This window comes from Minwuia sp., from assembly GCF_048263705.1.
Taxonomy (GTDB): Bacteria; Pseudomonadota; Alphaproteobacteria; order Minwuiales; family Minwuiaceae; genus Minwuia.
The window spans coordinates 1-56,733 of the sequence record NZ_JBLXDV010000013.1 but is presented as its reverse complement, the minus strand read 5'-3'; the positions used below and the strand labels follow the sequence as shown (position 1 = coordinate 56,733).

At 63.7% G+C, this 56,733-nt stretch carries 54 protein-coding genes and 1 other RNA gene (1 of these 55 only partly in view); 30 read left to right on the top strand and 25 right to left on the bottom strand.

All coding sequences use genetic code 11. The annotated features are described in order from the left end of the window. From ACN0X7_RS16705 to ACN0X7_RS16690, 4 genes are all read right to left on the bottom strand, one after another. Positions 1-259, bottom strand: partial view of a methylenetetrahydrofolate reductase gene (locus ACN0X7_RS16705; RefSeq protein WP_417519339.1) — the 5' end (the start) only. It extends 647 nt beyond the left edge of the window; only the first 259 of its 906 coding nucleotides appear in the window; the start codon lies at positions 257-259; its stop codon lies off the left edge, out of view. Beyond that, on the bottom strand, positions 252-554 hold the full coding sequence (locus ACN0X7_RS16700) for a virulence factor (protein ID WP_417519337.1): 303 nt from the start codon (positions 552-554) through the stop codon (positions 252-254). Before ACN0X7_RS16700 ends, ACN0X7_RS16705 begins: the two co-directional genes overlap by 8 nt. Positions 555-722: 168 nt before the next feature. Next, positions 723-1,379 carry a DUF1638 domain-containing protein gene (locus ACN0X7_RS16695; RefSeq protein WP_417519335.1) on the bottom strand — a complete coding sequence of 219 codons (657 nt, stop codon included), beginning with the start codon at positions 1,377-1,379 and terminating at the stop codon, positions 723-725. A 98-nt stretch (positions 1,380-1,477) separates the two neighbouring features. Continuing rightward, positions 1,478-2,179, bottom strand: coding sequence for a corrinoid protein (locus tag ACN0X7_RS16690; protein WP_417519333.1), 702 nt, complete (start codon positions 2,177-2,179; stop codon positions 1,478-1,480). 262 nt (positions 2,180-2,441) lie between these two features. On the opposite strand from ACN0X7_RS16690, the gene ACN0X7_RS16685 reads away from it, so the two are divergent. Further along, positions 2,442-4,004, top strand: coding sequence for a trimethylamine methyltransferase family protein (locus tag ACN0X7_RS16685; protein ID WP_417519331.1), 1,563 nt, complete (start codon positions 2,442-2,444; stop codon positions 4,002-4,004). 102 nt (positions 4,005-4,106) lie between these two features. On the opposite strand, the gene ACN0X7_RS16680 is transcribed toward ACN0X7_RS16685, so the two are convergent. From ACN0X7_RS16680 to ssrA, 8 genes are all read right to left on the bottom strand, one after another. Then, the gene (locus ACN0X7_RS16680; protein ID WP_417519329.1) at positions 4,107-4,583 is read right to left on the bottom strand and encodes a TspO/MBR family protein; all 477 of its coding nucleotides are present in this window, start codon (positions 4,581-4,583) and stop codon (positions 4,107-4,109) included. 218 nt (positions 4,584-4,801) lie between these two features. Then, complete coding sequence (locus tag ACN0X7_RS16675) at positions 4,802-5,719, bottom strand: TauD/TfdA dioxygenase family protein (protein WP_417519327.1); 918 nt, start codon at positions 5,717-5,719, stop codon at positions 4,802-4,804. 57 nt (positions 5,720-5,776) lie between these two features. Then, entirely contained in the window at positions 5,777-6,067 is a 291-nt protein-coding gene (locus ACN0X7_RS16670) for a cupin domain-containing protein (RefSeq protein ID WP_417519325.1), read from the bottom strand. Positions 6,068-6,070: 3 nt separating this feature from the next. Next, positions 6,071-7,573 (bottom strand): class I adenylate-forming enzyme family protein, encoded by a 1,503-nt coding sequence (locus ACN0X7_RS16665; protein WP_417519323.1) that lies wholly within the window; start codon positions 7,571-7,573, stop codon positions 6,071-6,073. Next, entirely contained in the window at positions 7,573-8,799 is a 1,227-nt protein-coding gene (locus tag ACN0X7_RS16660; RefSeq protein WP_417519321.1) for a response regulator, read from the bottom strand. Before ACN0X7_RS16660 ends, ACN0X7_RS16665 begins: the two co-directional genes overlap by 1 nt. Before the next feature lie 94 nt (positions 8,800-8,893). After that, positions 8,894-9,649, bottom strand: a complete 756-nt coding sequence (locus ACN0X7_RS16655; RefSeq protein ID WP_417519319.1) for a DUF4197 domain-containing protein — start codon at positions 9,647-9,649, stop codon at positions 8,894-8,896. Positions 9,650-10,102: 453 nt separating this feature from the next. Then, complete coding sequence (locus tag ACN0X7_RS16650; protein ID WP_417519317.1) at positions 10,103-10,594, bottom strand: SspB family protein; 492 nt, start codon at positions 10,592-10,594, stop codon at positions 10,103-10,105. Between the two features lie 58 nt (positions 10,595-10,652). Continuing rightward, positions 10,653-10,970, bottom strand: a transfer-messenger RNA (tmRNA) gene (ssrA, locus tag ACN0X7_RS16645). Between the two features lie 75 nt (positions 10,971-11,045). On the opposite strand from ssrA, the gene thyX reads away from it, so the two are divergent. From thyX to ACN0X7_RS16630, 3 genes are all read left to right on the top strand, one after another. Beyond that, positions 11,046-11,978: an FAD-dependent thymidylate synthase gene (gene thyX, locus ACN0X7_RS16640; protein ID WP_417519315.1), complete on the top strand. Its 933-nt coding sequence runs from the start codon at positions 11,046-11,048 to the stop codon at positions 11,976-11,978. 184 nt (positions 11,979-12,162) lie between these two features. Further along, positions 12,163-12,552, top strand: coding sequence for a YybH family protein (locus ACN0X7_RS16635; RefSeq protein WP_417519313.1), 390 nt, complete (start codon positions 12,163-12,165; stop codon positions 12,550-12,552). A 63-nt stretch (positions 12,553-12,615) separates the two neighbouring features. Continuing rightward, entirely contained in the window at positions 12,616-14,157 is a 1,542-nt protein-coding gene (locus tag ACN0X7_RS16630) for an acyl-CoA synthetase (protein ID WP_417519311.1), read from the top strand. A gap of 3 nt (positions 14,158-14,160) precedes the next feature. Here ACN0X7_RS16630 and ACN0X7_RS16625 read toward each other — a convergent pair whose 3' ends face one another. After that, complete coding sequence (locus ACN0X7_RS16625) at positions 14,161-14,427, bottom strand: BolA family protein (protein WP_417519309.1); 267 nt, start codon at positions 14,425-14,427, stop codon at positions 14,161-14,163. A gap of 103 nt (positions 14,428-14,530) precedes the next feature. Between ACN0X7_RS16625 and ACN0X7_RS16620 the strand changes: the two genes are divergently transcribed. The 3 genes from ACN0X7_RS16620 to cobT are packed head-to-tail and all read left to right on the top strand — an operon-like array spanning position 14,531 to position 18,033. Then, positions 14,531-15,100: a J domain-containing protein gene (locus ACN0X7_RS16620; RefSeq protein ID WP_417519307.1), complete on the top strand. Its 570-nt coding sequence runs from the start codon at positions 14,531-14,533 to the stop codon at positions 15,098-15,100. Positions 15,101-15,146: 46 nt separating this feature from the next. Further along, positions 15,147-16,151: a cobaltochelatase subunit CobS gene (gene cobS, locus ACN0X7_RS16615; RefSeq protein WP_417519304.1), complete on the top strand. Its 1,005-nt coding sequence runs from the start codon at positions 15,147-15,149 to the stop codon at positions 16,149-16,151. Between the two features lie 7 nt (positions 16,152-16,158). After that, positions 16,159-18,033 (top strand): cobaltochelatase subunit CobT, encoded by a 1,875-nt coding sequence (cobT, locus tag ACN0X7_RS16610; protein ID WP_417519302.1) that lies wholly within the window; start codon positions 16,159-16,161, stop codon positions 18,031-18,033. Between the two features lie 512 nt (positions 18,034-18,545). Here cobT and ACN0X7_RS16605 read toward each other — a convergent pair. Both ACN0X7_RS16605 and ACN0X7_RS16600 read right to left on the bottom strand, forming a co-directional pair. Continuing rightward, positions 18,546-19,466 carry an SDR family NAD(P)-dependent oxidoreductase gene (locus ACN0X7_RS16605; RefSeq protein WP_417519300.1) on the bottom strand — a complete coding sequence of 307 codons (921 nt, stop codon included), beginning with the start codon at positions 19,464-19,466 and terminating at the stop codon, positions 18,546-18,548. A 91-nt stretch (positions 19,467-19,557) separates the two neighbouring features. Beyond that, entirely contained in the window at positions 19,558-20,610 is a 1,053-nt protein-coding gene (locus ACN0X7_RS16600; protein ID WP_417519298.1) for an alcohol dehydrogenase, read from the bottom strand. A 250-nt stretch (positions 20,611-20,860) separates the two neighbouring features. Between ACN0X7_RS16600 and ACN0X7_RS16595 the strand changes: the two genes are divergently transcribed. The 7 genes from ACN0X7_RS16595 (at position 20,861) to ACN0X7_RS16565 (ending at position 27,919) form a co-directional block, all read left to right on the top strand. After that, entirely contained in the window at positions 20,861-21,631 is a 771-nt protein-coding gene (locus tag ACN0X7_RS16595) for an ABC transporter ATP-binding protein (protein WP_417519296.1), read from the top strand. Continuing rightward, positions 21,628-22,341: an ABC transporter ATP-binding protein gene (locus ACN0X7_RS16590; RefSeq protein WP_417519470.1), complete on the top strand. Its 714-nt coding sequence runs from the start codon at positions 21,628-21,630 to the stop codon at positions 22,339-22,341. The genes ACN0X7_RS16595 and ACN0X7_RS16590 overlap by 4 nt, the downstream gene beginning before the upstream one ends. A gap of 12 nt (positions 22,342-22,353) precedes the next feature. Continuing rightward, positions 22,354-23,229 carry a branched-chain amino acid ABC transporter permease gene (locus ACN0X7_RS16585; RefSeq protein ID WP_417519294.1) on the top strand — a complete coding sequence of 292 codons (876 nt, stop codon included), beginning with the start codon at positions 22,354-22,356 and terminating at the stop codon, positions 23,227-23,229. A 4-nt stretch (positions 23,230-23,233) separates the two neighbouring features. Continuing rightward, entirely contained in the window at positions 23,234-24,490 is a 1,257-nt protein-coding gene (locus tag ACN0X7_RS16580) for a branched-chain amino acid ABC transporter permease (protein ID WP_417519292.1), read from the top strand. Positions 24,491-24,569: 79 nt separating this feature from the next. Further along, positions 24,570-25,790, top strand: a complete 1,221-nt coding sequence (locus tag ACN0X7_RS16575; protein ID WP_417519290.1) for an ABC transporter substrate-binding protein — start codon at positions 24,570-24,572, stop codon at positions 25,788-25,790. Between the two features lie 237 nt (positions 25,791-26,027). Then, positions 26,028-26,453, top strand: coding sequence for a Co2+/Mg2+ efflux protein ApaG (apaG, locus tag ACN0X7_RS16570; RefSeq protein WP_417519468.1), 426 nt, complete (start codon positions 26,028-26,030; stop codon positions 26,451-26,453). Between the two features lie 14 nt (positions 26,454-26,467). After that, positions 26,468-27,919, top strand: a complete 1,452-nt coding sequence (locus ACN0X7_RS16565; RefSeq protein ID WP_417519288.1) for a TrkH family potassium uptake protein — start codon at positions 26,468-26,470, stop codon at positions 27,917-27,919. Between the two features lie 6 nt (positions 27,920-27,925). On the opposite strand, the gene ACN0X7_RS16560 is transcribed toward ACN0X7_RS16565, so the two are convergent. Next, positions 27,926-29,320, bottom strand: coding sequence for a sensor histidine kinase (locus ACN0X7_RS16560; RefSeq protein ID WP_417519286.1), 1,395 nt, complete (start codon positions 29,318-29,320; stop codon positions 27,926-27,928). A gap of 151 nt (positions 29,321-29,471) precedes the next feature. Here ACN0X7_RS16560 and ACN0X7_RS16555 point away from each other — a divergent pair, with 151 nt between their 5' ends. Beyond that, positions 29,472-31,073 (top strand): AMP-binding protein, encoded by a 1,602-nt coding sequence (locus tag ACN0X7_RS16555; RefSeq protein ID WP_417519284.1) that lies wholly within the window; start codon positions 29,472-29,474, stop codon positions 31,071-31,073. A gap of 124 nt (positions 31,074-31,197) precedes the next feature. Beyond that, entirely contained in the window at positions 31,198-32,232 is a 1,035-nt protein-coding gene (locus tag ACN0X7_RS16550; RefSeq protein WP_417519282.1) for a DMT family transporter, read from the top strand. Positions 32,233-32,290: 58 nt separating this feature from the next. Here the strand turns inward: ACN0X7_RS16550 and ACN0X7_RS16545 are convergent, their stop codons facing one another. Then, the gene (locus tag ACN0X7_RS16545) at positions 32,291-33,928 is read right to left on the bottom strand and encodes an ATP-binding protein (protein ID WP_417519280.1); all 1,638 of its coding nucleotides are present in this window, start codon (positions 33,926-33,928) and stop codon (positions 32,291-32,293) included. Between the two features lie 225 nt (positions 33,929-34,153). Between ACN0X7_RS16545 and ACN0X7_RS16540 the strand changes: the two genes are divergently transcribed. Beyond that, complete coding sequence (locus ACN0X7_RS16540) at positions 34,154-34,915, top strand: 3-hydroxyacyl-CoA dehydrogenase (protein WP_417519278.1); 762 nt, start codon at positions 34,154-34,156, stop codon at positions 34,913-34,915. A 48-nt stretch (positions 34,916-34,963) separates the two neighbouring features. On the opposite strand, the gene ACN0X7_RS16535 is transcribed toward ACN0X7_RS16540, so the two are convergent. From ACN0X7_RS16535 to ACN0X7_RS16525, 3 genes are read right to left on the bottom strand one after another with little or no spacing between them, the layout of a single operon-like run. Then, on the bottom strand, positions 34,964-35,515 hold the full coding sequence (locus ACN0X7_RS16535) for a histidine phosphatase family protein (protein WP_417519276.1): 552 nt from the start codon (positions 35,513-35,515) through the stop codon (positions 34,964-34,966). A 24-nt stretch (positions 35,516-35,539) separates the two neighbouring features. Beyond that, a complete protein-coding gene (locus tag ACN0X7_RS16530) occupies positions 35,540-38,695 on the bottom strand; it encodes an efflux RND transporter permease subunit (protein WP_417519274.1) in 3,156 nt (1,051 codons plus the stop codon). Positions 38,696-38,698: 3 nt separating this feature from the next. Further along, on the bottom strand, positions 38,699-39,799 hold the full coding sequence (locus ACN0X7_RS16525) for an efflux RND transporter periplasmic adaptor subunit (protein ID WP_417519272.1): 1,101 nt from the start codon (positions 39,797-39,799) through the stop codon (positions 38,699-38,701). A gap of 148 nt (positions 39,800-39,947) precedes the next feature. Here ACN0X7_RS16525 and ACN0X7_RS16520 point away from each other — a divergent pair, with 148 nt between their 5' ends. From ACN0X7_RS16520 to ACN0X7_RS16470, 11 genes are all read left to right on the top strand, one after another. Then, on the top strand, positions 39,948-40,886 hold the full coding sequence (locus ACN0X7_RS16520; protein ID WP_417519270.1) for a histone deacetylase family protein: 939 nt from the start codon (positions 39,948-39,950) through the stop codon (positions 40,884-40,886). Next, positions 40,883-41,140 (top strand): exodeoxyribonuclease VII small subunit, encoded by a 258-nt coding sequence (locus tag ACN0X7_RS16515; RefSeq protein WP_417519268.1) that lies wholly within the window; start codon positions 40,883-40,885, stop codon positions 41,138-41,140. Before ACN0X7_RS16520 ends, ACN0X7_RS16515 begins: the two co-directional genes overlap by 4 nt. Continuing rightward, a complete protein-coding gene (locus ACN0X7_RS16510) occupies positions 41,137-42,027 on the top strand; it encodes a polyprenyl synthetase family protein (protein ID WP_417519266.1) in 891 nt (296 codons plus the stop codon). Before ACN0X7_RS16515 ends, ACN0X7_RS16510 begins: the two co-directional genes overlap by 4 nt. 45 nt (positions 42,028-42,072) lie before the next feature. Next, positions 42,073-43,998 (top strand): 1-deoxy-D-xylulose-5-phosphate synthase, encoded by a 1,926-nt coding sequence (gene dxs, locus ACN0X7_RS16505; RefSeq protein ID WP_417519264.1) that lies wholly within the window; start codon positions 42,073-42,075, stop codon positions 43,996-43,998. 79 nt (positions 43,999-44,077) lie between these two features. Beyond that, positions 44,078-44,884 carry a UDP-2,3-diacylglucosamine diphosphatase gene (locus ACN0X7_RS16500; RefSeq protein ID WP_417519262.1) on the top strand — a complete coding sequence of 269 codons (807 nt, stop codon included), beginning with the start codon at positions 44,078-44,080 and terminating at the stop codon, positions 44,882-44,884. Between the two features lie 178 nt (positions 44,885-45,062). Then, positions 45,063-46,070, top strand: a complete 1,008-nt coding sequence (locus ACN0X7_RS16495) for a glycosyltransferase family 4 protein (protein WP_417519260.1) — start codon at positions 45,063-45,065, stop codon at positions 46,068-46,070. Beyond that, positions 46,070-46,816 carry an aldolase gene (locus ACN0X7_RS16490; RefSeq protein WP_417519258.1) on the top strand — a complete coding sequence of 249 codons (747 nt, stop codon included), beginning with the start codon at positions 46,070-46,072 and terminating at the stop codon, positions 46,814-46,816. The genes ACN0X7_RS16495 and ACN0X7_RS16490 overlap by 1 nt, the downstream gene beginning before the upstream one ends. Positions 46,817-46,971: 155 nt before the next feature. Then, positions 46,972-47,244 (top strand): hypothetical protein, encoded by a 273-nt coding sequence (locus ACN0X7_RS16485; protein WP_417519256.1) that lies wholly within the window; start codon positions 46,972-46,974, stop codon positions 47,242-47,244. A gap of 33 nt (positions 47,245-47,277) precedes the next feature. Beyond that, complete coding sequence (locus ACN0X7_RS16480; RefSeq protein WP_417519254.1) at positions 47,278-48,477, top strand: acyl-CoA dehydrogenase family protein; 1,200 nt, start codon at positions 47,278-47,280, stop codon at positions 48,475-48,477. 35 nt (positions 48,478-48,512) lie between these two features. Next, the gene (locus ACN0X7_RS16475; protein ID WP_417519252.1) at positions 48,513-49,232 is read left to right on the top strand and encodes a tetratricopeptide repeat protein; all 720 of its coding nucleotides are present in this window, start codon (positions 48,513-48,515) and stop codon (positions 49,230-49,232) included. A gap of 71 nt (positions 49,233-49,303) precedes the next feature. After that, entirely contained in the window at positions 49,304-50,065 is a 762-nt protein-coding gene (locus tag ACN0X7_RS16470; RefSeq protein ID WP_417519250.1) for a tetratricopeptide repeat protein, read from the top strand. Positions 50,066-50,137: 72 nt separating this feature from the next. On the opposite strand, the gene ACN0X7_RS16465 is transcribed toward ACN0X7_RS16470, so the two are convergent. Further along, positions 50,138-51,838 (bottom strand): acyl-CoA dehydrogenase family protein, encoded by a 1,701-nt coding sequence (locus tag ACN0X7_RS16465; protein ID WP_417519248.1) that lies wholly within the window; start codon positions 51,836-51,838, stop codon positions 50,138-50,140. A gap of 169 nt (positions 51,839-52,007) precedes the next feature. Between ACN0X7_RS16465 and ACN0X7_RS16460 the strand changes: the two genes are divergently transcribed. Further along, the gene (locus ACN0X7_RS16460) at positions 52,008-53,096 is read left to right on the top strand and encodes a pesticin C-terminus-like muramidase (RefSeq protein ID WP_417519246.1); all 1,089 of its coding nucleotides are present in this window, start codon (positions 52,008-52,010) and stop codon (positions 53,094-53,096) included. Here the strand turns inward: ACN0X7_RS16460 and ACN0X7_RS16455 are convergent. Continuing rightward, the gene (locus ACN0X7_RS16455) at positions 53,078-53,731 is read right to left on the bottom strand and encodes a hypothetical protein (RefSeq protein ID WP_417519244.1); all 654 of its coding nucleotides are present in this window, start codon (positions 53,729-53,731) and stop codon (positions 53,078-53,080) included. The genes ACN0X7_RS16460 and ACN0X7_RS16455 overlap by 19 nt on opposite strands. Positions 53,732-54,095: 364 nt before the next feature. On the opposite strand from ACN0X7_RS16455, the gene ACN0X7_RS16450 reads away from it, so the two are divergent. After that, complete coding sequence (locus ACN0X7_RS16450; RefSeq protein WP_417519242.1) at positions 54,096-54,434, top strand: hypothetical protein; 339 nt, start codon at positions 54,096-54,098, stop codon at positions 54,432-54,434. 300 nt (positions 54,435-54,734) lie between these two features. Here the strand turns inward: ACN0X7_RS16450 and ACN0X7_RS16445 are convergent, their stop codons facing one another. The 3 genes from ACN0X7_RS16445 to ACN0X7_RS16435 form a co-directional block, all read right to left on the bottom strand. After that, positions 54,735-55,655 carry a dihydrodipicolinate synthase family protein gene (locus tag ACN0X7_RS16445; RefSeq protein ID WP_417519240.1) on the bottom strand — a complete coding sequence of 307 codons (921 nt, stop codon included), beginning with the start codon at positions 55,653-55,655 and terminating at the stop codon, positions 54,735-54,737. Further along, entirely contained in the window at positions 55,652-56,125 is a 474-nt protein-coding gene (locus tag ACN0X7_RS16440) for a YcgN family cysteine cluster protein (protein ID WP_417519238.1), read from the bottom strand. Before ACN0X7_RS16440 ends, ACN0X7_RS16445 begins: the two co-directional genes overlap by 4 nt. Then, the coding region (locus ACN0X7_RS16435; RefSeq protein ID WP_417519236.1) for a LytTR family DNA-binding domain-containing protein at positions 56,113-56,733 on the bottom strand (621 nt) is incomplete at its 5' end. The genes ACN0X7_RS16435 and ACN0X7_RS16440, both read right to left, overlap by 13 nt.

Below are 56,733 nucleotides of genomic sequence, written 5' to 3'. Positions count from 1 at the left end.
TCAGGCGGCTTTCGAACGCGCTCCAGCTCTCGAAGCGGCGTGCCGCCAGATGCGGGACGGCGACATAGCCGCAGTCCTGCAGCTTGCGCGCGGCCCTGACCAGCCGGTCATTGTCGTCGGAACCCAGGTCGGTGATGTAGACACGTGTGTTCACCGGAAACAGACCGGCCAGGTCGACCTTGTCCAGGATCTGGGCCGGTGTGGCTTCTATGGATGCGCCAATGCGCGGGGTGCCGCCCATCCGGATCACGTTATCCATCGGCCCTGCCTCCATTCGTTACCATTGCGTTGATGCGTTCCTGCGGGAATTCGGTTTCCAGTTGCGCCGCGAACTGGCCGGCCAGCGCCTCAAGATCGCCGTCGACGGTCTCCGGTTCGCCGCGCCGCCATTCCGCCAGATAGGCGTCGGAATCCTTCGCCCCCAGCTTCATCGCCGTACGATCGATGGCCTGGATGAAACGTTCGGGCAGTTCGACCGTCGCGCGCTTCCTGCCCGCTTTCACGATCACCTGCGCCGGGATATCCCGCCAGTAAACGACAATCTTCTGAGCCATCATCACCTCGTTGCCTGTCACCAATATGGGCATGGCCCCGCGACGCGGATGGCTTGGGCGCGACCAGGCGGAGTCGCTTCCGCGACAAAAACGACGTCGCGGAATCCGTTGGTTTCCAAGGGGTTTGGGGTTCTGTTTCAGGTGCGACGGTCAGATGTCGCACCTGTGTTATGACGACAGGGGGAGGGGCTCGCTCGCCTTCTCGACGAAGGCGGTCAGGTCGCCGAACCCGACGCGGCGGCGCTCGAACGCCAGCCCCAGTCGTTCGGCTGCGGCCTCGGCCCTGGCCGTCAGCACGTCATCGTCCGTCTGCGCCAGATAGACCAGCTTCTCGTAATGGCCGAAATAGGCGTCGCGCAGTTCCGGGTGGCGATCCAGGCCCAGGGACCTGATCACCATGCTGTCGAACTGACGGGCCAGAAAGTCGGTCAGGTAGAAGCTGGTGAACTCCTCGTCGGCCCTGGCCAGAAAGGCGTCGTTGCCGCTGAAGAAGGAATAGCAGTGCGGCCCCTCGATCCGTTCGACGCCCAGTTCCTGGCAGACGCGATCCAGTCGGCCACCGGTGCCGCAGTCGGCATATCCGACCAGAACGCGGGCATAGGTTTCGCGCGCGGCCAGCACCGCCTCGCGCACGGCATCAGGAATCCGGTCCGGCGTGTTGTGCAACTGCGCGGGCAGGCACTTCAGGGCGACGCTGCCCATGGCGGTCTGGCCCATCAGGGTGCCGATCTCGCGGGCCAGCGCGCCGCAGGCGATGATCAGGGTGCGTTCGCCGGCGGCATCGGTCAGATCCGGCCTCCGGCTGTATGTCGATGTATCAGGCATGGTCGTCTCCGGGACACTACTGTGGTCAGACGCGGCGTCATGTCGGGACACCGCTCACCGTCCCCCAAATCGTGTTTGTTCTCTGCCGGAACCCTGTTTCAGCTCGCTGCTCGTTGATTGTGGCGGCGTAGCATGTAGTCCTTGGCGGTCTCGACGGCCACCGCCGCATCGCGGCAGTAGGCATCGGCACCGATGGCGTCGGCGAACTCCTCGTTCAGGGGTGCGCCGCCGACCAGCACGACGTAGTCGTCGCGGATGTTCTTTTCCTTCATGGTGTCGATCACGACCTTCATGTACGGCATGGTCGTGGTCAGCAGCGCGGACATGCCCAGGATGTCGGGCTGGTGCTCTTCCATGGCTTCCAGATAGTTCTCGACCGGGTTGTTGATGCCCAGATCGAAGACCTCGAAGCCCGCTCCTTCCAGCATCATGCCGACCAGATTCTTGCCGATGTCGTGGATGTCGCCCTTGACGGTGCCGATGACGACGCGGCCCATCTTCGGCGCGCCGGTCTCGATCAGCAGCGGCCGCAGGATGGCCATGCCCGCCTTCATCGCGTTGGCCGACAGCAGGACCTCGGGCACGAACAGGATGCCGTCGCGAAAGTCGATCCCGACGATGCGCATTCCCTCGACCAGGGCCTTGGTCAGGATGTCATAGGGTTCCCAGCCGCGCTCCAGCAGGATGTTGACGGCTTCCTCGATCTCTTCCTTCAGGCCGTCGTAAAGGTCGTCCATCATCTGCTGGACAAGCTCGGCATCGTCCAGTTCGGACAGAACGATATCTTCTTCATCGGCCATGGAATGATCCTTCCCATGAGGACGCGTGCGAAACGCACGATCGGCGGTCGATCCACCTTCCTTCAGCTTATGACAGAGTTTGCAGCACGCTGGATTGACCGAAAGCGACCAGCGCGCGACGCAAATGCGACGCATGCGGGCTCGCCGCCGGTATGTACGCCTGTTCCGGGCGCGTCCTGCCGATGACGCACCCGGACAAGCGGGGCCGGGCGGCGTGGCCTTATCTGGTGGGCAAGATGGGTCGCTTCGGGAGAACAGGAACATGGGCGACGAGACAGAGCAGGGTTCGGGACGCCGGCGCGGACGCCGGGCGGGTGGCGGTGCCGAAGCACGCCGGGATGCGCGGCGCGGCGGCGGTATGGAAAGCTATGGCTTCATCCAGCGCAGCATGAAGCCCTTCGAGGTGCTGACGGACGAGGGCGCGGAACTGATCGAGACCAACGCCGATCTGGTGCTGGAAGAGATCGGGATCGAGTTCCGGGAGGATGAAGAGGCGCTGCAGATGTGGCGCGATGCCGGGGCGGACGTTCAGGGCGAGCGTGTGCGGTTCCCGAAGGGCCTCTGCCGCGACCTGATCAGGACCGCTCCGTCGCAGTTCACCCAGCACGCCCGCAATCCGGCCCGGTCCGTCGAGATCGGCGGCAACAACACGGTCTTTGCACCCGTCTATGGCCCGCCATTCGTGCGGGACCTGGATGGCGAGCGCCGCTATGCCACGATCGAGGATTTCCGGAACTTCGTGAAGCTGGCCTACATGGCCCCCGCCATGCACCATTCCGGCGGCACGGTCTGCGAACCTGTCGATGTGCCGGTGAACAAGCGTCACCTGGACATGGTCTACAGCCACATCAAATATTCCGACAAGCCGTTCATGGGGTCGGTCACGCATCCGGAACGCGCGGCAGATTCCGTCGCCATGGCGAAGATCGTCTTCGGTGACGATTTTGTCGACAACAACTGCGTGCTGATCAACCTGATCAATGCCAACTCGCCGATGGTCTTCGACGAGACCATGCTGGGTGCGCTGAAGGTCTACGCCCGTGCCGGGCAGGCCACCGTGATCAGCCCGTTCATCCTGTCGGGCGCGATGGCCCCGGTGACGCCCGCAGGCGTGCTGACCCAGACGCTGGCCGAGGCGATGGCCGGCATGGCCTTCGCGCAGCTCTGCAGGCCCGGCGCGCCGGTGGTCTTCGGCAGCTTTGCCAGCTCAATCTCCATGCAGTCGGGTGCGCCCACCTTCGGCACGCCGGAACCCGCGCTGGTGCTCTATGGCGCGGCGCATCTGGCGCGCCGGCTGGGCGTGCCGTTCCGTTCCGGCGGCGGCCTGTGCGGGTCGAAGACGCCGGACGCGCAGGCGGCCTACGAGACGATGGCGACGCTGAACCCGACCCTGATGGCGGGCGTCAACTTCGTGCTGCATGCCGCCGGCTGGCTGGAAGGCGGGCTGGTGTCGTCCTATGAGAAGTTCGTGATGGACTGCGACCAGCTCGCGATGCTGCAGCGCTTCAGCCAGGGCTATGACCTGAGCGAGAACGGCCAGGCCCTCAGCGCCATGCGCGAAGTCGGACCCGGCAGCCACTATCTCGGCTGCCAGCACACGCAGGACAATTTCCAGACGGCCTTCTACCGGTCGCCGCTGACGGATAACAATTCGTACGAACAGTGGCTGGCCGAAGGCGAGAAGCGGATCGAGGATCGCGCCAACGAGATGGTGCGCAAGTGGCTGTCCGACTATCAGGCCCCGCCGCTGGATGAAGCCATCGACGCACAGCTTCAGGACTTCATCCGCCAGAAGAAGGAATCCATGCCGGACGCCTTCACCTGAAAGGGTAACGCCCGGCCCTCACCGGCAGAGGCGGTCGACCGCATCTACAATCGTGAAATGCGCAAGGCTTTCAACTTCAAGGGGCCGGACGGCACCTGACCGTCAGTTCAGCGCGACGATGCTGGCGTTCAGATAGGTCGCGAAACTGACCCACGCGAGGTAGGGAAACAGCAGGACCGCCGCCAGTTTCCGGCGCGGCCAGATGATCGCGATCAGTGCCGCAATGGTGAGCCACAGCAGGCCGATGTCGACCAGTGCCAGGGCCGGCTGTTGCAGCGCGAAGAACAGGGGCGTCCAGGCGGCGTTCAGGATGCCGTTCGCAATGAACAGCAACAGCAGGTTCCGCCGCGCCGCCCCGGCTTCGGTCGCCACCCACGCCAGCGTCGCCGAAATGGCGGTCAGGATATAGATCGTGGTCCAGGCCGGGCCGAAGACCCAGCCCGGCGGTTGCAGCTCGGGTTTGGTCAGGGCGTCATACCAGGGGCCCATGGTCGTCGCCGCGCCGCCTGCCAGTGCGACCGCCAGCGTGGCGAGCCCTGCGATGATGGCCGGTTTCAGCCAGTGCTGTCGTTTTTCCATGGCGTGCATATGGGAAGGCCGTCATCCGACACGAACGCGCCGGTTTGTCGCTGTCGCAGCTGGCGCGCGTAAACCGGAACGGAACGTGTTCGGCGTCCCGCTATGCCGCAGCAAAAGAGAACAGACTTGACTCTGTTTTGCGGAACAGACCGGAACCTTGGCCGAACAGGCGGGCAGATCGCGCGAATCGATTCGGTTCCGATTCGCGTGACAGATTCTCAGCCCGCCGCCGCTTCCGCCGGGCTGCGCGCCATACCGCCATTGCCGCCGCGTTCGGCCAGATAGGGCCGTTCGCCCGCAACCGTCGTGCGGTGGAGCTGGCGCCGGAAGCCGTCGTAATCGTTCATCGCATTGTGCTGGACGCAGCGGTTGTCCCACATGACCAGCGTGTTCACCTGCCAGCGCACCCGGCAGGTGAGTTCGATGCGGGTAGCATGGGTATTCAGGAAATCGAGCAGCGGCCGGCTCTCCCGCTCGGTCATGTTCTCGAACCGGATGGCGTAGACCGGGTTGATGAACAGCGCCTTCCGGCCCGTCTCCGGCACCGTGCGGACGGCCGGGTGCACCTGCTCGGCGTGGGCTTCCTCGGAGTTGATGATGGTCATGGCCCGCTTCTCCCGGCCGAACAGCTTGGCCTCGGTGCCGTAGGGACGGCGCGCCGAATGAACCACGTTCAGCCCGTCCAGCATGTCGCGCATGCCCTGCGACAGGGTTTCGTAGGCCGCGTACATGTTGGCGAACGCCGTATCGCCGCCATAGGGCGGGATGTCCTTGGCGTGCAGGATGGTGGCGCGGGGCGGGGCCTCCTGAAAGCTCCAGTCCGAATGCCAGTTGCCGCCGAAGTTCAGCATGCCGGACTCGCTGGCTTCCTTTATCACCTCGATGATCTCGGGGTGGTCGGGCATGGTCTTCACATAGGGTTCGAAGCCGAATTCCCCGAACATGCGTGTGAACCGCTTCTGATCCTCGAAGCCCATGGCCTGATCGCGAAAGACGATGACAGCATGATCGCCGAACGCCTGTTCGATCTCCATCAGTGCTGCGTCGGAGACGGTCTGCGTCAGATCCACGCCCGCGATCTCGGCACCCAGAATGCCGGTGATCGGTGTGACTTCGATATGCTTGTAGTCCCGCATGATGGTTCCTCCCAGAACATCAGATATTCCGGGCGGTATCCTGATCTCCTGCGGCGGCTATGTCAACTCCACCTCGACGAAGACGAACTCGAAATCATTGTCATTGATGACGTCGTGCTCGACGCCTTCGCCGCGGTTGTAGGAAACACCGGCGGTCAGCGGCGCCTTCGACAGGCCCTCGGAGGTTTCGATGGTCAGTTCGCCGGTCGTGCCGGGAACCACGACATAGTCCATCTCATGGCGGTGCCAGCCGGTATGCGCGCCGGGGGCGAAGCGCCACTCGGTCACCACCACGCGGTCGGTCTCCAGTTGCTTGGTCGGCACGGCCATCGGGCGGTCAGCGCACATGGGTCAGCTTCCTTTCAGCATCTCTCTCAGTTCGAACTTCAGCACCTTGCCCAGCGCATTGCGCGGCAGGGCGTCCATGACGACGACCCCCTTCGGATGCTTGAAGCGGGCCAGGCGGTCATGGAACAGGCCCAGCAGGGCGGCCTCGTCGACCGTCTCGCCCGCGCGCGGCACGGCGACGATCACCGGCACCTCGTCCCAGCGCGGATCGGGCCGGCCGACGACGGCAACTTCGGCCAGGTCCGCATGGGCGATCAGGATCTGCTCAAGCTCGGCGGGATAGATGTTCTCGCCGCCGGAGATGATGACATCCTTCGCGCGGTCCTCGATGAAGGTGAAACCGTCCGCATCGACGCGCGCGATATCCCCGGTGCGAAACCAGTCGCCGTCGAAGGCGGCTTCGGTTGCGGCCTCGTTCTGCCAGTATCCGGCGAAGACATTGGGTCCGCGCACCAGCAGCTCGCCGGTCTCGCCGGGCGGCAGGTCGCGGCCTTCGCGATCGACGATCCGTGCCCGGACGTGGATCGCGGGCTTGCCGCAGGAGCCGACGTGATTGATGGCGTCCGGTGCGCGCAACACGACGGAGATCGGACAGGTCTCGGTCGAGCCGTAGATCTGCCCGACGGGCACCTTGCGGTCGTGAAAGCGCTGGATCAGGGCGGTCGGCACCGTGGTCGATCCGGCCATGATCAGCCGCAGCGACGAGATATCGGTGGTCGCCCAGTCGGGGTGCTCGGTCAGGGCCTGCATCATCGCCGGCACCGCAAGGCCCAATGTCGGCCGGTCGCGCTCGATGGCGGCCAGGGTCACACCCGGATCGAACCGGGGGTGCAGCAGCACGGTGGCCCCGCAATGCAGCGCCGGGGTGAGCTGATTGTTCAGGCCGCCGACATGAAACAGCGGCAGGTTGCCCAGGATCACGTCGGCGCTGGTCATGTCGTGCGCGTGGGCGCTGTTGACGGCGTTCCAGAACACGTTCGCCTGAGTCAGGACAGCCCCCTTGGGCGTGCCCGTGGTGCCGGACGTGTAGACCAGCAACACCGGCGCGTCATAACCGGGAGAGGGTGCCTCAGGCGTACCGGCACCCGGCGGGAGCGTTTCCCAGCCCACGGCCGTTCCGTCGATGCCGATGAACCGCATGCCGGGGAGCTGGTCCCGGATCTGGCCAACGTGATCGAAGAACAGCCGGTCGCAGAACAGCGCCTTCGGTGCAGCGTCCTTCAACTGGAACAGATGCTCGGGCGGGGCCAGCCGCCAGTTCAGCGTCACGAGGATCGCGCCGAGCCGCGCGCAGGCGAAGAACAGCGTCAGCTGCGCGACCGAATTCTCGCCCAGATGGGCGACGCGGTCGCCCGACCGGATGCCCAGATCCCGCTCCAGCGTTGCGGCCATCGCCTGGATGTCGCCGGCAAGCGCGGCGTAGGTCAGCGTGCCGTCCTCGTGCCGGATCGCCGCCTTGTCCGGGGTCTGGGCCGCCCAGCCGTCGATCCAGCCTGACAGGTCCATTACAGCAATACCGCGTCTGTTTCCGCGGGCGCATGGCAGACCACATCGGCCCCCTTGCGTTCGATCATCATGCGGGCGACGGCCAGCTTGGCGTCGATCGCATCGTCGTTCTGGTCCGGATCGTGGTGGAACAGGTACAGGCCCTTCACCTCGGCCTTGCAGGCCAGTTCGACGACCTGGCTGAGGCACGAATGGCCCCAGCCGACCTTCGAGCGGTACTCCTCGTCGGTGTAGGTGCTGTCGGTGACCAGCATGTCGGTGCCGCGCACGAAGTCCGCCAGATTGTCCATGTAGGTTTCGGAATGAAAGTCGGAATCGGGCAGGAACATCTCATTGTCGGTGATGTAGCAGAAGGACCGCCCGCCATAGTCGACCCGGTAGCCCAGGCAGTAGCCGGGATGGGAGAGCAGCATCGTCGTGACCTTCAGGCCCGCGACGTCATAGGTGTCCTCGCGCAGATCGCGATAGGTCACCCGCGCGCCGAACTCGCGCACCGTGATCGGGAAATAGGCCCCGCTCATCTGCTCCGAGACCAGCTTCTCGATCCCCATCGAGCCATGTGTCGGTCCGAGCACTTCATAGTCGTTGCCGGGCACGAAAAGCGGCGCGAAGAACGGCAGCGCGTTGATGTGGTCCCAGTGGGGGTGGGAGATGAAGATCTTGCCCTCGGTCCGGGCCGTGCCGCCGGCCATCAGGGCGTTGCCGACATCGCGGATGCCGCTGCCCGCATCGAAGATGAAGAACTGGCCGCGCGGGAACGACAGTGTCACGCACGATGTATTGCCGCCGTAGCGCAGGGAGTCCGGACCGGGCTTCGGCAGGGTGCCGCGGACGCCCCAGAACTTCACCTCGACCTTGTCGCCCAGAATGCGATCAACCGTCGCCAGGAAGCTGTCGGCCTTGATGGGCTTCAGGATATAGGCATCCGCGCCCAGTTCCATGGCCCGCATGCGATCGTATTCGAAGGCCTTGCCCGAGAAGACGAAGATCCGCATGTCGTCGAAGGAGGAATCCTCGCGCAGCGTCTGCGTCAGTTCCATGCCGTCCAGCTCCGGCATCATCACGTCGGTCAGCACCGCATCGGGGCGTTGTTCCCGAATGGCTTCCAGCGCTTTCGGGCTCGAATCGAAGATCTCGGCCCGGTGTCCGGCCTTTTCCAGCACGGCGCGCGCGTGGCCCGCAGTCAGCCGGTCGTCATCGACGATGATGAACCGCTTTGGCTCCAAGAAACTGTCCCCTCAAATCCCGGTTCCTGCACCGGTCGTTCCGCCCGGCCAAAAATGACGCAAAAAGCCCGTGCTGGCAATTTCGCCGCGCGCCCTATTGCGCGAACACCTTCTGCAGCAGGGCCGTGGTCCGTTCCGCCGGATTGTTGCGGATGGCGGCTTCTTCCTGCGCCAGATAATGGAAAATGCCGGCCAGTCCCAGATCCAGCACGTGGTCCGTCAGGTCGGCGCGCAGATCCGGCATCAGCGGCACCTTCGAGAACTGCCCGACGGTCTGCTCGTAGGTCTGCACGGCACCGACATCGGCGAGGCTGCTGTCGACGACGGGGCGCATTTCGGTCTTCAGTCCGGGTGTCATCTGCCGCCGGAAGTACTGTGTGGCGGCATCGTCGGGTCCGTTGAAGATCTGCATGACATCGTCGATGGTCATGGCTTTGACGGCATCGACGAACAGGGCCTTCGCCTTGACGGACGCCTGTTCGGCAGCGCGGTTGAGGCGGGTTTCAAGCTCGTCGAGCTGATTGGACATGCCGAGGCGGCCCAGCACCTGCTGCGCCTTCTTCAGGTTGTCCGGCAGGGGAATGTGGATCGCGGGGTCCGCGTTGAAGCCGCCAACGTCGCTGACCTGATCGACAACGCGGGCCGAGCCGACCCGCAGCGCCTCCTTCAGTCCGGCACCGATCTCGCCGGTGGAAAGGTTGCCCGCAGCACTGTCCGAAGACGACGCGCCGCCGGTGACGTTGCCCAGCAGGTTCTTTGCCTTGCCGAACAGGTTATCGGCCTGCGCCGGTCCGGCCAGCGACAGGGCGAGCGGCAGGGCAGTCATCAGAACGAGAAAAAATCGGCGCATCGGTGTGCTCCACGGTCAAGGGGTTCAGTCCGGATCGTCGCAGAGCATCTGCCGGGGAGGAAGCATAAAGACCGCGGCGGCCAGCATGGCCTGGATTTGGGGGGTCGGGGATCCTGTTCACCACACCGGCCGCCGGGCGTCTTTACGACTGGTCACAAGGGAGCAAGTGTCGGGCCAGACTCGGACGGCGAGCGGGTACAATGTCGGGAAAACGGTCATTGAGAACGTTAAGTCGCTGAACGCGCTTGAATTCCGGAGGTTTCTGAAAATCAGGCAAACCGATCCGTCGTCGCATCGCGATGACCGTGCGTGTCACAGAAAGACAGTATTGTGGTTAACAAAAGCCGTATCGTTCGTCCGGAGTCGCAATCTGTGAGTCCTTGCCAGGGCAAGTTGATCCCGCCTTGGGTGCATTTTGCGACGGACTTCGGCGTTCGGGTCGTGAAGAAGATCTCAGGTCTTGTTGCGAAACGCATCCAGGGACACGACCTCGCCCTGTTTTTCTTCTTCCTCGACCGGATCGGACGGTGTATCGGGCGCGGCATCGGGTGCGTTGTCGTCGGCGTTGCTCAGGACCAGATTGCCGCCTTCGGTCGCTTCCATGCCCTGCGGCTGGAACTGCAGGCCGAACTGCACGCTGGGATCGGCGAACGAGGTAATCGCATCATAGGGCACCCGGATGCGGGTCGGCAGCTTGTTGAAGCTCAACGACACCTCGAAGGCATCCTCGTTCACTTCCATGTCCCAGTACTGGTGCTGCAGCACGATGGTGATGTCGTTGGGATAGCGCTCCAGCAGGTGATCGGGCAATTCCACGCCCTCGTAGCGGGTCAGGAACGTGACATAGAAATGGTGATTGCCCTGCAGGCCGTCCGTCGAGGCTTTCTGCATCGCCGACCTGACAACGCCCTTCAGTGCGTCTTCAACCATCTGCGAATAGTCCATGCCGCCTCCCGGTGGTCAGTCTGTGTCGTGAAATCCGGTGCCGGTGGCACCGCGAAAGAGTGGGGGGCTTCTGTTGCCCGGCGCCCCCCGGACCGCGCTTACCTAGGTGTACTAAGCAGCAAGGGCCATTTCATTATCATTGGCACTTATCAAATGGCTCGTCACGGTGAGCCATTCCGGGCGAAAACCACACCTTTACCACGCGCGTCGATCCTGGTTCGCCCCCATGTCCCTGCACCTTGCGGGCGGGAAGTTGGTGGAGGCGCCGGGTACTGCCCCCGGGTCCGCTACGCTTATTCCATGAAGCGTTTATCGCCATAGTCGGGTATCCCCGACAGAACTGAATATAGGCCTTCGCGCGGGAAATGCCACACCGCTTCATCTCGACCCACATTGCTGCGCCGAATCGCCCTATCATGCCGCTCCTTGCGCACGCTCATGGAGTTCAGCGATGCCACTCACAGACGAACAGTTGCAGGAAATCGAAGCCCAGCGTGCGGTGGCGCAGCCGACACGGCGCGCGGTTTCCCCGGCCCTCGAAGAGATGCTCTACACCGCGCTGCCGGTGCTGGACCACGGCTTTGTCCGTGTCATCGACTACATGGGCGACGACGCTGCCGTCGTGCAGGCCGCCCGGGTGTCCTACGGCCGGGGCACGCGCAAGGTCAGCCAGGATGCGGGACTGATCAACTATCTGATGCGGCACCGCCACTCGACCCCGTTCGAGATGTGCGAGATCAAGTATCACATCAAGCTGCCGATCTTTGTGGCGCGTCAGTGGATCCGGCACCGCACGGCGAACGTGAACGAATATTCCGCGCGCTATTCGATCCTGGACAACGAGTTCTACATCCCGGCGCCCGAACAGTTGTCGGCGCAGTCCAGCAACAACCGTCAGGGGCGGGGCGATGTCCTGCAGGGCGAGGAAGCGGCGCGGGTGATGCAGTTGCTGCGCGAGGATTCCGAGCGCGCCTACGACCATTACGCCGAGATGCTGAACGAGGACGAAAAGGGCGAGCCGCTGGACCCCGAACGCAGCGGGCTCGCACGTGAACTGGCGCGCATGAACCTGTCGCTGAACTTCTATACCCAATGGTACTGGAAGACCGACCTGCACAATCTGATGCATTTCCTGTCGCTCAGGGCCGATCCGCACGCCCAGTACGAAATCCGCGTCTACGCCGACGAGATGATCCGAACCATGCGCGCATGGGTGCCGCTGTGCGCCGCCGCGTTCGAGGACTACCGGATGGGGGGCGTCAGCCTGTCGGCGAAAGCCGTGGCAACCGTCCGGCGGATGCTCGGCGGCGAGGCCGTCACCCAGGCCGACAGCGGCCTCACCGCACGGGAATGGCGGGAGCTGATGGCGGTGCTCGACCGGTAGTATCCGGACACCGGATATCGACATGTTTCCGGTATGTTATTTGCTCTGGCCAGCCTGTCAGAAGGATTGCCACCGCAGGAATCGCAAGTTAGGAACAGGGTCGTGCTGGCGTTCGCGATCTGCACGGCGTTGAACCATCATGAGTGAGGCAACCGGCCATGAGCCCGAAGGGCAAGAGACAGTTATGATGGAGCGTTTTGACAGCTGGTTGCAGGCCTTCGGTGCCGCCTGGCAGAACAGGGATGCGGTCGCGATGGCTGCTCTTTTCAATCAGGACGGTGCCTTCTTCGAAACGCCCTTTGGCCCGCCGCACAGGGGCCGTGACGACATTCAGCGCCACTGGCGCGATGCCTTTGCCAAACAGGCCGATGTCGTGTTCATGTACCGCGCGCTGGCCATGCAGGATGACCTGGGTGTTGCCCGCTGGGCGGCGCAGTTCACGCTGACGGAAACGGGTGTGCGGCTGGAGTTCGACGGCGTGCTGGAATGCCGCCTGGGTGCGGACGGCGAGTCGCGGCTGCTGCGCATGTGGTGGCATGACCGCAAGGCACCCAGACGCAACCCCGCCGCCTGATCCGGACGTTTACCTGCGCAGGATCGACGCTATCATCCACGAAATTTTCGGGGGAGAGAGAAGATGTCGGTGAAGGTATTTGACTGGCTGGCACACCACACGCAGTTCCAGGGCGACCGACTGGCTCTCGTCGATCTGACAAGCGGTCGTCGCTTCAGTTACGCGGCGCTTGACGAACGCGTGGGGCGGCTGGCGGCCCTGCTGCGAAACCGGTACGGCATCGCGCAAGGCGACCGCGTCGGTATCCTGGCCACCAACTCCACCGATGTCATCGAGGTCCAGTTCGCCTGCGCCAAACTCGGGGCGGTGTTCCTGCCGCTCAACTGGCGGCTGACGGTGCCTGAACTCTCGTTCATCTCCAGGGACGCCGGACCGAAGATCATGGTTCACGGGCCGGAATTCGCGGAAACAGCCGCGGCAGTCGCGCAGGAGGCCGGGTTCGAGCATCTGCTGCTGACCAACTGCGACGGCAGCGACAGCCCCTACGAGGAGGGAATCGCCGCGCAGACCGAAACGGTGCAGATGGTGGATCTCACCCACGACGATCTGTGGACGATCATGTACACCTCGGGCACGACCGGCCTGCCGAAGGGCGCGATGATCACCCACGGCATGACCTTCTGGAACACCGTCAACCTGGGCCATCCGCACCGGATCACGCCGGATGCCGTGCAACTGACGGTGCTGCCGCTTTTCCATACCGGGGGGCTGAACTGCTACACGAACCCGGTGCTGCATGCGGGCGGCACCGTGCTGGTGATGAAGGCGTTCGATCCGGCGGAAGGCCTGCGTCTGCTGGGCGACCCCGATCTGGGCATCACGCACTTCTTCGGCGTGCCCGCGAACTACCAGTTCATGGCGCAGCAACCGGAATTCGCCGACACGGATCTCAGCCGCATCGTGTCGGCGGGAGTCGGCGGCGCACCGGTCGCGGTGACCCTGCTGGAGACGTGGGGCAAGCGCGGGCTGGGGCTGGCCCAGGGCTTCGGCATGACCGAGACCAGCCCGACGGTCCTTGTGCTGGACGCGCGCGATGCCATGAAGGCCGTCGGCTCGGCGGGAAAGCCCGCGCTGCACAATCAGGTCCGGATCGTCGACGAGGACGGCAACGACGTGGCACCCGGTGAGGTGGGTGAACTGTGGTGCAAGGGGCCGAACATCACGCCCGGTTACTGGAACCGGCCCGAGGCGACGGCATCGACCATCACCGATGGCTGGCTGCATACGGGCGACGCCGCGCGCATGGACGAGAACGGCTTCTATTACATCGTGGACCGGACGAAGGACATGTACATCTCGGGCGGCGAGAACGTCTATCCCGCCGAGGTCGAGAATGTGATCTACCAGCTTGACCCCATCGTCGAGGCCGCGGTGATCGGTCTGCCCGATGACAAGTGGGGCGAGATCGGCTGCGCGGTTGTAGTGCTGAAAAAGGGTGCCGAGCTTTCCGCCGAAGACCTGATCAGCCACTGCCGGGCCAACCTGGCAACCTTCAAGACGCCGAAGCGGGTGGAATTCGTTCAGGCCCTGCCGCGCAACGCGACGGGCAAGGTGCTGAAGCGGACCTTGCGCGAAGATCTGGCCGCAGCCGATGCGGCGGTCTGATACTCAGGCTGCCGGCGTCTGCACATCCAGCGACAGCGCGTGCACCCGTTCTTCGAGTTCCGACTTCAGGACCCTGTAGATCGCGCGCTGGCGGTTGACGCGGCTCTGTCCCTCGAACGCGGCGGAGACGATCCGTACGTGAAAATGCGTTTCGCCATCCGGCCGGTGTCCGACGTGACCGCGGTGCTTGTGGGACTCATCCTGAACGTCCAGTTCGACCGGCTGGAAGGCGTCGGTCAGCTTGGTCCGAATGCGCTCGGCGTAGGTCATGCGGGCTCCATGGTGTGACGGGTGATCCAGCACGACTGGAGATACGTTTACTTCCGGCGTGTCAACCTTGTTCCTGAGTCAAAGCCGACCCATAATCCGCCCCATGCATTACGGACGCCGCAAACGTTTCGAGACCAGCGAGGAACGCAACCGCCCCATCGAGCGGTTCTGCGACCGTGCCGAGTGCACGGAAGAGGGGGCCTATCGCGCACCCAAGTCCCGCGACGGCGCGGACGGCTATCATCTGTTCTGTCTTGAGCATGTGCGCGAGTACAACAAGAGCTGGAACTATTTCGCCGGCATGTCGGACGTGGATGTGCAGGATTTCCAGCGCTCGGCCCCATGGGCGCACCGCCCGACGTGGCGCATCGGCGACAACAAGGCCAGCCGCTTCGAGGACATGCGCATGTCCGATCCCTTCGGGTTCGCCGACAGCGAGGAAGCGGTCATCGAACGCGCCCGCCGGACCGAACGGCGCTTCACCGCCGACCAGCGCCGCGCGTTTGACGTATTGCAGATCGAACCGACCGACGACTTGCGCGAGATCAAGCTTCGTTATAAGCAGCTTGCCAAACGGTTTCACCCGGATGCGAATGGCGGCGACCGCGGCTTCGAGGATCGGTTGAAACGGATCAATGAAGCCTATGGCGTGCTCAGCGCCAGTCTTAGCTGACGGAGACCTCCGCCAGCGCCTCCAGACAGACGACCAGGGATTGTTCATGACTTCGACTGACTATGCTTCCGAGCTGCCGACCTTGCCTGCCGGAAACCCCGATCTGATGCTTTCGGTGCGGGATACCTTCGGCATCGACAGTGACATGCAGGTGCCCGCCTTTTCCGAATCGACCGACCGGGTGCCGGTGGTCGATCCGGCGTACCTGTTCGATCGGGAAACCACGCTGGCGATCCTGGCGGGTTTCAAGCACAACCGGCGCGTCATGATCCAGGGATTCCACGGCACCGGCAAGTCGACCCATGTCGAACAGATCGCCGCGCGGCTGAACTGGCCCTGCGTGCGCGTCAACCTGGACAGCCATATCAGCCGTATCGATCTGGTCGGCAAGGACGCGATCATTCTGCGCGACGGCCAGCAGGTGACCGAATTCAAGGACGGTATCCTGCCCTGGGCCCTGCAGAATCCCGTTGCCATGGTATTCGACGAATATGACGCCGGCCGCCCGGATGTGATGTTCGTGATCCAGCGCGTGCTGGAACATGACGGCAAGCTGACCCTGCTGGACCAGAACCGGGTGCTGCACCCGCACAGCTGTTTCCGGCTGTTCTCCACCACCAACACCATCGGCCTGGGCGACACGACCGGGCTGTATCACGGCACGCAGCAGATCAACCAGGGCCAGATGGACCGCTGGAACATCGTCACCACGCTGAACTATCTGGAACATGACGCCGAATGCGACATCGTGCTGGCCAAGGCACCCGCCTATGACAGTGCCGACGGCAAGAAGGCGATCAGTTCGATGGTCAGCCTGGCCGATCTGACTCGGGCAGGCTTCGTGAACGGCGATATCTCGACCGTCATGTCGCCGCGTACCGTCATCACCTGGGCCGAGAACGCCGAGATCTTCGGCGATGTCGGATTTGCCTTCCGGGTGACCTTCCTGAACAAGTGCGACGAGATGGAGCGTCCGGTCGTGGCTGAATATTACCAGCGCTGCATGGGCGAGGAACTGCCGGAATCCGCCGCCATGGCAACCGTGGGCTGAGGCTGCTTTGGCGCAGGGTAACGAACCACCGACCGAACCGTTCAAACGCGCCGTCGCGGCGGCGCTGCGGGCGGTGGCGCGTGAGCCCGAGGTCGAGGTCTCCTACGGACCCGAAACCCCGGCACTGCGGGGCAAGCGTGCCCGGCTGCCGGTTCCCAGCCGCCGCATGGAAGCCGAGGAGCTGGCTCAGATCCGCGGGGCATCGGACTCGTTCGCGCTGAAGCTGCGCCATCACGATGCGGCGCTGCACCGCAAGAACATGCCGCAGGGCGGCACGGCGCGCGCGATCTACGAGAGCATGGAACAGGCGCGGGTCGAGGCCATCGGCGCGCGGCAGATGGCCGGCGTTGCCGACAACCTTCATGCGGCCCTGACCGAACGCTGCCGTGTGCGCGGCTATGGCCGTCTTCGCGATCAGTCGGAAGCGCCCCTGTCGGAAGCCGTGGGTTTCCTGATGCGTGAGGCGCTGGGCGGTCGCGAACTGCCCGACGACGCCCGGAACCTGCTGGATCTCTGGCGCGAGGATCTGGCCGAGAAGTCCGGCGGCGATGTCTCCGACCTGATGGCATGCCTGGACGATCAGGAACAGTTCGCCCGCGTCGCGCGGCAGCTGATCCGCGATCTGGGTTACATGGAGGACGATCCGACCGACGGCGAGGAGGACGATCAGGACTCCGACGAGGAGAACAGCGAACAGCAGCAGCAGTCCGAGCAGGAAGGCGAGGAAGGCAGCGAGCAGGCGTCCGAACCGCAGTCCGCCGAGCAGGGCGAGGGCGACGAGTCCGCCGATGAGCAGGGCGAGCAGGTCCAGGCCATGGGCGAGGACGACATGGAGGGCGAGGGCGACGAGGCGGGCAAGGGCAAGCGCCCCGTCTACCCGGACGATTTCGCCAACGATCCCGATCGCCGCCGCTATCAGCCCTTCACCAATGAATTCGACGAGGTCGTCGAGGCGGCGGACCTGTGCGATTCCGAGGAGTTGTCGCGCCTGCGCGCGCAGCTTGATCAGCAGCTGCACAGCCTGCAGGCCGTCGTCGCCAAGCTGGCCAACAGGCTGCAGCGCCGCCTGATGGCGAAGCAGAACCGGTCGTGGGAATTCGATCTGGAAGACGGCTATCTGGACACGGCGCGGCTGGCGCGCGTGGTCGCGAACCCCGTGCTCTCGCTTTCCTACAAGATGGAGCGGGACATGGATTTCCGCGACACGGTGGTCACCCTGCTGATCGACAATTCCGGCTCGATGCGCGGTCGTCCGATCACGGTCGCGGCCATGTGCGGCGATATTCTGGCCCGTACGCTGGAACGGTGCGCGGTGAAGGTCGAGATCCTGGGGTTCACGACACGCGCCTGGAAGGGCGGGCAGTCCCGCGAGCGCTGGCTGACGGCGGGCAAGCCGCAGAATCCGGGCCGCCTGAACGATCTGCGCCATATCGTCTACAAGCAGGCCGATGCGCCGATGCGCCGGGCGCGCAAGAATCTCGGCCTGATGCTGCGCGAAGGGCTGCTGAAGGAGAACATCGACGGCGAGGCGCTGAAATGGGCGCACGACCGTATCATCGCGCGGCCCGAACAGCGCCGCATCCTGATGGTGATTTCCGACGGTGCGCCGGTCGATGATTCCACTCTATCGGTGAACGCCGGCAACTATCTGGACCGCCACCTGCGCGAGACCATCGACTGGATCGAGAATTATTCCCCGGTCGAACTGATCGCCATCGGCATCGGCCATGACGTCACGCGCTACTACCGCCGCGCGGTGACGATCGTCGATGCGGAACAGCTCGGCGGCGTGATGATGGAAAAACTCGCCGAACTGTTCGACGAGGATCCGGGAGCGCCGGGGCAGCAGGGACAGCGTCAGGGACGCCGCGCGGGGCATTGAAGCGGTCCCGTCTCTGACTGAGTCGCCGACTCCGGACTTGTCACCCCCGGTTTATCCGGGGGCTTCCCTGAATCGCCGCGTTCGCTGAACCGTCCGTTGCTCCCGCACCGAGGCGTGGGCGACGCCCCACGTATCAGGCCGTTCCGATCAATGGCTGGAACGTTCCAAATCACGTCCGCTCCCTGACTGGATCGCGATTTCTTAGGCTTGCCCCGCAACGCCGGTCACGATCCGTGGTCAGGTGTCCGCCGACCGGCGATATGAACTCATGCGGTCATCCCCGCCTTGTGCGTGGATCCGGTTGATGAATCGAAATCAGACACCTGAGTCCGCGCCGACACGCCCGGCCGGATCCCCGCGCAGGACGGGGATGACCTCCTGCGGCCGGCATCTGCTCCCGGAACAGGAAGGGGGACCGCCCCGATGTGAACGGTCCCCCTTCCGCAGTCCTTGTTCTGACCGTCAGAGACATCGCGCCAGCCCGGTGAACCGGTCCAGGCGCGATGTTTCGGTCAGATCGGATCCCAGCTGAACACGTCGCCGGAACGCTCAAGCTCGAAGAAGCTCTTCTCCAGCGCGGGCATGCCGTGCTCGGCAATGGTTTCGGGCGTCCAGCCCTCGGCGCGGTGCGTCGAGCGGATCGGACGCGGCTGGCTGAACAGGTAGATCTCGTTCGACCGCACGCCGAAGATCTGACCGGTCACATGCTTGGACGCATCGGACGCCAGATACACGGCCAGCGGGGCCTGCTGCGCCGGGGTCATGCGCTTGATCTTCTCAAGGCGCGCCTGCTGTTCAGGCGTGTCCGAAGGGATCGTGCCGATCATGCGCGACCAGGCGAACGGCGAGATGCAGTTCGACCGCACGTTGAAGCGGCCCATGTCGAGCGCCACCGACTTCGACAGGCCGACGATGCCCAGCTTGGCTGCCGCATAGTTCGCCTGACCGAAGTTGCCGATCAGACCGGACGTCGAGGTGAAGTGGATCATCGATCCCGACTGCTGCTCTCGGAAATAGGGCGCGACCGAGCGGGCGACGTTGAACGAGCCCTTCAGGTGCACCTGCAGCACCATGTCCCAGTCGGGTTCGTTCATCTTGTGGAAGATCACGTCGCGCAGGATGCCGGCGTTGTTGACGATGCAGTCGACCTGACCGTAGGCATCGACTGCCGTCTTGATCATGTCCTCGGTGTCCTTGCGTTCGGCGACCGAGCCGAAGTGCGGCATGGCGGTGCCACCGGCATCCTCGATCGCGGCCACGACATCGCGGGCGGGCTTCTCGTCGCCGCCGTCGCCGGACACGGAACCGCCCAGGTCGTTGACAACGACCTTCGCGCCGTGCGCGGCCATCAGCTTGGAAATCTCGCCGCCGATGGCGCCGCCGCCACCGGTCACGATGCAGACCTTGCCTTCAAGCATCTTGGTATCACTCATGTTTTCTTCTCCCCTTGAAATCCAGAAAGGCGTGTCACCCCCGTGTCCGGCAGCGCCGGACCGGGGTGTGGCATCGCCGGTTCACAAGCCGTTACGGCGTCAGGACAACACGCCCGACGATCTTGCCCGCACGCAGGTCTTCCAGCGTGTCCCAGGCCGCGTCCAGCGGGCGCTCCGCAACCGGCATCGGCGGCACCTTGCCCGCCTTGACCAGTTCCATCAGTTCGCCCATCTCGGCCGGGCTGCCGACCAGCGATCCGCGCACGGTGATGTTCTTGAACGGGAACAGCGGCACCGGAATGGTCATGGCCCCGCCGAACAGGCCGATGATGACCAGAATGCCGCTGGCACCCAGCGAGGTGACGCCGAAGGTCGCCGTCTTGTCCGAACCGACGAAGTCCACCGCGCCGGGCAGGCCGCCGCCGGTCAGCTTGGCCACTTCCTTGCGGGTCGCCTTGTCGGACGGATCGAAGACATAGTCGGCCCCCGCCCTGGTCGCGGCTTCCAGCTTGGCCGGGTCGATATCGAACACGATGGTCTTGGCCTTGACCGCGGCCTTCGAGATCATCAATCCGGCCATGCCGACGCCGCCGGCACCGATGATGCCCATGAAGCCGCCGCGCTCGGCGTTCGGCTTGGCCTTCATCAGCGCGCCATAGGCGGTGATGCCCGAACATGCGTACGTCGCCGCAAGGCCCGTCGGCACGTCGCCGTAGTCGTACAGGAACTGCTCGTCGGGGCAGATGACGTGGTCGGCATAGCCGCCATCGACATGAACGCCCAGATTGCGGGGGCGGGTGCACAGCTCGGTATGCCCCTCATGGCAGATGTCGCAATCCATGCAGCCGATCCAGGGATAGACGATTCGCTTGTCGCCGACGGCGGCGGTCTTCACGTCCGGTCCGACGGCCACGACCTCGCCGACGATTTCGTGACCCAGCGTGAACGGCAGGCTGCGGCCCCGCTTGGCATCGGCCTGGTTGCCGCCGCCCATGTCGAAATAGCCCTCGTGCAGGTGAATATCGGAGTGGCAGACACCACAGGCCTCGATCCTGACGAGCACCTCCTTACCCTGCGGTTCCGGGTTCTCGTACGTGAATTCCTTCAGTGGCGCGCCGTATTCGTCAAACTGCATGCTGCGCATTTTCTGCTCCCCGTTTCAGCCAGTTCAGATCAGTTGGCTGACAGACTATGCCGGGCAGGGGCCGGTCACAACCGTTCCGGCCATGCGAACAGACCAACGCGCTTCGGCGCTTGACGGCAGTTTACACGCTGCTAATAAGGACCACTCAGGGAAGCAATACCCGGAAGTAATCTACAATTACCGGGATACAGGGGAGGAGCAGCGTGCGCCGATTTGTGGCACGTCGTGGATTCTGCGCAGGTGATGCGCGATGACGACAGAGATCCTCGAAGTCGATAATGTTCATGTCCGCTTTGGCGGCATCGTCGCGCTTGACGGCGTGTCGTTCACGATGCCGGAAGGCAAGATCGTTGGCCTGATCGGGCCGAACGGCGCAGGCAAGACCACGCTGTTCAATTGCCTCAGCCGGCTGTATGTGCCGACCGAGGGCGACATCCGGTTCAAGGGAGCGACCATTCTGGAGAGTCCGCCGCATCATATTGCGGACATCGGCATCGGCCGGACATTCCAGAATCTGGCGCTGTTCAGCACGATGACGGTGCTGGAAAACGTCATGGTCGGCGGTCATTCGACCACCAAGAGCGATTTCATCTCCAACGCGCTGCGGCTGCCCGCACGGGGCAGGGAGGAACGTGAACTGCGCGACCGGTCGGGTGCGCTGATCGAGTATCTCGGCCTTGGCGATGTTGCGCACAGCATCGTTGCGGGATTGCCCTTCGGTACGCAGAAGCGGGTTGAACTGGCGCGTGCGCTGGCCTCCGACCCCGAACTGCTGCTGATGGACGAACCGGCGGGCGGTCTGAACCACGACGAACTGGATGAACTGGGTGCCGTGATCCAGCAGCTGCGGGACGACCGCGGCATTACTGTGCTGCTGGTGGAGCATCACATGGGGCTGGTGATGAGCATTTCCGACAAGGTGGTCGCCATCGATTTTGGCCGGAAGATCTCTGAAGGCACGCCGGAAGAGGTTCAGAACGATCCGGAAGTGATCAGGGCTTATCTGGGGACGGGACACTGATGGCCATTCTCGAAGTCAAGGGCCTGAAGGCCTACTACGGTCAGATCGAAGCCCTTCACGGCGTCGATTTCGCACTGGAAGAGGGCGAGATTCTCGCGGTTCTGGGCGCCAACGGTGCGGGCAAGACGACCAGCCTGCGCGCCATCTGCGGCATGGTCCGGTCCGAAGGCTCGATCATGATCGAAGGTGACGATGTCATCGACATGCCCACTGAAAAGATCGTCAGCCGCCATCGCATCGCGCACGTGCCCGAGGGGCGCGGCACTTTCGTTCGCGTCACGACCGAGGAAAACCTGCGACTGGGGGCCTTCACGCGCCGCGACAAGGAAATCGAGCAGGATTACGAACGGGTCTATCACTATTTCCCGCGTCTGAAGGAGCGTCGCAACCAGCAGGCTGGGACGCTGTCGGGCGGTGAACAGCAGATGCTGGCCATCGGGCGCGCGATGATGCTGCGCCCGAAGATCATGCTGCTGGACGAGCCGTCTTTCGGTCTCGCGCCGATCATCACCGAGGAACTGTTCAAGATCCTGGGCACGATCAACCGCGAGGAAGGCGTCAGCATGCTGGTCGTGGAGCAGAACGCCAATCTGGCGCTTGATATCTCCAAGCGGGCCTATCTCCTGGAAACCGGCAACATCGCCATGTCCGGTCCGGCCGACGAAATCATGAATGATGAACAGGTACGCAAGTCGTACCTGGGTTATTGAGGAAAGAGGCAGATGGATCTTTTCATTGAGCAGACCCTGAGCGGCCTCGCGAGCGGCGCGATCTACGCCTGTCTGGCACTGGCCGTCGTGATGATCTACCAGGCCATCGACCATTTCAATTTCGCCCAGGGCGAGATGGCCATGTTCTCGACCTACATCGCCTGGTTCCTGATCGCGGAGGTCGGCCTGCCCTACGGCGTGGCTTTCATCGCCTGCATCGTGATCTCGCTGATCGGCGGCGGCCTTGTCGAGCGGGTCGTGTTCGCGCCCATCGCCAACGCGCCCGTGCTCAGCCATATCATCGTTTTCATCGCGCTGTTCTCGATCTTCAATTCGATGGCCGGGTTCCTGTTCGACTTCACGCCCAAGCAGTTCCCGACGCCGTTCGGACATGAGGCGCTGATCGACGGCGTGCCCTTGAGCGCGCATCGAGCGGGCATGGTCGGGGTGACTCTCGTCATGCTCGGCGTGATCTACGCATTCTTCCGCTACACGCCGATCGGACTGGCCATGCGGGCGTCGGCTGCTGCGCCTGAATCGGCGCGGCTTGTCGGCATCAACGTCAAGTTCATGCTGTCGCTGGGCTGGGGTCTGGCCGCCGCGATCGGTGCCGTTGCCGGCATGCTGATCGCGCCGATCACCTTCCTGACGCCCGACATGATGCTGGGCACCCTGCTGTATGGCTTTGCCGGCGCGGTCGTGGGCGGGCTTACCAGCCCCGCCGGTGCGGTGCTGGGCGGTTTCCTGGTCGGCATTCTGGAGAACTGGATGGGCACCTTCGTCGTGGGCAGCCAGCTCAAGCTCACCGTCGCGCTGATGCTGATTATTGTGGTGTTGCTGATCAAACCGGCGGGTCTGTTCGGGCGCCAAGAGGTTAAGAGGGTCTAAGCTGATGTCTGTTTCGAATCCCGCCGATATCCGCCCCTGGTTCCTGCAGGAGAATCCGAAGAAACGCATCCTGGTGCTGGGCGTTCCGCTCCTGCTCTGGGAAAAGATCGCGTTGCTGATCGGCCTGCTGGTGATCGTCATCCTGCCTGTCTTCTACGACGGCTACGACATCTACGAGTTCGGCAAGATCCTGATGTATGCCCTCGCGGTGCTGGGGCTGAACATCCTGACCGGCTTCAACGGCCAGTTCTCGCTGGGGCACAGCGCCTTCTTCGCGGTAGGCGCCTATACGACCGCCGTGCTGATGGATCAGTTCGGCATGCCCTACTGGACGACCATCGTGCCCGCGGCCGCACTGTGCTTTGTGGTCGGATTCCTGTTCGGCCTGCCGGCCCTGCGGCTTGACGGTCTGTTTCTCGCGCTGGCGACGTTCGCGCTGGCCATCGCCACGCCGCAGATCCTGAAATACGACGGTCTGGCTCCGCTGACGGGCGGCGTGCAGGGCATCTCGCTCAACACACCCTATCCGCCGGCATGGGTCGATTCGATCGCAATGTCGGTCTCGGGTCAGGAAATGTCTCTGGACAGATGGAAGTATATTTTCACGGCCATCGTCGTCGTGATCTTTTTCTGGCTCGCCTATAATCTCATCAACTCGCGTACGGGCCGCGCCCTGATCGCCATTCGTGACAACCCGCTGTCTGCGAAGACGATGGGCATCAATCTGGCAATGTTCAAATCGGCCTGTTTCGGGGTCAGCGCCATGTTCACGGGCGTCGCCGGGTCGCTGTTCGCGATCATGGATGAATATCTCGCGCCCGAGAGCTTTACCTTCGCCGAGGCCATCAAGTTCCTGGTCGGCGGCGTCGTGGGCGGGATTGCAAGCCTGTTCGGCGCGATCTTCGGGGGCTGGTTCGTCCTTGAGGTCCCGAATCTGGGCGACAGTCTGGCGGCCAACCTGGGTCTGTTCGTCTTCGTCGTCGCGATCGGCCTGATCGGCCTGATCATCGGCCGGCAGATCGGCACCTTCGCACAGGCCATGATCGGCTTCGTCGGCGGTATCGTGATCGGCATTCTGCTGAACGTGTTCATGGTCTACGGTTTCGACTTCCACGTCAGTGAAATGATCGACGTCAACAATCCGCAGGGGTTGTCCTGGACGGTTTACGGGCTGCTGCTGATCTTTGCGGTCTACGTCATGCCGATGGGTGCGACAGGTCTGGTTCAGATTCTGGTGCGCAAGATCGGAAAAACCCGATAGAGTTCCACTCTAACCGATCGGTGATGGGCGCACTGAATCGGACTGAATACCCAAGGCCCGACATGCAGAGGAGATATACATGAGCATCAAGACCAAAAGTCTGATCGCCGCAGCGGCCGTCGCCGTCGTGGCGGCCGGCGCAGCCGAGGCGCGAAATGCCCCGGGTGTGACCGATACCGAAATCAAGATCGGCAATACCAATCCCTATTCCGGCCCTGCGGCCGCCTACAGCTCGATCGGCAAGTCGATCAGCGCGTGCTTCGACATGGTGAATGACAAGGGCGGCATCAACGGCCGCAAGATCAACTTCATCTCGGTCGATGACGGCTACAGCCCGCCGCGTACGGTGGAGCAGACCCGCAAGCTGGTCGAACGCGAAAAGGTCGCTTTCGTCTATCAGGGTCTGGGAACGCCGACCAACTCGGCCGTTCACACGTACCTGAACAAGAAGAAGGTGCCGCAGCTGTTCGTCGCGACGGGCGCCACCAAGTGGGGCGATCCGAAGAACTTCCCGTGGACCATGGGCTGGCAGCCGAACTACCAGTCCGAGGGCATTGTCTACGCCCGCTACATTCTCGACACCGTCGAGGATCCCAAGGTCGCCGTGCTGTATCAGAATGACGACTACGGCAAGGATTACCTGCACGGCATGGAAATCGGTCTGGGTGACAAGGCGGACGAGATCATCGTTGCCAAGGAATCCTACGAGGTCACCGATCCGACCATCGAATCCCAGGTCGTGAACCTGGCCAACTCCGGCGCGAACGTGTTCTTCAACGTCACCACGCCGAAGTTCGCCGCCCAGGCCATCACCAAGATCGCCGAGATCGACTGGAACCCGCTGCAGATCCTGAACAACGTCTCCAGCTCCATCGGTTCGGTGATTTCCAAGGCCGGCTTCGACAAGAGCCAGGGCATCATCTCCGCCGCCTACTTCAAGGATCCGACGGATCCCGAGTGGCAGGGCGATGATGAATACAAGGTCTGGTCCGACTTCATGGACAAGTACTATCCCGATGGCGACAAGACCGATGCGTTCACCGCGTTCGGCTGGTCGGCCTGCAACACCATGATCAAGGTTCTCGAACAGGCTGGCGACGATCTCAGCCGTGAGAACATCATGAAGCAGGCTGCGAACCTGAAGGACTATCGCGCGCCGATGCTTCTGCCGGGTGTCATGATCAACACCAGCCCGACGGATTACTATCCGATCGAGCAGTGGCAGCTGATGAAGCTGGAAGGCGAAGGCTGGAAGCGTTTCGGTGAGGTTCTGGACGGTGCCGTCGGCTCCGGTTCCTGATCCAACCCGATAGCGTTCTGAAGATCAGGGTCGCCGGTTCCGCCGGCGGCCCTTTTCTGTGGGTGACGTCCTGGGAAGTCGCCGGGCGTGTCCCGTGGCAGAGACGGCCGGGCGGGCAACCGGCGCAAGTGCGCTGCGCCGCGTCAGTCCGACGGTGATTCCGTCAAAGCGGCAAACGATCTGGCGGCGCGTTCGCGAGGGCTTCCATCGCTGCCAAAAATCGGGCTGTATGCGTCGATGGACGAGACTTCGCAATTCGACGAGCAGGGCCGGTATGTTGCCGTGACGGACGGCATCTCGGTGCATGTCAAACCGGTGTTTCTGCCGCGTCAGTCGGATCCCGGGGCGGGGCAGTACGTCTGGGCCTACGAGATCACGATCAACAATCACTCCGATCAGACCGTACAGCTTCTGAACCGCCACTGGCGGATCACGGACGGCAATGGTCGGATTGAAGAGGTGCAGGGCCCCGGGGTCGTGGGCAAGCAGCCCGTGCTCTCGCCGGGGCAGAGCTTCAGCTACGCCAGCGGATGTCCGTTGAGCACGCCCAGCGGTTTCATGGGCGGGCATTTCGAGATGGTCGGCGAACGGGGAGAGCGGTTCCCGGTGCAGGTGCCGGTGTTCTCGCTGGATCTGCCGACATCCGACCGCTCCGTGAATTGAGCGGAACCTGATTCATGGGTGATCCGCGCGGTGTCCTGCTGATCAACGGAGTGCTGATCACCATGCTGGGGCTGGCGATGCTGATCCCGGCGCTGGTCGATCTGGCGTTGAACCATCCCGACTACGCGGCATTCCTGTCGGCAGCCGTGATCACGCTGTTCTGCGGCGGCGCGCTGATCGCCTCGACCTACCGGCGCGGTATCCAGCTGACCGTACGGCAGGCCTTCATCCTGACCAGCAGCGTCTGGGTGGTCCTGCCGGCCTTTGCCGCGCTGCCGCTGGTTTTCTGCGAACTCCGGCTTTCCTACACGGACGCCTTCTTCGAGGCCATGTCCGGCCTGTCGACCACCGGTTCGACCGTGATCACGGGGCTGGACGACACCCCGCCCGGAATCCTGCTGTGGCGGGCGATCCTGCAGTGGCTGGGCGGTGTGGGGATCATCGTCACCGCGATCGCGGTGCTGCCGCTGCTTCAGGTCGGCGGTATGCAGCTCTTCCGCATGGAAAGTTCTGAACAGTCGGACAAGGCGCTGCCGCGCGCGGCCCAGATCGCGGCGGCGACGGCCATTGCCTATCTGGTGCTGACCCTGGCCTGCGCAGCCGCGCTGTTCATGGCCAGCGTGCCAGCGTTCGACGCCATTGCGCATGCCATGACGACGGTCGCCACGGGCGGCTTCTCGACCAGCGATGCTTCGGTCGGCGGGCTGGAAAACGACGCCGCCGAATGGATCATCATTATCTTCATGGTGATGGGCTCGCTGCCGTTCGTGCTGTATCTGCAGGCCATCCGCGGCAGGCCGATGCTGCTCTGGCGCGACACACAGGTGCGCTGGTTCTTCATCACCGTCGGCACAGGGATCGGGCTGGTGCTGCTGCTGACGAGCCTGCTGGACCGCGACGGCTCCGCGCTCGAAGCCTTGCGTCTGGCAACGTTCAACACGATCTCCATCATCACCGGCACCGGCTATGCGACGAGCGACTACGGCTCCTGGGGGCGGTCGGCGACGGCATTGTTCTTCTTTTTCACCTTCATCGGCGGCTGCGCTGGCTCGACCTCGTGCGGGATCAAGATCTTCCGGTTCAGGGTCATGTTCGAAAGCGCGCGGGTGCAGATCAATCAGTTGATCCGGCCCAACACCGTGATGGTGCCCCACTTCAACGGACGACCGCTGGAGACCCACGTCATCGATGCGGTGATGGGCTATTTCTTCCTGTTCGCGATGGTGTTCGGGATGCTGGCGTTCCTGCTCACGCTGACCGGCCTGGACCTGACGACGGCGATCTCGGGTGCGGCGACGGCGGTGTCCAATGTCGGGCCGGGCCTGGGCAATATCATCGGGCCCGCCGGCACGTTCCAGCCCCTGCCCGACGCGGCCAAGTGGCTGCTGGCGGTTGGCATGCTGCTGGGCAGGCTGGAGTTTCTGACGGTGATGGTGCTGTTCACGCGCCGGTTCTGGCGCGGCTGAGGCCTGTCACGCGGCGATGGCGTGGTCCGGTTCGGCGCGCAGGACCGGGCCTGCGGGCAGATCGACCCGGACTGTCGTCCCTTCACCGGGCGCGCTCTGGATCGAAAGCGTGCCGCGATAGCTGTGCACAAGATCGCGGCAGAAGATCAGCCCGAAGCCATTGCCCTTCTCGCCGGACGTGCCGCTGCTGGTATGGCGTTTCTCGGGGTCGTTGATCCTCTGCAGGATCTCCGCGTCCATGCCCGTTCCCTGGTCCCTGACGATCAGGACGGCACGATCACCTTCCTGCGCGACGCACAGGCCGACCTGGCTGCCCGGCGAGGAGAACTTGAGGGCATTGCTGAGCAGATTACGCAGGATGGTTTCCACGCCGCCCTGTTCCGCAATGGCGGACACGGACGGATCGATGCTCCTTTCAAGCGCGATGTCCTTCTGGGCGAAACTGCGCTGCAGCGGCTCGAACGCGGCGTGGCAGGATTCGGCAAGGGACACCGGCCCGCGCTGGCTGCCCGCGATCTGAATCCGGACCCACGCCAGCAGGCTGTCGACCAGGGCCAGTGCCTGTCCTGACGCTTCGTGAACGTTCTCGGCTGTCCGGCTGGCCTTTTCCATATCGCCGGCCTTCACGAAGTGCTGCAACGCGTCGGTGCCGCCGACGAGGCTGTTGAAGGGCGTGCGGAGGTCGTGCGCCAGGATCGAGATCAACCGGTCGCGCGATTTCAGTTCGCGACGCAGACTGCTGCCAAGCTTGCCGGTCAGGAGCGACAGCGACCAGAGGGCGAAGATCATGGTGACGACGCGCAACAGCGCCATCGTGATCGTGACCAGCCCGTCGCTTTGCAGGTAGTCGGTGAAGTCGGGTCCCCGCATCACCGGAACGAGAGCCGCAACGATGGTCAACGCAAATCCGCCCGCGATGATACCGCCCGGTATCCGCGTCCAGTCGCCGATCACGCGGGCGGAAATCCAGGGGCGCAGGCTCACCACCAGCCAGCCACAGAGGACGATTCCGGCCAGACCGAGGGCGAGGACACGCATCTTTCCGTCCGCATCGACGAAGCCCCACCACAGCATCGACAGGCCGATGAAGGCGGCGACGGTCACAACCGGCCACCACCTCACGGTGCCACCGAAGAACACCCGCGTCCCCAGGATGGTGACGCCAAACCCGCCGATGGCCATGATCTCGCCCAGCACGATGGAAATCAGGTCCGGGATGTATCCCCGCATCGCGACCAGCAGTCCGCCGAATGCGATGATGGTGAAGCCGATGGACCACAGCCGTTTGGCGATGGCCGCCGACTCGATCGGCGGTCGGCGCTGTGCACCGATGAAGTAGGCGGCCGCCACGTTCATCGCGAACGACATCAGCAGCACGGTTCTGAGATCGATATCAATCAAGGTCGGATTCAGACCTGAGCAGAGAACGGTCGTTCATAAAACACCACGAAAAGCTTGTGATTTACTTAAATCAGATGCGCGTGGCGGGCGATGGCCACCCGGTGAGAGACTGGTGTACCCTGTGGCGGCAAATCTCTGGGGAGGGATGATCATGACCGTTCACGACAGCCGGATTCCACCTTTCGAGGACTGCGTTGTGGGTGCCATGCTGCACAAGCGGGCGGCGGCGCACCCGGACCGGGTCTTTGCCATCTTCGAAGACGGTGACCAATGGACCTACGCCGACATGCTGGTCCGCGCGCGCCGCGCGGCTGCGGGACTTCGAAAGCTCGGGGTGAACCGGGGCGACCACGTGCTGTCCTGGCTGCCGAATGGCAAGGAGGCGATCCTGACCTGGTTCGGCCTCAACATGCTGGGGGCCGTCTACGTGCCGGTGAACACCAGCTACCGCGGCGGCCTGCTGGAACATGTGGTGGCGCTGTCGGATGCCAGGCTGATCGTCGTGCATGCGCAACTGATGCCGCGGCTGGCGGATGTGGACCGCGCGGCCCTGACCGATGCCATCGTCATCGGTGGCGACGCGACCGCGATGGCGGGGCTGACCAGCCACCCGGAAACAGCGCTTCAGCCCGACGAGGAAGCCGAAGCCGACGAACCCGTGGCCCCCTGGGACAACCAGTACATCATCTTCACCTCCGGCACGACGGGACCGTCGAAGGCCGTGCTGTCGCCCTACCTCCAAGCCTATGCCATGGCCTGCGAGAGCTATCACTTCCTGACCGGAGAGGATCGCGTGCTTGTCAATCTGCCGCTGTTTCATGTGGGCGGCACGATCTTCGTCTATGTGATGTTGCATCATGGCGGCTCGGTGGTGATCGAGAACAGCTTCCGAACCGAGGATTTCTGGGAGTCGGTGCGCGAGAAGGGCGTCACCTCGACCTGTCTGGTCGGCGCGATGACGCCGTTCCTGCTGAAGCTGCCGCCGTCGAACCGCGATCAGGACCATCCGATGCGCTCCATCGTCACCATCCCGTGGAACGAGGATTCGCTGGCGCTGGGGCGGCGCTATGGCGTGGACATGTTCACCGGCTTCAACATGACCGAGATTTCCTCGCCCATCGTCTCGGAAGCCAATCCGCCCGCGCTGGGCACCTGTGGCAAGGCCCGCGACGGCGTCGAGGTGCGCGTGGTCGACGAGAACGACTGCGAGGTGGCGCCCGGCACGGTCGGCGAACTGATCGTCCGCACCGACCGGCCCTGGGCCATGAACAGTGGCTACTACAAGAACCCGGAAGCGACCGCGAAAGCCTGGCGCAACGGCTGGTTCCACACCGGCGATGCCTTCAAGTATGACGAGCATGGCAATTTCTTCTTCGTGGACCGGATCAAGGATGCGATCCGCCGCCGGGGCGAGAACATCTCCTCGTTCGAGGTCGAATCCGAGGTCACGCAGTATCCGGCGGTGCGCGAGGCGGCGGCGATTCCGGTGCCCAGCGAATTCAACGAGGACGAGGTGATGGTCATCGTCTCGCCCGCGCCGGGAGAAAGCATCGACGCCGAAGCCCTGTTCCGTTTCCTGGAACCGCGCATGGCCCACTTCATGCTGCCCCGCTACATCCGGGTGGTCGACGATCTGCCCAAGACGCCGACGCAGAAGGTGCAGAAGGTCAACCTGAAGGACGAGGGCATCACCGCCGACACATGGGACCGCGAGGCGGCAGGCATCAAGGTGAAGCGCGAAGCCGTCGGCTGAGAGGTGGTGTTGGATCGGCGGGCGAACAGCATGGCGGTTTCGAGAGACCGCCCCTGCGCGATCTTCACGCGCTTTTAAGGCGATGCTGGTCTAACATCGGGCTCTCACTGACGACGGATTTCCCTTGCTTGCATCGCTGAAGAAACTGCCGCCCAACGTACAGGGTGCCCTGTGGCTGCTTGTTGCCGGCATCTTCCTGTCGTCGATGGGCGTGTTCATCAAGCTGGCGAGCCAGGAACTGCATCCGTTTCAGGTGGCCTTCTTCCGCGCCTTCTTCGGCTTTCTGGTGATCGCGCCCTTCGCGCTGAAGGGCGGGCTGTCGGCAGTCAGGACGAAGCGGCCCTTCATGCATCTGATCCGCGGCCTGATCGGCGGTGTGGTGCTGCTGATGATGTTCTATTCGGTGGCGAACCTGCCGCTGGCGGACGTCACCGCGCTCAGTTTCACCAAGCCGCTGTTCCTGATCCCGCTGGCAGTCCTGTTCCTGGGCGAGAAGATCCGCATGCGCCGGACGATCGCCACGCTGGTCGGTTTCACCGGTGTCATCGTCATGCTGCGGCCCGGCGGCGAGATCGACCCGATTGCCTTCGTGGCGCTGGGGGCGGCGGCGCTGATCGCGGTGATCACCATCTTCATCAAGATCCTCTCGCGCGTGGACAGCCCCAACACGATGGTCTTCTGGTCCAGCTTCGTCCTCAGCTTCGTCGTGCTGGGCCCCGCGCTTTATCACTGGCAGACGCCCAGCCTGGAAGTCTTCGCGATGCTGGTCGGCCTGGCCGTCGTCGGCACCATCGGACAGTCCATGCTGATCCGGGGCTATGCCGTGGGAGAGACGACGGCGGTGACCCCGTTCGACTATGCGCGGCTGATCTATGCAGGCGCATTCGGCTTCATGTTCTTCGGCGAGATTCCGGACATCTGGACGGTGGTCGGCGCGCTGATCATCGTGGCCTCGACGATCTACATCGCACATCGTGAAGCCAAGCTGACGCCGGGCAAGAAGTCCACGGTCGCCACCTTCGACGGCCCGGCGGGCAGCAACGCTCCCGGTACGGTCAAGCATGGCTATCCGCATGTATCGGGGCAGACCATCGGCACCACCTGGCAGGAAGCGCGCGGTGCCGGAAGCCCGGGGGCACCAGGCAAACCGCCATCCTGAGTTTTCCTGCTCGGATCAGGGACAGGCGCAGCCGGACGGGACGGCGACGGCAGGTTGGTCAGGCGCAGTCCTTCAGTGATTGTGCCCCGCCTTGCGGTACATCCAACCGGTCGGCGGGCAGTGTCACCGACACCGCAGTGCCCTGGCCGACCGTACTTTCGATCAGCAGACTGCCGCCCATCAGTTCGACCAGCTTGCGTGAGACCGACAGGCCAAGCCCGGTGCCCCGCTGTCCGCCGTCGGGCCGCGATTCGACCTGATAGAACGGCTCCAGGATCAGTTCCAGATCCTTCTCCCTGATGCCGATCCCGGTGTCGCTGATGCGGATCACCACGCGTCCGCCGGGCTGAGCGGCAGAAGTGATGGAAACCCTGCCGCCTGCGGGCGTGAATTTCACGGCATTGTTCATCAGGTTGATCAGAACCTGTCGCAGCGATTTTTCGTCGGCCATCACGATCGCGGCAGTGTCGGGTATGTCGATGACCAGATCGACGCCCTTCTCCTCAGCCAGTCCCTCGACCATCTTGCGGGACTGGCTGAGAATTTCCCGCAGGTCCACGGCTTCCATGTCGATCTCATAGTGGCCGGACTCGATCTTGGACATGTCCAGCAGGCCATTGACCAGTGACAGCAGATGCTCCCCCGAATTCCGGATGTCGGTGGCATACTCCAGATATCTGGGGTTGCCGACGGGGCCGAGATACTGGTTCCGCATGATGTCGGCGAACCCGATAACGGCATTGAGCGGCGTGCGCAGTTCATGGCTCATGTTGGCGAGGAAGCCCGACTTCTGCCTGTTCGCCTGTTCGGATATCTCGCGCGCCCTGTCGAGCGCCTCTGCATGTGCCGCCATGCGCCGCATGAACACGGCACCGGCGGCGATGACGACGACGATGAAGGCGGTGAGCGCGGCAAGCATCCAGGGGATCATCGCCGTACCCGGCAGGTTCGGCTTCCAGATCAGCTTCAGGTCCGGATCACCGCCCGAGACCGGCAGGGGGACGGAGGCTTCGCCATATCCCGTTTCACGTCCGGCGATGGTCAGATCCCGCACCAGACCGGCCTTCTCGATGCTTGCCAGAAACGCCGGATCAAGCTTCTTCGAGAACACCATCACGTGGTCGGTGCTGATGTCGCGCTCATCGTCATAGTCGGTCATGCGGATGGCCGATGTGAGAAACAGTTCACCGTTGTTCCGCGTATAGGCGGACACCGACCGCGGCACCTCGTTGTCTGGCGACCGGCGCGCGGTTTCGATCAGTTCGGCCTCGCTCCGGCTCGCTGTCGGGGTGCCCGTCGCGTCGGCCAGGACGCCGTCGATCACGCGGGCCTTCTCGTTGCCGGCGCCGTCGAAGATGCGCACCAGATTGACGCCGCTCTGCGTATGCAGGAACGCGCCGATCTCGCTCTCGAGCCACGCCAGATCCGGCTCGACCGGTGTGACGATATGTTCGACCGCAGCATCCCAGTAACCGTATTCTTCCAGCAGGACGGCCTGCCGGTCCGTCCGGTTCAACAGCGCGGACTGCACAAGATCCACGGATACCTGCCGGGCGTTCCGATCCTGAAGATAGATGACCAGACCGGAAAGGATCAGCACGCTGAGAACGCTCAGCAGGGCCAGGCCGGTGAACGTCCGCCCGAGCGCGCGCCGATCTCTTTTCTCGACCGTGTCAGGAGGGGATGATCTGGCCATGCTGGGGCTCCTGACAGGTGTGGCGCACGGGCGAAGCCGGTAACCCGTGCAGCCGTTGACCGAGATGCGCCAGTTTCTTTCCAAGAGATTAACAATTGTTTTCCGTATGCGGAAAGGTAGTGGAACAGCGTGGGAATTTCGATCGAGGGGTTTGCTCGTCTCGACGGCATGTGATTTATCTCGGATAACCGAATATGGTCCTGGAAAGTCAAAGGGGAGAGAGACATGAAACTGAATGGTGCAGCCGCGGTCGTGACCGGCGGCGCTTCGGGTCTGGGCGGTGCGACCGCCCGCGAACTGGCTTCGGCCGGCGCGAAGGTCGCCGTCTTCGATCTGAACGAGGATCTGGGGAACAAGATGGCCGAGGAGATCGGCGGCATCTTCGTGAAGTGCAACGTCGCCGATGAGGATTCCGCCGTGGCGGCATTCGAGTCCGCGAAGGAAGCGCACGGTCCCTGCCGCGTGCTGATCAATTGCGCCGGCATCGGCACCGCCAACAAGACGACTTCCAAGGGCGAACCGCATCCGCTCGATGCGTTCAAGCGGGTCATCGACGTCAACCTGATCGGCACCTTCAACTGCATCCGGCTGGGCGCGACCCAGATGGCCGGTACGGACCCCGACGAGAACGGGGACCGCGGCGTGATCGTGAACACCGCATCCGTCGCGGCATTCGATGGCCAGATCGGTCAGGCGGCCTATTCGGCCTCCAAGGGTGGCATCGTCGGCATGACCCTGCCGATCGCGCGCGATCTGATGAACGACGGCATCCGGGTCTGCACGATTGCGCCGGGCCTGTTCATGACGCCCCTGCTGGCCGGTCTGCCGGACAATGTGAAGGACGCGCTGGCCGCGTCCGTGCCGTTCCCGAAACGCCTCGGCGATCCGTCGGAATATGCGCACATGGCCCGCGTCATCGTCGAGAACCAGATGCTGAACGGCGAGACCATCCGCCTCGACGGTGCCATCCGCATGGCACCGCGGTAGACCTGTCCCGGAACGGTGTTTGACGATTCCGTCAAACGCCGTTCCGCGCTACAGCACCTCGGTTTCGACTTCGCGGCCGAGTTCCGCGACCCGCCATTTGCCGTCGGCCTTCTCGATCCGCGTGATCGAGCAATTGTCGGGACGGAAGCTGATGACGCGCTGGTCGCCGTTCAGCGCGCCGACGATGGTGTTGATGGCGACGAAATGGCTGGAAATCACGGTGTCGCTCTCGATCTCGTCGATGGCGGCCAGCAGATCGTTACGCCAGTCCAGAAGGTCCAGGGCCGCCGGGTCGGACCAGGTTCCACCCATCATTCCGGTCAGCCACTCCCGGCGCTCTGTCAGGTTCTCCGACGGGGACGGCACCTCCGACACCCGCGGATCGATCCGCGCCGGTGAACCCCAGACGTGTTCCAGTGCGGCGGCCGTCTCCCGGCAGCGCCGCATGGGGCTGGCGACCAGCGGCAGCGGCCCCTTCGGACCCAGAACGTCGGCCATGGCGAGGGCCTGGCGGGTGCCGGTCTTGTCAAGCGGCGGGTCCAGGTCTTCGTCAAACGCGGCGGCAGCCTTGCCATGGCGGACAAGATAGATCGTGGTCATGGTCGTTCCTTCGGTCGTGTGATGTTACTCTGCGGCGGAGACGGGTTGGCGCTCGCCCGGTTCCGGCACGGTATCCGGCTTCTTCTGGTCGTCGCGCTGCGCCTGCAGGCGGCGTTCGATGAAGCCCACCGGTTTGGTGAAGCGCGCCAGCCCCAGATAGAACAGCGGCACGATGAACAGCGACAGGATCGTCGAGAAGCCGATGCCGCCGATGATCACGATGCCCAATGTTTCGCGCGTTTCGGCACCGGCACCGGTGGCCAGCGCCAGCGGCAGCGCGCCCAGTGCTGTCGAGATCGTGGTCATCAGGATCGGACGCAGTCGGGTTGCCGAGGCATTCAGCACGGCCTCGCGCACGCTCTGTCCCTGATCCCGCAGCTGATTGGCGAACTCGACGATCAGGATCGCGTTCTTTGCCGTCAGCCCGATCAGCATGATCAGGGCGATCTGGCTGTAGACGTTCACGCTGATGCCGGTGGCCAGCATCGTGCCCAGCGCACCGGTGATGGCGAGCGGCACGCCGATGATGATCGAGAAGGGATGGATGAAGCTTTCGAACTGTGCCGCCAGCGCCAGGAACACCACAGCCAGCGCCAGCGCAAAGGTGAAGTACAGCGCGCTGGATGATGATTTGAACTCGTCGGATTCACCTGCATAACCGATCCGGGCGGCCGCGGGCAGGTTCTCGGCGGCGGCATCCTCAAGGAACGTCAGCGCCTCACCCAGCGTATAGCCGGGTGCCAGCGATGCGGTGATCGTGACCGAGCGCAACCGGTCGGTCCGCGCCAGTTCGCCGGCGGTGGCCCCTTCCGACAGGCGGACGACACTTTCCAGCGGCACCAGTTGCCCGCCGTCGGTGGAGCGCACGTAGATATTGCGCAGATCCTGCGGGCTGGCGCGGTCGTTCTTCTGCGCACGCAGGATGACCTCATACTGCTTGCCGCCCTTCTCGAAAGTGGTGACACGCCGCTCGCCCAGCAGGGTTTCCAGCGTCAGGCCGATATCGCTGACCTGCAGCCGCAGATCGGCGGCGCGGTCACGGTCGATCTGCACCCGCAGTTCCGGCAGGGTCTGGTCGTAGTTCTTGTCGGGATTCAGCAGACCCGGGTTTTCCTCGGCCTTCGCAATGATCAGGTCGGCCCATTCGGCAAGCGTCTCATAGTCCGGCCCGCCGAGCACGAACTGGACCGGTGTCTGGCTGAAGCGCTGTCCCAGCGGCGGGCTGCCGAAGGCGAACGCCTTCACGCCGGGTACCGAGAAGATCTTCGGAAACACCTGGGCGATCACCTCGCCCTGGGTGACCGTGCGTTCGTCCCAGGGTTTCAGACGAACGATGCCGAAGGCGCGGTTCACGTCGCCCGGCCGTCCGAAACCCGGCGCCAGGATGACCAGCACCCGTTCGGCGTCACCGCGTTCGACAATGGACATCAGGCCCTGCTCGACCTCGGTGACGTAGCGGCTGGTGAAATCGAGGCTGGCTCCCTCCGGCGCGGTCGCGCTGACGAAAATCACACCGCGATCCTCACGCGGGGCCAGTTCCTTGGGCAGTGCCGTGTAGAACACATACGACAGCGCCGAGACCAGCACCGCGAATGCCAGCATCAGCAGCGGCAGCTTCAGGGTCTGCGCCAGCAGCCAGCGATAGCCGTCGGCCAGGCTGTCGAACATCCGGCCTGTGCGGCGGCTCAGCCAGCCGGATTCGCTGGCGGGCTTCAGGACCTTCGAACACAGCATCGGCGTCAGCGTCAGGGCCACGAAACTGGAAAAGATCACGGCTGTGGCGACGGCGATGCCGAATTCCCGGAACAGGCGTCCGACATTGCCTTCCAGGAACGAGATCGGCACGAACACGGCGATCAGGACGATGGTCGTGGCGATCACGGCGAACGCGATCTGGCGGGCCCCGTTGACGGCAGCCAGCAGGGGCGGTTCGCCCTCTTCGATGCGTCGATGGATATTCTCAAGCACGACGATGGCGTCATCGACCACCAGCCCGATCGCAAGTACCAGCGCCAGCAGCGTCAGCACGTTGATCGAGTAATCCAGCGCACCCAGCACGATGAAGGCCGCCAGGATCGACACGGGGATCGCCAGCGCGGGGACGATGGTCGCGCGGACGGACCTCAGGAAGACAAAGATCACCAGGACGACCAGTACCATCGCGATCGCCAGCGCCCGATAGACTTCCTTGATCGATTCCTCGACAAAGACCGACTGGTCGTAGGACACGTCCAGCGTCATGCCTTCGGGCAGCGCGGGGATGACCTTCGCCAGTTCCGCCTTCACGCCGCGTGCGACTTCCAGCGTGTTGGCCTTGGACTGTCTGATGACGCCGATCCCGACCGCAGCCTTGCCGTTGGACCGCAGTTCGGTGCGTTCGTCCTCGGCCCCCAGCACGACGTCGGCGACCTCCGACAGCCGAATGGCATAGCCGTCCTGTTCGCTGACCACGATGTTGCGGAATTCGTCGACCGACGACAGCGATGTCTCGGTGCGCACGGTCAGTTCGCGGGTGTTCGATTCCAGGCGGCCCGACGGCACCTCGATGTTCTGTGCGCGGATGGCCGCTTCGACGTCGTTCACCGTCAGGCCGCGCGCGGCCAGTTCGTTCTTCTTCAGCCAGATGCGCATGGCGAAACGACGGCCGCCGCCGGTGCGCACGCGGCTGACGCCATCCACGACCGAGAAGCGGTCGAGAATCTGGCGCTCGGCATAGTCGGTGAGTTCCAGGGAATTCAGCCGGTCGCTGGACAGGACCAGCCAGATCATGGGGCGGGCATCGGACTCGGTCTTGGCGACGCGGGGCTGATCGGCATCCGAGGGGATGCGGTTGATCGCACGGCTGACCCGGTCGCGCACATCATTGGCGGCGGCGTCGATGTCCCGTGTCAGATTGAACTCGACCGAGATCGAGGAGGAGCCTTCGCGGCTGGTCGAGGTGATGCGCTTCACGCCGCCGATACCGGCCAGTTCGTCTTCCAGAACCTGCGTGATCTGGGTTTCGACGATGGCCGCGTTGGCCCCGCGCCACGTCGTGTTCACCGACACGATGGGCGGGTCGATGTCGGGATATTCGCGCACCGTCATCTGGTCGTAGGAAAAGTAGCCGAGCAGCACCAGCACCAGCGACATGACGATGGCGAAGACCGGGCGTTTGATGGCTGTATCGGAAAGGACCATGGGTCAGCTTTGTCCCGCAGGGGCGGTGCGTACGGCGACATCGGCGCCCGGACGAACCTTCTGGACGCCGGCGGTGATGACCTGCTGGCCGGCGGTGATGCCTTCGATGATCTCGACCTTGCCGGGCCGGCGGCGTCCCAGCTTCACCGGCTGCCGGACGGCCTTTCCATCCTCGATGGTGAAGACGAACGCGCCGCCGTCCACCACCAGAATCGCTTCCTCGGGTGCCAGCAGCGCATTCTCGGTCCGGCTGTAGACCAGTTCCACGGTCAGGAACATGCCGGGCCGCAGCAGCCCCTCGGCGTTGTCGATTTCGGCGCGTACCGTGACGGCGCGTGTTGTCGGATCGACGCGCGTGTCAATGGTGGAGACGACACCTTCGATCGGTGTGTCCGGATAGGCCGACGAGCGCGCCAGCACGGTCTGGCCGGGATGCAGCGCCGCCAGGGCGGTTTCCGGCACATCGAAATCCAGCTTGATGACGGAGATATCGTCCAACGTGACGATGGGCTCGCCGGGCTGGACCAGAGCGCCGACGCTGGCCTGTTTGAAGCCGAGCCGGCCCGAGAACGGGGCCTGAAGGGTAAATTTCCCGATCCGCGCCTCGATCTGGCGAACGGCGGCCTCGGCAACGGCAACGCTCTGCGCCAGTTCCTCGGTCCGCGCCCGGGTCACCAGGCCCTTGCGCCGGGTCGCCTCGGCACGGTCATAGACCTGCTTCGCCAGCTTCAGTTCGGATCGCGCGCCTGTCAGATCGGCGGCGATTTCCGCGGTTCCGAAGCGGACCAGGACGTCGCCCCGGTTGACCTGCTGCCCCTCGCGCACGCGCAACTCCACGATGCGTCCGGCGATCTCGCTGGTGATGGTGACGGACTGGTTGGCGCGGGCCGTGCCCACGACACGCACGGAATCGAGCAGCAGACCGGGCGAGACGATTTCCGCATCGACGGGCACGGGACGACCGCCGCCGCGGCGCTCACCGTTTCCGGCTTCGGGCGGTGCGAAATAGCTGCCGATCAGCGGCAGGTCGGCCCGGTTCTGCCAGGCAAGGATTCCGGCGACCGCAAGCACTGCGACAACCAGAATCTGGATCAGAATACGCACGTTCGCCTCTCTCTCTTGCCGCAGGGCGTCACATTTATATGCTTGGTCCTGACCGCGCCCGGAGGAAAGTAACGTTTGAAGACCGAACGGCAAACAGCCATGTGGGCGCTGAATGATGAATTTGCCTGAATCTTGAGGAAATACGCACGTGACCACGATGCTGATCACACATATGGACTGCCTCTGGCACGATACGGGGCCGTCGCATCCCGAACGGCCGGACCGGTTGCGTGCCGTGCGTCATGCGTTGAACGAGGATGACTTCCCGGATCTGGTGCGCATCGACGCCCCGCTGGCCGATGACGAGATGATCGCCCGCGCGCATCCCGCCGACCATGTCGAGGCCATCTTCTCGGTGATTCCTGCGACGGGGCGGCTGCAGCTGGATGGCGACACGGTGGTCTCGCCGGGATCGGTGGAGGCGGTACGGCGGGCCGCAGGCAGCGTCGTGGCCGCGGTGGATGCGGTCTTTCAGGGGCAGGCCGACAATGCCTTCTGCGCGGTCCGCCCCCCGGGGCACCATGCGGAACCGCGTCAGCCGATGGGATTCTGCGTCTTCAACAATGTCGCCATCGGCGCGCATCATGCCCGGGCACGGTATGGCGTCGGGCGGGTGGCGGTGGTCGATTTCGATGTGCACCACGGCAACGGCACGGAAGCCATGTTTCGCGACGATCCCGACCTTTTCTACGGCTCGACGCATCAGTGGCCGCTGTATCCCGGCACCGGCGAGGCGTCGGAGACGGGGGTCGCGAACAATATCGTGAACGTGCCGCTGCAGCCCGATGCCGGTTCGGACGCGTTCCGTGAGGCCATGTCCGGCACCCTGCTTCCCGCCCTTGCCGCATTCAGGCCGGAATTTCTCATCATTTCCGCCGGATTCGACGGGCATCAGCGGGACCCGCTTGCCCACCTGAACCTGACGGACGAAGACTATGGATGGGTCACGCGCGAACTGATGACGATCGCGGCGAATTGCTGCGAGGGCAGGGTGGTTTCCGTGCTCGAAGGCGGGTATGACCTCGACGCGCTGCAAAGCGCGAGCGTGGCCCACGTGCGGGCGCTGGAAGGACGGGACGGACAATGAGCGATATTCCGGAAGACATTCAGGCCATGAGTTTCGAGGCGGCGCTGGCGGAACTGGAAACCATCGTCGGCCGTCTGGAATCGGGCGATGTCGATCTGGAGGCCTCCATCGACATGTACGCACGCGGTGCGCATCTGAAGGCCCACTGCGAAGCCAAGCTGAAAGCCGCCGAGGCGCGTGTCGAGAAGCTGGTGATCGGCGCGGACGGGACGCCAAAGGGCAGCGAACCTTTCGGAGACGACCAGAACCGATGAATGCCGAACTTGCCGAAGCCCTGAAACGGGCGGCCGCCGATGTCGAGGCGGCGATGGATGCCCTGGTGCCCGTGCCGGAGACGCTGGAGGCACGCGTGCATGAGTCCATGCGCTATTCCCTGTTTGCCGGTGGCAAGCGGCTGCGTCCGTTTCTGGTGATGGCGTCGGGCGACCTGTTTCATGTGCCGCGCGCGCAGTCTGTCCGGGCGGCGGCGGCCATCGAGATGATCCACACCTATTCGCTGATCCACGACGATCTGCCGTGCATGGACGACGACGATCTGCGTCGGGGCAAGCCCACGAACCACCGGCAGTTCGACGAGGCGACGGCGGTGCTGGCGGGCGATGCGCTGCAGCCGAAGGCGATCGAGGTTCTGCTGGATCCGGCCACCGATGCCGACCGCGAGATCCGCATCGCTCTCGCCATGACCCTGGTCCAGGCGGCCGGCGCCGAGGGCATGGTCGGCGGTCAGATGATCGACCTTCAGGCCGAGACGACATCGTATGACCTGGATCAGATTTCACGGCTTCAGAACATGAAGACGGGCGCGCTGATCGCCTGGTCCTGCGAGGCGGGCGCGATTCTGGGACATGCGACCGGGGCCGAGCGCGCGGCCCTGAAGGCCTATGGCCTCGATCTCGGGCTCGCGTTCCAGATCGCCGACGATATTCTGGACATCGAAGCCAGCCCCGAGGAGATGGGCAAGGCGACGGCCAAGGACGCCGATGCGGGCAAGGAGACCTTCATCACGCTGATGGGGCTGGATGGCGCACGCGCTCGGGCGGCGGAACTGGTACACAATGCCGTGGCCCGCCTTGATTTGTTCGGGGAAAGAGCCTTTCTATTGAGGGAGGTGGCGGAATACGTCATCAACCGCCGGTCGTGAGGACGCTCAGGGCGACACACTGAATCAAGACATGAGGTTGGCCGCGTGGCCGAAACGTCAAAGACACCGCTTCTCGACACGATCAACAGCCCGGCTGAACTGCGCGGTCTGCAACCCGACCAGCTGCGCCAGCTCGCCGACGAACTGCGCACCGAGACCATCGATGCCGTGTCCGTCACCGGCGGGCATCTGGGTGCGGGTCTGGGAGTGGTCGAACTGACCACGGTGCTGCACTACGTCTTCAATACGCCTGACGACAAGCTGATCTTCGATGTCGGACACCAGTGCTATCCGCACAAGATCCTGACCGAACGCCGCGACCGCATCCGCACCCTGCGCCAGGGCGGCGGGCTGTCGGGCTTCACCAAGCGGGCGGAGAGCCGCTACGACCCGTTCGGCGCGGCCCATTCGTCGACGTCCATATCGTCCGGGCTCGGCTTCGACATCGCCCATCAGATGCAGGGCCTGCCGCATCGTTCGATCGCCGTGATCGGTGACGGATCCATGTCCGCCGGCATGGCCTATGAGGCGATGAACAACGCCGGCAGCCTGAAAAGCCGCATGATCGTCATTCTGAACGACAACGAGATGTCGATCGCACCCCCTGTGGGTGCGATGAGTGCATATCTGTCGCGCCTGATCTCCGGCAAGCCCTATCTGTCGATCCGCGAGGTCGGCAAGAAGCTGGCCGAGAAGTTCCCGCGCCAGCTGTCCAAGATGGCGCAGCGCGCCGAGGAATATGCGCGCGGGATGCTGACCGGCGGCACCATGTTCGAGGAACTGGGCTTCTATTACGTCGGCCCGGTCGACGGTCACAACATCGATCACCTGCTGCCGGTGTTGGAGAACGTGCGCGATGCTGACGGCGGTCCCATCCTGGTCCATGTCGTCACCGAGAAGGGCAAGGGCTATCCGCCCGCCGAGAATTCGGCTGACAAGTATCATGGCGTCTCCAAGTTCGACGTCGTCACCGGCACCCAGCAGAAGGGCAAGCCCAACGCGCCCGCCTATACCAAGGTCTTCGCCAACGCGCTGGTGAAGGAAGCCGAGAAGGACGAGAAGATCGTCGCCGTGACGGCGGCCATGCCGTCGGGTACCGGCCTCGACATTTTCGGCAAGGCGTTTCCGGACCGAACCTTCGACGTCGGTATCGCGGAACAGCACGGCGTGACCTTCTGCGCCGGTCTGGCCGCGGGCGGCATGAAGCCTTTCGCCGCGATCTATTCCACTTTCCTGCAGCGCGGCTACGACCAGGTGGTCCACGATGTGGCGATCCAGCGGCTGCCGGTGCGCTTCGCCATCGACCGGGCCGGTCTGGTGGGCGCGGACGGACCGACCCACGCCGGGTCGTTCGACGTGACCTATCTGGCGACGCTGCCCGGTTTCGTGGTCATGGCGGCGTCGGACGAGGCCGAACTGGTCCATATGGTGGCGACCGCTGCCGCCATTGACGACCGGCCCAGCGCCTTCCGTTATCCGCGCGGCGAAGGAATCGGCCTCGACATGCCCGAGGAAGGCGTCCCGCTGGAGATCGGCAAGGGCCGTATCGTGCGCGAGGGCAATGCGCTGGCGATCCTGAATTTCGGCGGCCGCATGGCCGAAGTGATGAAGGCGGCCGACGATCTGGCGGCGATGGGGCTGTCGGCGACGGTGGCGGACGCCCGGTTTGCCAAGCCGCTGGACACCGATCTGATCGCCCGGCTGGCGAAGGAACATCCCCTGCTGGTCACCATCGAGGAGGGTGCGATCGGTGGCTTCGGCAGCCACGTGCTGCAGTTCCTGGCCGAGAACGACCTGCTGGACGGCCTGAAGGTGCGCCCGATGATCCTGCCCGACATCTTCATCGATCAGGACAGCCCGGCGAAGATGTACGATGTGGCGGGTCTGAACGCCCCGCAGATCATGCAGACGGTGCTTTCGGCCCTGGATATCGAAGGCAAGGATGGCGCGACCAAGCCACTGCGCGCCTGATCTGTCCGATTCCCTGTCACGAATCGGACACACGGGTTCGCTATAGGCTCTGCATCGTCAGGTGCATCACAGGTGAGTCATGAGCACGTCCGGTAACGTCAGCTGCCGCACCGTCTTCATTTCCGATATCCATCTGGGGACGCGCGGCTGCCAGGCCGACCTTCTGCTGTCCTTCATCAGGAGTTTCGACGCCCAGAAGATCTATCTGGTCGGCGACATCGTCGACTGCTGGGCGCTCAGGCGCGGCTGGTTCTGGCCGCAGACCCACAACGATGTGGTGCAGAAGCTGCTGCGTCAGGCGCGCAAGGGCGTGCAGGTCATCTACATCCCCGGCAATCATGACGAGGCGTTTCGGGACTATGTCGGCACCCATTTCGGCGGTGTCGAGGTCAGGATCGACGACATTCACACCGCCGCCGACGGCAAGCGCTATCTGGTGACCCACGGGGACGCCTTCGACGGGATCGTGCTGTACGCCCGGTGGCTGGCGCTGCTGGGCGACTGGTCCTACAGCATGGCCATCCGGCTGAACACGGTCGTCGCCCGCATCCGCGCGCGGCTGGGCCTGCCTTACTGGTCGCTGTCGGCCTACCTGAAGGGCAAGGCCAAGAGCGCAGTGCAGTTCATCGCCAGTTTCGAGGAAACCGTGGCCGCCGAAGCCCGCAAGCGGAATGTCGACGGGGTGATCTGCGGCCACATCCACCACGCCGAGATCCGCGACATTGATGGCATCACCTATGTCAACGACGGTGACTGGGTCGAGAGCTGCACGGCGGTGATCGAAAAGCACGACGGTTCGCTGGAGATCGTGCGCTGGACCGACCGGATCGCGGAGTCCTTCGACGAGAAACGCAAGGTCGCACGGTCGCGGACGAAAGCGGCGTAGGGGCGAGTAATCATTCCGCCTTCGGGCTTGACCCGAAGGCCTCCCACATCTGAAATCGGACAGATCCCTGCATGACTGCGGGGGGCCTTCGGATCGAGTCCGAAGGCAAAAGAAGCTGGAGATCTCCGGGACCGGCATGGATCGAGTACAACACCCTGCACAAGATCGCCGCCCGCCCATGAAAATCGCACTCATCACGGATGCCTGGACACCGCAGGTGAACGGCGTGGTCCGCACGTGGGGCCGGGTCATCGCCGCGTGCGGGGCACAGGGACATGAGGTTCTTGTCGTTTCGCCGAATGATTTCCGAACCGTTCCGCTGCCGACCTACCCGGAAATCCGGATCGCGGTGCGGCCCGGCGGCAAGCTGAAGCGGATGCTCGACGGTTTCCAGCCGGACGCGATCCACATCGCGACCGAAGGACCGCTGGGTTTCGCGGCGCGGCGCTATTGCCTGAAGTACGATCTGCCTTTCACGACCAGCTATCACACGAAATTCCCGGAATATATCTCGGCGCGCGCGCCGGTGCCGCTGGCGTGGGGCTATCGGCTGATGCGCTGGTTTCACCGGCCCTCGCGCGGTGTGCTTGTGGCCACGACGACCATCCGCCGCGAGCTGGAAGCCGAGGGTTTCGACAATATCGTCGACTGGACCCGCGGCGTGGACACGGATGTCTTCCGGCCCGGCAGACCCAGGGCCCTTGAGGGGGCAGAGCCGCTGTACCTCTATGTCGGACGGGTGGCGGTGGAGAAGAACCTGCGGGCTTTCCTCGACCTCGATCTGCCGGGCGAGAAGGCCGTCGTCGGCGGCGGGCCGCAGCTTGAAGACCTGAAACGGGACTATCCGGAGGTGCTGTTCCCCGGCCCGAAGTTCGGCGAGGAACTTGCGGCCTGGTACCGCAGCGCCACGGTCTTCGTCTTCCCCAGCCGCACCGACACGTTCGGGCTGGTACTGCTGGAGGCGCTGGCGTCCGGCGTGCCCGTGGCGGCCTTTCCGGTGCCCGGGCCGCTGGATGTCATCGGTCACGACGGGCCCGGCGTGCTGTCGGAAGATCTGGCGCGCGCCGTGATGGACGCGGCGTGTATTTCCGCCGAATCCTGCCGGGCGCACGCCATGCGCTTTTCGTGGGACGCGACAGCGGCTATCTTTCTCGACAATCTGGCGGTGTTCGAGAGGAAACGGTGATGGATGAAACTCTGAGGGAATCGCGGGTCGATCTGGCCTGCGCGCTGCGCTGGGCGGCACGGCTGGGCCTGCACGAGGGCGTGTGCAATCATTTCTCGCTGGCCGTGCCGGACGCGGACGGTGTCATGCGTGGCAACCGGTTCCTGATCAACCCTTATGGCTGGCACTGGTCGGAAATCACCGCGTCGTCGCTTCTGCTGGTCGATGCGGAAGGCAACATCCTGGAAGGCGAGGAGGAGGTCGAGACCTCGGCCTTCACCATCCATCGTGGCGTGCATCTGGCGGCACCGCAGGCCGTCTGCGTCATGCACACGCACATGCCGCACGCGACCGCGCTGACCCTGCTGGACGATATGGAACTGAAGATGTGCGAACAGAACGCGCTGATGTTCCACGAGCGCATCGCCTACGACGAAGAGTACAACGGCCTGTCCACGGACAATGAGGAAGGCGAGCGCATTGCGTCGAAACTGGGCAACCGGGCGGTGCTGATGATGGCCAGCCACGGCGTGACGGTCACCGGCGCGAACGTGCGCGAATGTTTCAACGATCTGTATTATCTGGAACGGGCGGCGACCTTTCAGGTGCTTGCGCGTTCGACCGGCAAGCCGCTGCGCGATCTGTCGTCCGAAGTCGCCGACAAGACGGCGCGCCAGATTTCGGAAGAACGCAGCCAGCTCGCCGAACGCCACTTCCGCGCCCTGCGCCGTATCCTGGAACGCGAGGAACCGGAATTCCTGAACTGACGCATGCAAGGCGGAACCCATGATGTCATCCCCGTCAGGCTGCAGGCCTGCGCGGGGATCGCGATCAGAAAATGGCTGGATCAGCCCGATCCCCGAGTCTCGCCGTTGGCTCGATCCGGGATGACGCTATTTGCGCGGTATGTCCCGTGATCGTCATGGATCGGCCGCGCAGGCTGCCCGACGGGCGGCTGACGGCGCATCTGCTGTCGGACAAGGTGGGTGACGCCGGTTACCGCGAACTGTTGCCGGTCGCGGTGTCGCTAGGGTGCCTGCCGGTGTTCCTGCAGTATCACGGCACCTACAAGGAACATTTCGACCTGATGGGGCCGCGCCGGGTGCATGCGGCGCTGGCGCATCCGCAGATCGCGACCGTGCCGCGACGCAGGATCGCGCAAATTCTGAGGGCGAAGCGGATGTCGCTGGGCTAGACTGCGGACAATTGATTTTCGGGGAGAGTTTCTATGGATCTCGCATTCACTGACGAGGAACTGGCGTTTCGCGACGAAGTCCGCGCCTTCATCGAGGAGAACGTGCCGTCGGACATTCGCGAACGCGCGAAGATCGGCTGGAACTATCTGCCGAAGGAAGACTACGTGCGCTGGCAGAAGGCGCTGCATGCGAAGGGCTGGATCGCCCCGAACTGGCCGGAAGAATACGGCGGGCCGGGCTGGACGGCGGCGCAGCGGTTCATCTTCGAGGAAGAGTGCGCCCGCGCCGACTGCCCGCGCATCCAGCCGTTCGGCGTGACCATGGTCGGGCCCGTGATCTACACGTTCGGGTCGCAGGAGCAGAAGGACCATTACCTGCCGCGCATTCTGGCGTCCGAGGACTGGTGGTGTCAGGGCTATTCCGAACGCGGTTCCGGATCGGACCTTGCGGCATTGTCGACGAAAGCGGTGCGCGACGGCGACGACTATGTGATCAACGGCCACAAGATCTGGACCTCGGGCGCGCACCGCGCCGACTGGATGTTCTGCCTGGTCCGCACCTCGACCGAGGGCAAGCGGCAGGAGGGCATCACCTTCCTGCTGATCGACATGAAGACGCCGGGCATCGACGTGAAGCCGATCATCTCGATGGACGGCTACAACAATCTGAACGAGGTCTTCTTCGACGATGTCCGTGTGCCGGTCGCCAACCGCATCGGCGAGGAGAACAAGGGCTGGACCTATGCCAAGTTCCTGCTGGGCAACGAACGCACCGGGATCGCCGGCATCGGCCGTTCGAAAAGCGAACTGGCCCGCCTGAAGGCGATGGCCCGCGCCGAAAGCGCCTATGGCGGGCGCCTGATCGACGACCCGTCGTTCGCCAGCGGGATCTCGACCATCGAATCCGATCTGACGGCGCTGGAGATGTACAACCTGCGCAGCCTCGCCGAGGCCGCGGCAGGCCGTCCGGTGGGTGCCGAGGCGTCCATGCTGAAGATCCGGGGCACCGAGATCGAACAGGCGATCAACGAAACCATGGTCGAGGCGCTGGCCTATTATGGCGCGCCCTATGTCCACACCGGACTGAACTGGGCTTCGAACGAAGGCCCGGTCGGTCCCGAGTATGCGGATGGCGTCATGCCCCAGCACCTGCTGAAACGCGCGGCCACCATCTATGGCGGTACCACCGAGGTGCAGAAGAACGTCATCGCCAAGGCCGTGCTAGGATTGTGAGGATTTCGCTTCCCGCACTGCGCTGCGGGCTGGCAGTGGCAGCCCTGCTGTTCGCTTTCGATAAGACATCGGCGCAGACCGTGCTGGCCCCCAGCTATCAGGAGGTCTGCCGGGCGGGCGGTCATCCGAAGTGGACCTATGGCAAGGAAGGCACCCCGGTACAGTATCAGCCGCTGTTCGGCTGCGACCAGAGGTTCGGCGCGCGGCGGGATGCCGATGAGCGGTTCGTCGAGAAGCTGCAGGCGCGCGGGCTGGAGGGGACGGCCCTGTCGTGGGAGCTGGTCCGGCAGGGCTGGAAATGGATCGGGGTGCGAAAACTGCCGTCGGCGCTGAATCGCTTCAATCTGGCGTTCGAGGCCGACCCCGGCAACGGCGATGTCTATCACGGGATTGCGGTAGTCATGACCCAGACTGGCCAGCCCGGGAACATCGTCGATTACTGGTACACCGAGGCGGTCACACGCGAGACCGGGCAGCCGGGCCGGTTCGCGGACTACGGCCAGTTCCTGCTGCAGTCGGGACGGCTGGGCGAGGCGCGTCCGATGCTGGAAAAGGCCATCGCGCTGGAGCCGTTCAACGTCTGGACGCTGATGAATCTGGCCACGCTGAACTTCCGGCAGGACCGGCAGACGGAAGCGTGCGCGTTCGTCACCCGCGTTCTCAACGCAGCACCGCCGCCCGGCTATCCGAAGGATCGCTTCGACCGCATTCTCGAAGGCTGGCGGGACAGGCGCACGGAAGAGAACTGCGGCTGAGGGGGCAGGCCAATCCGTGTCTTGAGTGACAGCCAGCGTCGCTTTATACCCCGGTCTGCATGGGAGCCATCATGATCCGATTCCTGACCACTCTGACCGCCGTCATGACGGCGACTTTCCTGGCTGTGGCCTTCGTCGCGCCGGGCGCACACGCGCAGTATCGCGGCGATCTGCCCTACCAGACATTGTGCGGGGCGGAGAAGCATCCGGAATGGGCGTTCGGCGACGACACGTTCGAGATCGATCTGCGACCGCTGTTCGGCTGCGACGACCGTGTGGATTTCCAGCACGCCCGGGATGAGGAATACATCGAGAAGCTGGTCAAGCTGGGCTACGGCGGACCGCAACTCGGCGACCTGCTGTCCGAGCAGGGCTGGGTCTGGCTGAAGAAGCACAAGCCCGACCTGGCGATGCGTCGCTTCAATCTGGCTTTCGCACACGATCCCTGGAACGGCGATATCTACCACGGGATCGCGCTGGCGCTGGTCGAGAGCGGTCAGCCCGATAACGTCGTCGGCTACTGGTTCGGCCTCGCCACGGCGCAGGCCAAGGGAAGTGCACAGCGTTTCATCGACCACGGCCGCTTTCTGACCATCTCCGGGCAGTTCGAAAAGGCGCTGCCGGTGCTGGAACGCGCGCACACGATGCAGCCCGATCACACCTTTACTCTGATGAATCTGGCGCACGGCTATTTCGAGACGGGCCGCAAGCCGGAAGCCTGCACGACCGTCGACAAGCTGACGGTTGCGTCGGCGCCCGAAGGCTATCCGGCCGACCGTTTCGCACTGGTTGTCAGCCGGTGGCAGGAGCGCGCCGTCGCCACCGGCTGCTGAGCACCGTTCAGGCAGGACCGGTCAGGTCGTTGACCCGACCGGTACCGAAACCCCGACAGGCTTCCTTCCGGCTCAGTTTCCGCCTTCCAGCAGGCGACGCGCGATGACCTGAGCCTGAATCTCGCCGGCCCCTTCGAAGATGTTGAGGATGCGGGCGTCGCACAGGATGCGGCTGATCTCATACTCCAGCGCGAAGCCGTTGCCGCCGTGGCTCTGCAGGGCGTTGTCGGCGTTGGCCCAGGCCACGCGCGCACCCAGCAGCTTGGCCATGCCGGCTTCCAGGTCGCAGCGGCGGCCTTCGTCCTTGGCGCGCGCCGAGTAATAGGTGAGCTGACGGGCGATCATGGTCTCGACCGCCGCCCAGGCGACCTTGCCGTGCACGCGCGGGAACTCGAAGATCGGCTTGCCGAACTGCGCGCGGTCCTTGGCATAGCGCATGCCGGTTTCCAGCGCGTTCTGGGCCACACCGACCGCGCGGGCCGCCGTCTGGATACGGGCGCTTTCGAAGGTTGCCATCAGCTGCTTGAAGCCATGGCCTTCCTCGCCGCCCAGCAGGTTCTCGGCCTTCACCTCGAAGCCGTCGAAGCCCAGTTCGTACTCGCGCATCCCGCGATAGCCCAGCACCTCGATCTCGCCGCCGGTCATGCCTTCGGCGGGGAACAGGTTATCGTCCTCGCCGCGCGGCTTTTCGGCCAGGAACATCGACAGGCCCTTGTAGCCCGGCTCGTCGGGATTGGTGCGGGCCAGCAGGGTCATCACGTCGGCGCGGGCCGCGTGGGTGATCCAGGTCTTGTTGCCGGTGATCCTGTAGACGTCGCCGTCCTTCACCGCGCGGGTGCGCAGCGCCGCCAGATCGGACCCGGTGTTCGGTTCGGTGAAGACCGCGGTGGGCAGGATCTCGCCCGAGCAGATCTTCGGCAGCCATTGCGCCTTCTGCTCGTCGGTGCCGCCGGTCAGCAGCAGTTCCGCAGCGATCTCGGACCGGGTGCCCAGCGAACCGACGCCGATATAGCCGCGCGACAACTCCTCGGAGACCACGCACATTGACATCTTGCCCATGGCCGAACCGCCGAATTCTTCCGGCACGGTCAGGCCGAAGACGCCCAGTTCGGCCATTTCCTTCAACACGTCCATCGGGATCAGTTCGTTGTCCAGGTGCCACTTGTGCGCGTGCGGCGCGACCTTCTCGTCGGCGAAGCGGCGGAACTGGTCGCGGATCATGCCATAGGTCTCGTCCAGACCCAGTTCACCGAAGTTGCCGGTGTCCAGTGCATTTTCCAGCAGCACGGCGATCCGGGCGCGCACGGCGGGCGTGTTGCCGGCGAAGATCATCCGGCGCACGGCGCGGGTGGCGAATTTCTCGACCGAGCGCATCTGCACGCCCAGATCTTGCGGGCGCACGGTTTCCTGCTGGTTCATCGGAATGCCGTTGCCGATCTGCGCCAGGTACTCGCCATAGCCGGCCTGCAGGATCAGGCGTTCCAGTTCGCCCAGCTTGCCGTCCTCGTCCAGGCGCACGGCCCAGTTGCGCAACTCCCGCAGCGCCTCGACATAGGTCGCCAGCCAGGCCAGCCCGTGCGCGGCGAACTGGTGGCTTTCCAGTTTGGCCGCGTCGATGCGCCCGTCCTCGCCGCGCACCATCTCGGCCACGCAGGACACGACGACCTGCTTGTAGCGATCGGCGGAATCCAGGGCCTTCTCGGACACGTCCATCAGATCGGACAACAGCAGTTCTTCTTCAGGGGCTTCGATCGCCTGCGCGGTATCGGGCATGGGTCTCAACTCTCATTAAAGGTGACGTTTAGGTTAGCCGGGTTATGCCGCATCGGTCGAGGCAGCGCCATACCCTTGGCCGCGTTCGGGGCGATTTCACGCAGCCCCTTCGACGCCAGCGGGTTGCCAGAAGCATACGCACCCGCCGCCCGCGTCCGCTGCGCCTGCCGTGAACCCGGAAGAAGACCCCGACCTGCTGCCGTCGATCCGCACTTTCCAGGCGCAGCACGGCCTGACCGTGGACGGGATCATGAAGCCCGGCGGCGAGACGCAGGCGAAGGCCGCGCCCCTGATCGAGGCCAGGGTGGCCGCCGAGATCGGCGACGACATCGACCGCCCGAAGCCGTTCGCGGCAACCCCCAACCCGTCCATCGTGCGCAGCCACCCCGACAGCCGCACCCGCCTGTCGGTGCCTTTCGGCTCGGGCATGGGCCTCGATACCGACGACACCGACCACCGCCTCGCCACCGAACAGGCCCGCGAGATGGTGAATGTACAAAGACGGTTCAGAGAAAACAGGCTCGATTTCATCTCGGGTGGCTCCGGCCATGACAGAGTCGTTGGTGCGGGAGGCGCGAACACTTCAACGGCATCCCCGCCACCACCACCGCCAACTAATCGTCCGCCCTCCAGTCTTCCTGCCCCGCCCGGCCATATTCAGGACATTGACTTCTCGATCATCGAGGCTCTTGAGGGCGGCAATCATCTGAACATGTATTATCCCAAGGGAGCTGGAAATCTTCCTCATGCTCAAAGTGGACCGACCATTGGGATTGGCGTCGATCTCGGCCAAATGAATCGTGCTGATCTTGACGATTTGGTCAAACATCACGGTCTTGATCCAGCCATTGCTTCCAAGCTCAGGCCATATTTGGGTCTGAAGGGTATTGCTTCGGCTAGATTCATTCGAGCAAACCCACTGCAACTGAAAACATGGGAAACGCTCAACTTAAGCTACGCCAAGCACGGTAGCATCCGACAAACAGTGGAAACAAATTTTAATAGCGTGCAGGCAGCGCGTGGTTCTTCGGTTCGTTTTGCTCAGCTTCCACGAGATATCAAGACAACGATCCTGAGTGTTGCAGCGCAATACGGCGGCGACCTTCCTGCTGCAACACCTGATTTCTGGAGATATGTATCAAATAACAACCGCAGCGCGATGATCGCAGAACTTCGAAATTTCCACGATCAGCACGCCAGAAGGAGGAACCATGAAGCTGATTATCTGGAACTCGGTATTCATCCGCCACTTCCGTGAGATTCAGGAACGCACGTCGCCTGATATAGCGACGGTCGAAGTTCAGGACGCGACGGTCCGCGTTTCAACGAAGACCAGAGCATAGCGATACGGGCGGTGGCAGACAGTTCGGAGACCGGGGTGGCCGGATCGATCAGAATGCTCAGATAACCATCCGTCAAAGGCTCTCGCCATTGTGGTACGGAATTGTACCACTGATAGTAATGCAGCATTGCGAAATGCACCAATCCGGCTTGCATATCGACGATCATCGCCGCCGCTTCCGAGCAGGAATGCAGACGGCATGCGTGTCCCAGCCAGTATCGATCATCGATGACAACGGACGGGTTTGGAGGTCCGCCAAGCATCTGGCCAAGGTCGTCACTCAATGCGAAACCGCGTTCCCGATTTCCGGTCGCATTGGAACGCAGGCATCTGTAACGGCGTTGCATCAGGCTTCCAATGGCGGGCTCGTTGATGCGATTGATGCTCTGGTTCTCTCCAACCTGTTTGACATGCGAGACAATACGGATTGTCAAATCGTCATTGTCCGGCTTCGATCGAGCTTCGTCCGGGCTGGCTGGGAAGGAGATCAGGACAACACCCAACGCAGCGAAAAAGATGGTGATCAGTTCCCAAGCAGCGGCTTGCCTCATTTGAGCACTCCGTCCGGCAAAAAATGGTCTCTTTCTGTGTGACGCACGGTTGCAATCTACTCGTACCCAAAGGACCGCCGCGCAGAACAATGGTCAGACCAGACAGGACCATACTTTCCCCAGACAAGCAGTGTAAACGCCGCGAAGTCCCGGAACCAAAGGAATATGATATCCGCACGGAGACATGGCCGGGCACGGCACACGCCGATCACGCCAAAGACCTGTGGAGTCTCGGATTGCGCCGAACAAGTTTCACACTGCGACCGGCCCGCCCGCCAGCCAGCCAGATCATATGTCACCGGACGATGCAGTCCGCCAGCGGACCAGATGAACGCCAAACAGTTGAGCGACGCGCGGCGGTGCGATGTATCTGCTCGACAGCGTCGTTCAGCATTTCCGCCGTGACACGAAAAGGGATGCAGGCATCGCATTGCCCGACGCAGCCATCCGCAGGTTGCCTGAAAACATGGCGCAACCCAAAGCCGTGCTCTGGGACAGGCGGACGGAAGACAAGCCAGCCCTGCTTTACGTCTTCGATGTTCCCGGCGATCCGCGTCTGGGCAAGGCCGTGGTCAGAGTGGAGTTTCGCGAGCGGATGAATGGCCAGAACCGCGTTCAGAATTCGATCACGTCTGCCGGGATGGTCGAGCGTCGCAATTTGGCGGACACAAACATCTATGAACTGATAGAAGGCAGGCTGTGAAAGGTGCCGTCGTGGCGGGTCGCCACCCCCGCATACAGTAGCCGCTTTCACGGGTACCCCCAGGCCCAGCTTTCCTGTTGTCACGACGACGGCGGGATTTTAGCGGGAATTCGGGAACAGGTCCAGAACAGATTGGCGTGCCGTCGTGGCGGGTCGCCACCCCCGCATGCAGCAGCCACAATCGTGGACGCCCCCAGGCCTAGCTTTCCTGTTGTCACGACGACGGCTTCATTCTGGCGAGATCTCTGAGCATGTCAAAACATGCGCGCTTGAAGCCGGGTGTCCTGTGCGCGGTGTCTGTCAGGTGGGGTCCGTCTCGATGGTGAAGCTGATCTCGTCGAGCGCGTCGAACAGGCGTTCGCGGTCCAGGTCGCTGAGGGCGAGCAGGGGCGGGCGGATCATGCGGCTCATCCGGTCCGGGAAATACTTCCGCAGGATCGCCTTCAGCGCGGGCACCAGTGGCCAGTTCTGCAGCGCCAGCCGCTGGATGGACAGTTCGGTCTGCGCGATCTCGGCGGCCTTCACGTCGCCCTCCTCGATGGCCGCCCAGACCTTGCCGGCCGCGCGGCTGGTCACATTCACGGTGGCAGAGATGCAGCCCGCGCCGCCCTTCAGCCAGATCGGCACCAGCAGTTCCTCGGTGCCCGCGAAGACGTTGAAGCCGGGCACGCGGCTGAGCACTTTCGACATCTTCTGGAAATCGCCGGACGAATCCTTCATGCCGACGACGATATCGGGATAGGCGTCGTTCAGGCGCGCCAGCAGCCCGGGACTCAGGGAAAAGCCGACCATCTGGGGGAAGTCGTACATGTGGATGTGCGGGCGTTCGCGGCCCAGGCGGCGCACGATCTCGACCACGCTCTGGAACAGGCCGTCATCGCTGACCGTCTTGAAATAGTAGGGCGGCAGCATCAGCACGTTCGGATAGTCGTGATTGATCGCGGCGTGGATCAGGGCGACCGTGTCGGGGACGGCGGGCGTGCCGACACCGATCAGGATCCGGTCGCTTTCCCAGTTGCCTTCCAGTTCCTCGATCAGCGCGAGCCGTTCGTTGACGCCGATCGATGTGCCCTCGCCGGTGGTGCCCATCAGCGCCACACCGTTGCAGCCGTTGGCCAGCAGCCAGTCCACATGGGCGCTCAATGCGCCGACGTCGATGGTCAGGTCGGCATTGAACGGCGTCACTGCGGCTGCCCAGACTCCCTTGCGCGCTGTCGTCATAGTTCTTCGTCCAGTACGTGGTTTTCCAGATCGTCGTCGGCTTCGTCTTCGGTGACGACCCGGCCGCGAACGGAAATGCCGGCCTTGTGCACGCTGTTGGGGTCGCCCGTCAGCAGCGGATGCCAGTCCGGCAACGCGCCACCATTGTCCAATAGCCTGTATGCACAGGTTGAGGGAAGCCATTCCAGTTCGCCGACGTTCTCCGGCCCCAGCCCGACACAGTCGTCCACCACCGCGTGCCGGTTGGCATAGTCGCCGCAGCGGCAGGTGTGACAGTCCAGCAGGCGGCAGGCGACATTGGTGAAGACGATCTGGTCGGTGTCGATGTCCTGCAGCTTGTAGAGACAGCATTTGCCGCAGCCGTCGCACAGGGCTTCCCACTGCGCCGGCGACATCTTTTCCAGAGGAACGGTTTCCCAGTAGCGGCTGTCGCGCAGCTCTTTCGGTGCGATCGGTTTCACGCCAGCCATCCGGCGTCGCGCACGGCGGGCATGTAGGTCCGGCTGACGGGCACTTCCGTCCCGTTCTTCAGCACCAGAAACACCTTCCGGTCGTGACGCGCGACATCGGCCAGCCCGGCCCGTGCCACCCACCAGGAACGATGCACGCGCAGCCCGTCCAGGTTCTCCAGTTCAATCATGGCGTCGCTGAAACGATGCAGGATCAGATCGTCGCCCTGCGCGGTATATACCCTGATGTAGTGATCTTCCGCCTGCAGCGCGTGCAGGTCGGTGCCCAGCGCCACGGGGATGCGCTTCATGAATGCCGATCCGGTTGAGGCTGGCGTGGTCTTGGTCGTATCGGGATTTTGGCGCAGGAAGAAATAGGAAATGGGCACCATGATCGCCGTGCTCAGGGTCAGGACCTGCGGGTACAGAAAGAAGAAACCGAGTTCGCCATCCAGTTCGGGTCGGAAATGTCCCTCCAGCCAGATCACCTCGAAGGTGGCCGGCACCGACGCGATCAGGCAGGCACCCAGGACCGCCGTCCAGAACCGCTGCTCGCCGAGCCAGCGGTGCAGCAGGACGTTGCAGAGCCGCAGTTGCAGCCAGTTCACGATGATCATGAACCCCCAGTA

Excerpts from the sequence above, each read along its gene's own strand:
- ACN0X7_RS16625 (WP_417519309.1), bottom strand. The coding sequence starts at position 14,427 with ATGACCTACGCCGAGCGCATTCGGACCAAGCTGACCGACGCCTTCCAG.
- ACN0X7_RS16455 (WP_417519244.1), bottom strand. The coding sequence starts at position 53,731 with ATGAGGCAAGCCGCTGCTTGGGAACTGATCACCATCTTTTTCGCTGCG.
- ACN0X7_RS16675 (WP_417519327.1), bottom strand. The coding sequence starts at position 5,719 with ATGCGGGACTACAAGCATATCGAAGTCACACCGATCACCGGCATTCTG.
- ACN0X7_RS16530 (WP_417519274.1), bottom strand. The coding sequence starts at position 38,695 with ATGGTCCTTTCCGATACAGCCATCAAACGCCCGGTCTTCGCCATCGTC.
- ACN0X7_RS16555 (WP_417519284.1), top strand. The coding sequence starts at position 29,472 with ATGACCGTTCACGACAGCCGGATTCCACCTTTCGAGGACTGCGTTGTG.
- ACN0X7_RS16575 (WP_417519290.1), top strand. The coding sequence starts at position 24,570 with ATGAGCATCAAGACCAAAAGTCTGATCGCCGCAGCGGCCGTCGCCGTC.
- ACN0X7_RS16480 (WP_417519254.1), top strand. The coding sequence starts at position 47,278 with ATGGATCTCGCATTCACTGACGAGGAACTGGCGTTTCGCGACGAAGTC.
- ACN0X7_RS16545 (WP_417519280.1), bottom strand. The coding sequence starts at position 33,928 with ATGGCCAGATCATCCCCTCCTGACACGGTCGAGAAAAGAGATCGGCGC.
- thyX (WP_417519315.1), top strand. The coding sequence starts at position 11,046 with ATGCCACTCACAGACGAACAGTTGCAGGAAATCGAAGCCCAGCGTGCG.
- ACN0X7_RS16680 (WP_417519329.1), bottom strand. The coding sequence starts at position 4,583 with ATGGAAAAACGACAGCACTGGCTGAAACCGGCCATCATCGCAGGGCTC.
- ACN0X7_RS16685 (WP_417519331.1), top strand. The coding sequence starts at position 2,442 with ATGGGCGACGAGACAGAGCAGGGTTCGGGACGCCGGCGCGGACGCCGG.
- ACN0X7_RS16565 (WP_417519288.1), top strand. The coding sequence starts at position 26,468 with ATGGGTGATCCGCGCGGTGTCCTGCTGATCAACGGAGTGCTGATCACC.
- ACN0X7_RS16440 (WP_417519238.1), bottom strand. The coding sequence starts at position 56,125 with ATGGCTGGCGTGAAACCGATCGCACCGAAAGAGCTGCGCGACAGCCGC.
- ACN0X7_RS16580 (WP_417519292.1), top strand. The coding sequence starts at position 23,234 with ATGTCTGTTTCGAATCCCGCCGATATCCGCCCCTGGTTCCTGCAGGAG.
- ACN0X7_RS16665 (WP_417519323.1), bottom strand. The coding sequence starts at position 7,573 with ATGGACCTGTCAGGCTGGATCGACGGCTGGGCGGCCCAGACCCCGGAC.
- ACN0X7_RS16510 (WP_417519266.1), top strand. The coding sequence starts at position 41,137 with ATGAATGCCGAACTTGCCGAAGCCCTGAAACGGGCGGCCGCCGATGTC.
- ACN0X7_RS16605 (WP_417519300.1), bottom strand. The coding sequence starts at position 19,466 with ATGAGTGATACCAAGATGCTTGAAGGCAAGGTCTGCATCGTGACCGGT.
- ACN0X7_RS16620 (WP_417519307.1), top strand. The coding sequence starts at position 14,531 with ATGCATTACGGACGCCGCAAACGTTTCGAGACCAGCGAGGAACGCAAC.
- ACN0X7_RS16630 (WP_417519311.1), top strand. The coding sequence starts at position 12,616 with ATGTCGGTGAAGGTATTTGACTGGCTGGCACACCACACGCAGTTCCAG.
- ACN0X7_RS16535 (WP_417519276.1), bottom strand. The coding sequence starts at position 35,515 with ATGACCACGATCTATCTTGTCCGCCATGGCAAGGCTGCCGCCGCGTTT.
- ACN0X7_RS16490 (WP_417519258.1), top strand. The coding sequence starts at position 46,070 with ATGGATGAAACTCTGAGGGAATCGCGGGTCGATCTGGCCTGCGCGCTG.
- ACN0X7_RS16470 (WP_417519250.1), top strand. The coding sequence starts at position 49,304 with ATGATCCGATTCCTGACCACTCTGACCGCCGTCATGACGGCGACTTTC.
- ACN0X7_RS16635 (WP_417519313.1), top strand. The coding sequence starts at position 12,163 with ATGATGGAGCGTTTTGACAGCTGGTTGCAGGCCTTCGGTGCCGCCTGG.
- ACN0X7_RS16595 (WP_417519296.1), top strand. The coding sequence starts at position 20,861 with ATGACGACAGAGATCCTCGAAGTCGATAATGTTCATGTCCGCTTTGGC.
- ACN0X7_RS16650 (WP_417519317.1), bottom strand. The coding sequence starts at position 10,594 with ATGGACTATTCGCAGATGGTTGAAGACGCACTGAAGGGCGTTGTCAGG.
- ACN0X7_RS16540 (WP_417519278.1), top strand. The coding sequence starts at position 34,154 with ATGAAACTGAATGGTGCAGCCGCGGTCGTGACCGGCGGCGCTTCGGGT.
- cobS (WP_417519304.1), top strand. The coding sequence starts at position 15,147 with ATGACTTCGACTGACTATGCTTCCGAGCTGCCGACCTTGCCTGCCGGA.
- ACN0X7_RS16600 (WP_417519298.1), bottom strand. The coding sequence starts at position 20,610 with ATGCGCAGCATGCAGTTTGACGAATACGGCGCGCCACTGAAGGAATTC.
- ACN0X7_RS16445 (WP_417519240.1), bottom strand. The coding sequence starts at position 55,655 with ATGACGACAGCGCGCAAGGGAGTCTGGGCAGCCGCAGTGACGCCGTTC.
- ACN0X7_RS16695 (WP_417519335.1), bottom strand. The coding sequence starts at position 1,379 with ATGCCTGATACATCGACATACAGCCGGAGGCCGGATCTGACCGATGCC.
- ACN0X7_RS16700 (WP_417519337.1), bottom strand. The coding sequence starts at position 554 with ATGGCTCAGAAGATTGTCGTTTACTGGCGGGATATCCCGGCGCAGGTG.
- ACN0X7_RS16450 (WP_417519242.1), top strand. The coding sequence starts at position 54,096 with ATGTATCTGCTCGACAGCGTCGTTCAGCATTTCCGCCGTGACACGAAA.
- ACN0X7_RS16500 (WP_417519262.1), top strand. The coding sequence starts at position 44,078 with ATGAGCACGTCCGGTAACGTCAGCTGCCGCACCGTCTTCATTTCCGAT.
- ACN0X7_RS16485 (WP_417519256.1), top strand. The coding sequence starts at position 46,972 with ATGGATCGGCCGCGCAGGCTGCCCGACGGGCGGCTGACGGCGCATCTG.
- ACN0X7_RS16670 (WP_417519325.1), bottom strand. The coding sequence starts at position 6,067 with ATGTGCGCTGACCGCCCGATGGCCGTGCCGACCAAGCAACTGGAGACC.
- ACN0X7_RS16495 (WP_417519260.1), top strand. The coding sequence starts at position 45,063 with ATGAAAATCGCACTCATCACGGATGCCTGGACACCGCAGGTGAACGGC.
- ACN0X7_RS16690 (WP_417519333.1), bottom strand. The coding sequence starts at position 2,179 with ATGGCCGATGAAGAAGATATCGTTCTGTCCGAACTGGACGATGCCGAG.
- ACN0X7_RS16515 (WP_417519268.1), top strand. The coding sequence starts at position 40,883 with ATGAGCGATATTCCGGAAGACATTCAGGCCATGAGTTTCGAGGCGGCG.
- ACN0X7_RS16585 (WP_417519294.1), top strand. The coding sequence starts at position 22,354 with ATGGATCTTTTCATTGAGCAGACCCTGAGCGGCCTCGCGAGCGGCGCG.
- ACN0X7_RS16655 (WP_417519319.1), bottom strand. The coding sequence starts at position 9,649 with ATGCGCCGATTTTTTCTCGTTCTGATGACTGCCCTGCCGCTCGCCCTG.
- ACN0X7_RS16465 (WP_417519248.1), bottom strand. The coding sequence starts at position 51,838 with ATGCCCGATACCGCGCAGGCGATCGAAGCCCCTGAAGAAGAACTGCTG.
- apaG (WP_417519468.1), top strand. The coding sequence starts at position 26,028 with ATGGACGAGACTTCGCAATTCGACGAGCAGGGCCGGTATGTTGCCGTG.